46 protein-coding genes and 3 pseudogenes are annotated in these 57,671 nt (G+C 71.4%); 26 read left to right on the top strand and 23 right to left on the bottom strand.

The window, feature by feature from the left end; translation table 11 throughout:
* The first annotated feature begins 504 nt into the window (after positions 1 to 504).
* The 5 genes from ACWD1U_RS01775 to ACWD1U_RS01755 all read left to right on the top strand — a co-directional run bounded on the left by ACWD1U_RS01775 (position 505) and on the right by ACWD1U_RS01755 (position 8,624).
* The gene (locus tag ACWD1U_RS01775; protein WP_451103677.1) at positions 505 to 2,031 is read left to right on the top strand and encodes a glycosyl hydrolase family 28 protein; all 1,527 of its coding nucleotides are present in this window, start codon (positions 505 to 507) and stop codon (positions 2,029 to 2,031) included.
* Between the two features lie 218 nt (positions 2,032 to 2,249).
* Positions 2,250 to 2,396, top strand: coding sequence for a putative Ig domain-containing protein (locus ACWD1U_RS01770; RefSeq protein WP_451103963.1), 147 nt, complete (start codon positions 2,250 to 2,252; stop codon positions 2,394 to 2,396).
* 14 nt (positions 2,397 to 2,410) lie between these two features.
* Positions 2,411 to 5,740 carry an alginate lyase family protein gene (locus tag ACWD1U_RS01765; RefSeq protein WP_451103676.1) on the top strand — a complete coding sequence of 1,110 codons (3,330 nt, stop codon included), beginning with the start codon at positions 2,411 to 2,413 and terminating at the stop codon, positions 5,738 to 5,740.
* Between the two features lie 25 nt (positions 5,741 to 5,765).
* Positions 5,766 to 7,013, top strand: a complete 1,248-nt coding sequence (locus tag ACWD1U_RS01760; protein ID WP_451103675.1) for an alginate lyase family protein — start codon at positions 5,766 to 5,768, stop codon at positions 7,011 to 7,013.
* A 111-nt stretch (positions 7,014 to 7,124) separates the two neighbouring features.
* Positions 7,125 to 8,624, top strand: a complete 1,500-nt coding sequence (locus ACWD1U_RS01755; RefSeq protein WP_451103962.1) for a carboxylesterase/lipase family protein — start codon at positions 7,125 to 7,127, stop codon at positions 8,622 to 8,624.
* Here ACWD1U_RS01755 and ACWD1U_RS01750 read toward each other — a convergent pair.
* The gene (locus tag ACWD1U_RS01750; protein WP_451103674.1) at positions 8,596 to 8,796 is read right to left on the bottom strand and encodes a DUF397 domain-containing protein; all 201 of its coding nucleotides are present in this window, start codon (positions 8,794 to 8,796) and stop codon (positions 8,596 to 8,598) included. The genes ACWD1U_RS01755 and ACWD1U_RS01750 overlap by 29 nt on opposite strands.
* Positions 8,793 to 9,626 carry a helix-turn-helix domain-containing protein gene (locus ACWD1U_RS01745; RefSeq protein WP_451103673.1) on the bottom strand — a complete coding sequence of 278 codons (834 nt, stop codon included), beginning with the start codon at positions 9,624 to 9,626 and terminating at the stop codon, positions 8,793 to 8,795. Before ACWD1U_RS01745 ends, ACWD1U_RS01750 begins: the two co-directional genes overlap by 4 nt.
* A 112-nt stretch (positions 9,627 to 9,738) precedes the next feature.
* Between ACWD1U_RS01745 and ACWD1U_RS01740 the strand changes: the two genes are divergently transcribed.
* A complete protein-coding gene (locus ACWD1U_RS01740) occupies positions 9,739 to 10,176 on the top strand; it encodes an ATP-binding protein (RefSeq protein ID WP_451103672.1) in 438 nt (145 codons plus the stop codon).
* On the opposite strand, the gene ACWD1U_RS01735 is transcribed toward ACWD1U_RS01740, so the two are convergent.
* From ACWD1U_RS01735 to mmuM, 3 genes are all read right to left on the bottom strand, one after another.
* Entirely contained in the window at positions 10,177 to 10,389 is a 213-nt protein-coding gene (locus tag ACWD1U_RS01735) for a VOC family protein (protein WP_451103671.1), read from the bottom strand. It lies immediately after the preceding gene.
* Positions 10,390 to 10,493: 104 nt separating this feature from the next.
* Positions 10,494 to 11,552: a LacI family DNA-binding transcriptional regulator gene (locus tag ACWD1U_RS01730; RefSeq protein ID WP_451103670.1), complete on the bottom strand. Its 1,059-nt coding sequence runs from the start codon at positions 11,550 to 11,552 to the stop codon at positions 10,494 to 10,496.
* A 190-nt stretch (positions 11,553 to 11,742) separates the two neighbouring features.
* Entirely contained in the window at positions 11,743 to 12,654 is a 912-nt protein-coding gene (gene mmuM, locus ACWD1U_RS01725) for a homocysteine S-methyltransferase (protein WP_451103669.1), read from the bottom strand.
* 137 nt (positions 12,655 to 12,791) lie between these two features.
* Here mmuM and ACWD1U_RS01720 point away from each other — a divergent pair, with 137 nt between their 5' ends.
* Complete coding sequence (locus tag ACWD1U_RS01720) at positions 12,792 to 14,159, top strand: amino acid permease (RefSeq protein WP_451103668.1); 1,368 nt, start codon at positions 12,792 to 12,794, stop codon at positions 14,157 to 14,159.
* Positions 14,160 to 14,238: 79 nt separating this feature from the next.
* Positions 14,239 to 14,470 (top strand): annotated as a pseudogene (locus ACWD1U_RS01715) (MOSC domain-containing protein); the annotation flags it as partial.
* 3 nt (positions 14,471 to 14,473) lie between these two features.
* Here ACWD1U_RS01715 and ACWD1U_RS01710 read toward each other — a convergent pair.
* The gene (locus ACWD1U_RS01710; protein ID WP_451103667.1) at positions 14,474 to 16,582 is read right to left on the bottom strand and encodes an autotransporter-associated beta strand repeat-containing protein; all 2,109 of its coding nucleotides are present in this window, start codon (positions 16,580 to 16,582) and stop codon (positions 14,474 to 14,476) included.
* A gap of 63 nt (positions 16,583 to 16,645) precedes the next feature.
* On the bottom strand, positions 16,646 to 17,620 hold the full coding sequence (locus ACWD1U_RS01705) for an expansin EXLX1 family cellulose-binding protein (protein ID WP_451103666.1): 975 nt from the start codon (positions 17,618 to 17,620) through the stop codon (positions 16,646 to 16,648).
* Between the two features lie 261 nt (positions 17,621 to 17,881).
* Between ACWD1U_RS01705 and ACWD1U_RS01700 the strand changes: the two genes are divergently transcribed.
* Positions 17,882 to 18,979 carry a glycoside hydrolase family 43 protein gene (locus ACWD1U_RS01700; protein WP_451103665.1) on the top strand — a complete coding sequence of 366 codons (1,098 nt, stop codon included), beginning with the start codon at positions 17,882 to 17,884 and terminating at the stop codon, positions 18,977 to 18,979.
* Between the two features lies 1 nt (position 18,980).
* Positions 18,981 to 20,393, top strand: coding sequence for an RICIN domain-containing protein (locus ACWD1U_RS01695; protein ID WP_451103961.1), 1,413 nt, complete (start codon positions 18,981 to 18,983; stop codon positions 20,391 to 20,393).
* 27 nt (positions 20,394 to 20,420) lie between these two features.
* Here the strand turns inward: ACWD1U_RS01695 and ACWD1U_RS01690 are convergent.
* A pseudogene (locus ACWD1U_RS01690) lies at positions 20,421 to 21,236 on the bottom strand (polysaccharide lyase family protein); the annotation flags it as partial.
* A 245-nt stretch (positions 21,237 to 21,481) separates the two neighbouring features.
* On the opposite strand from ACWD1U_RS01690, the gene ACWD1U_RS01685 reads away from it, so the two are divergent.
* From ACWD1U_RS01685 to ACWD1U_RS01675, 3 genes are all read left to right on the top strand, one after another.
* Positions 21,482 to 22,561 (top strand): rhamnogalacturonan acetylesterase, encoded by a 1,080-nt coding sequence (locus tag ACWD1U_RS01685; protein WP_451103664.1) that lies wholly within the window; start codon positions 21,482 to 21,484, stop codon positions 22,559 to 22,561.
* 79 nt (positions 22,562 to 22,640) lie between these two features.
* Positions 22,641 to 24,347 carry a DUF2264 domain-containing protein gene (locus ACWD1U_RS01680; protein WP_451103663.1) on the top strand — a complete coding sequence of 569 codons (1,707 nt, stop codon included), beginning with the start codon at positions 22,641 to 22,643 and terminating at the stop codon, positions 24,345 to 24,347.
* A 43-nt stretch (positions 24,348 to 24,390) separates the two neighbouring features.
* Entirely contained in the window at positions 24,391 to 25,185 is a 795-nt protein-coding gene (locus tag ACWD1U_RS01675) for an isocitrate lyase/PEP mutase family protein (RefSeq protein ID WP_451103662.1), read from the top strand.
* A gap of 1 nt (position 25,186) precedes the next feature.
* On the opposite strand, the gene ACWD1U_RS01670 is transcribed toward ACWD1U_RS01675, so the two are convergent.
* The 3 genes from ACWD1U_RS01670 to ACWD1U_RS01660 are packed head-to-tail and all read right to left on the bottom strand — an operon-like array spanning position 25,187 to position 28,083.
* Entirely contained in the window at positions 25,187 to 26,158 is a 972-nt protein-coding gene (locus ACWD1U_RS01670; RefSeq protein WP_451103661.1) for a phosphotransferase enzyme family protein, read from the bottom strand.
* A complete protein-coding gene (locus ACWD1U_RS01665; RefSeq protein WP_451103660.1) occupies positions 26,151 to 26,741 on the bottom strand; it encodes a TetR/AcrR family transcriptional regulator in 591 nt (196 codons plus the stop codon). The genes ACWD1U_RS01670 and ACWD1U_RS01665 overlap by 8 nt, the downstream gene beginning before the upstream one ends.
* Before the next feature lie 22 nt (positions 26,742 to 26,763).
* Positions 26,764 to 28,083 carry a jacalin-like lectin gene (locus ACWD1U_RS01660; protein ID WP_451103659.1) on the bottom strand — a complete coding sequence of 440 codons (1,320 nt, stop codon included), beginning with the start codon at positions 28,081 to 28,083 and terminating at the stop codon, positions 26,764 to 26,766.
* Positions 28,084 to 28,239: 156 nt separating this feature from the next.
* On the opposite strand from ACWD1U_RS01660, the pseudogene ACWD1U_RS01655 reads away from it, so the two are divergent.
* Positions 28,240 to 28,509: pseudogene (locus ACWD1U_RS01655) on the top strand (hypothetical protein); the annotation flags it as partial.
* Positions 28,510 to 28,521: 12 nt separating this feature from the next.
* Here the strand turns inward: ACWD1U_RS01655 and ACWD1U_RS01650 are convergent.
* Complete coding sequence (locus tag ACWD1U_RS01650; RefSeq protein WP_451103658.1) at positions 28,522 to 29,289, bottom strand: hypothetical protein; 768 nt, start codon at positions 29,287 to 29,289, stop codon at positions 28,522 to 28,524.
* A 233-nt stretch (positions 29,290 to 29,522) separates the two neighbouring features.
* Between ACWD1U_RS01650 and ACWD1U_RS01645 the strand changes: the two genes are divergently transcribed.
* A complete protein-coding gene (locus ACWD1U_RS01645; protein WP_451103657.1) occupies positions 29,523 to 30,863 on the top strand; it encodes an MFS transporter in 1,341 nt (446 codons plus the stop codon).
* On the opposite strand, the gene ACWD1U_RS01640 is transcribed toward ACWD1U_RS01645, so the two are convergent.
* From ACWD1U_RS01640 to ACWD1U_RS01600, 9 genes are all read right to left on the bottom strand, one after another.
* Positions 30,777 to 31,583, bottom strand: coding sequence for an ABC transporter permease (locus tag ACWD1U_RS01640; RefSeq protein ID WP_451103656.1), 807 nt, complete (start codon positions 31,581 to 31,583; stop codon positions 30,777 to 30,779). The two genes, ACWD1U_RS01645 and ACWD1U_RS01640, sit on opposite strands and share 87 nt — an antisense overlap.
* A gap of 1 nt (position 31,584) precedes the next feature.
* On the bottom strand, positions 31,585 to 32,388 hold the full coding sequence (locus ACWD1U_RS01635; protein WP_451103655.1) for an ABC-2 family transporter protein: 804 nt from the start codon (positions 32,386 to 32,388) through the stop codon (positions 31,585 to 31,587).
* 1 nt (position 32,389) lies between these two features.
* Positions 32,390 to 33,385 (bottom strand): ABC transporter ATP-binding protein, encoded by a 996-nt coding sequence (locus ACWD1U_RS01630; RefSeq protein ID WP_451103960.1) that lies wholly within the window; start codon positions 33,383 to 33,385, stop codon positions 32,390 to 32,392.
* Between the two features lie 126 nt (positions 33,386 to 33,511).
* Positions 33,512 to 36,424 carry a glycoside hydrolase family 2 TIM barrel-domain containing protein gene (locus tag ACWD1U_RS01625; protein ID WP_451103654.1) on the bottom strand — a complete coding sequence of 971 codons (2,913 nt, stop codon included), beginning with the start codon at positions 36,422 to 36,424 and terminating at the stop codon, positions 33,512 to 33,514.
* Positions 36,425 to 36,436: 12 nt separating this feature from the next.
* On the bottom strand, positions 36,437 to 37,318 hold the full coding sequence (locus ACWD1U_RS01620; protein WP_451103653.1) for a carbohydrate ABC transporter permease: 882 nt from the start codon (positions 37,316 to 37,318) through the stop codon (positions 36,437 to 36,439).
* Complete coding sequence (locus ACWD1U_RS01615) at positions 37,315 to 38,280, bottom strand: carbohydrate ABC transporter permease (protein WP_451103652.1); 966 nt, start codon at positions 38,278 to 38,280, stop codon at positions 37,315 to 37,317. The genes ACWD1U_RS01620 and ACWD1U_RS01615 overlap by 4 nt, the downstream gene beginning before the upstream one ends.
* Positions 38,281 to 38,300: 20 nt before the next feature.
* Complete coding sequence (locus tag ACWD1U_RS01610; RefSeq protein ID WP_451103651.1) at positions 38,301 to 39,566, bottom strand: ABC transporter substrate-binding protein; 1,266 nt, start codon at positions 39,564 to 39,566, stop codon at positions 38,301 to 38,303.
* Between the two features lie 220 nt (positions 39,567 to 39,786).
* Entirely contained in the window at positions 39,787 to 41,034 is a 1,248-nt protein-coding gene (locus tag ACWD1U_RS01605; protein ID WP_451103650.1) for an ROK family transcriptional regulator, read from the bottom strand.
* Between the two features lie 418 nt (positions 41,035 to 41,452).
* Positions 41,453 to 42,154, bottom strand: coding sequence for an ANTAR domain-containing protein (locus ACWD1U_RS01600; protein WP_451103649.1), 702 nt, complete (start codon positions 42,152 to 42,154; stop codon positions 41,453 to 41,455).
* Between the two features lie 133 nt (positions 42,155 to 42,287).
* Between ACWD1U_RS01600 and ACWD1U_RS01595 the strand changes: the two genes are divergently transcribed.
* Positions 42,288 to 42,638 (top strand): helix-turn-helix transcriptional regulator, encoded by a 351-nt coding sequence (locus ACWD1U_RS01595; RefSeq protein ID WP_451103648.1) that lies wholly within the window; start codon positions 42,288 to 42,290, stop codon positions 42,636 to 42,638.
* Positions 42,639 to 42,710: 72 nt separating this feature from the next.
* On the opposite strand, the gene ACWD1U_RS01590 is transcribed toward ACWD1U_RS01595, so the two are convergent.
* Positions 42,711 to 43,967, bottom strand: coding sequence for a D-arabinono-1,4-lactone oxidase (locus ACWD1U_RS01590; protein ID WP_451103647.1), 1,257 nt, complete (start codon positions 43,965 to 43,967; stop codon positions 42,711 to 42,713).
* A gap of 179 nt (positions 43,968 to 44,146) precedes the next feature.
* Here ACWD1U_RS01590 and ACWD1U_RS01585 point away from each other — a divergent pair, with 179 nt between their 5' ends.
* The 7 genes from ACWD1U_RS01585 (at position 44,147) to ACWD1U_RS01555 (ending at position 52,118) form a co-directional block, all read left to right on the top strand.
* Positions 44,147 to 45,154 carry a hydroxyacid dehydrogenase gene (locus ACWD1U_RS01585; RefSeq protein WP_451103646.1) on the top strand — a complete coding sequence of 336 codons (1,008 nt, stop codon included), beginning with the start codon at positions 44,147 to 44,149 and terminating at the stop codon, positions 45,152 to 45,154.
* A gap of 119 nt (positions 45,155 to 45,273) precedes the next feature.
* On the top strand, positions 45,274 to 46,593 hold the full coding sequence (locus ACWD1U_RS01580) for a radical SAM protein (RefSeq protein ID WP_451103645.1): 1,320 nt from the start codon (positions 45,274 to 45,276) through the stop codon (positions 46,591 to 46,593).
* 235 nt (positions 46,594 to 46,828) lie between these two features.
* Positions 46,829 to 48,322 carry a cellulose binding domain-containing protein gene (locus ACWD1U_RS01575; protein ID WP_451103644.1) on the top strand — a complete coding sequence of 498 codons (1,494 nt, stop codon included), beginning with the start codon at positions 46,829 to 46,831 and terminating at the stop codon, positions 48,320 to 48,322.
* A 203-nt stretch (positions 48,323 to 48,525) separates the two neighbouring features.
* Positions 48,526 to 49,632, top strand: a complete 1,107-nt coding sequence (gene rsgA, locus ACWD1U_RS01570) for a ribosome small subunit-dependent GTPase A (protein ID WP_451103643.1) — start codon at positions 48,526 to 48,528, stop codon at positions 49,630 to 49,632.
* A gap of 69 nt (positions 49,633 to 49,701) precedes the next feature.
* Positions 49,702 to 50,136 (top strand): hypothetical protein, encoded by a 435-nt coding sequence (locus tag ACWD1U_RS01565; RefSeq protein ID WP_451103642.1) that lies wholly within the window; start codon positions 49,702 to 49,704, stop codon positions 50,134 to 50,136.
* Positions 50,137 to 50,211: 75 nt separating this feature from the next.
* Positions 50,212 to 51,627: a DNA-3-methyladenine glycosylase 2 family protein gene (locus tag ACWD1U_RS01560; RefSeq protein ID WP_451103641.1), complete on the top strand. Its 1,416-nt coding sequence runs from the start codon at positions 50,212 to 50,214 to the stop codon at positions 51,625 to 51,627.
* On the top strand, positions 51,624 to 52,118 hold the full coding sequence (locus ACWD1U_RS01555; RefSeq protein WP_451103640.1) for a methylated-DNA--[protein]-cysteine S-methyltransferase: 495 nt from the start codon (positions 51,624 to 51,626) through the stop codon (positions 52,116 to 52,118). Before ACWD1U_RS01560 ends, ACWD1U_RS01555 begins: the two co-directional genes overlap by 4 nt.
* Before the next feature lie 27 nt (positions 52,119 to 52,145).
* On the opposite strand, the gene ACWD1U_RS01550 is transcribed toward ACWD1U_RS01555, so the two are convergent.
* Entirely contained in the window at positions 52,146 to 52,628 is a 483-nt protein-coding gene (locus ACWD1U_RS01550; RefSeq protein ID WP_451103639.1) for a DUF456 domain-containing protein, read from the bottom strand.
* A gap of 607 nt (positions 52,629 to 53,235) precedes the next feature.
* Between ACWD1U_RS01550 and ACWD1U_RS01545 the strand changes: the two genes are divergently transcribed.
* From ACWD1U_RS01545 to ACWD1U_RS01535, 3 genes are all read left to right on the top strand, one after another.
* On the top strand, positions 53,236 to 54,831 hold the full coding sequence (locus ACWD1U_RS01545; RefSeq protein ID WP_451103959.1) for a protein phosphatase 2C domain-containing protein: 1,596 nt from the start codon (positions 53,236 to 53,238) through the stop codon (positions 54,829 to 54,831).
* Between the two features lie 66 nt (positions 54,832 to 54,897).
* Positions 54,898 to 56,640: a pyruvate dehydrogenase gene (locus tag ACWD1U_RS01540; protein ID WP_451103638.1), complete on the top strand. Its 1,743-nt coding sequence runs from the start codon at positions 54,898 to 54,900 to the stop codon at positions 56,638 to 56,640.
* Between the two features lie 434 nt (positions 56,641 to 57,074).
* Entirely contained in the window at positions 57,075 to 57,566 is a 492-nt protein-coding gene (locus ACWD1U_RS01535) for an ATP-binding protein (protein ID WP_451103637.1), read from the top strand.
* The last annotated feature ends 105 nt before the right edge of the window (positions 57,567 to 57,671 follow it).

Here is a 57,671-nt window from a genome sequence, read left to right as displayed (position 1 = left end):
GCTTGTTGCATCTCCTGGATGCGCCGCGGTGGCGCATTTTCAGGTGGCCCAGGGAGAGTGTCAGGACGCGCTCGATGCGGTCCTCGTAGCCCTGGCGGGTGCACCGCTTGTGGCGACACTTCCGGGCGGAAGGCCGGCTGTACACCGCGGCTCCGAGCCCGCGGGTATGCCGCGCGGGCGGGGTCGGTGACCTTCTCCGCACGCAGCGGCCGGTCGTCGCCGCACGGGCAGCTCTTCGGGCCTCCGGGGGCTGTGGCCGCTCGTCGCTGAGGACGTGGCCATAGAAACCGGTTGTGTCGAAAACGAGCCGAACCCTTGACGCCATCTTCGCTCATGCCGCAGATTTCGGCGTGACGGATCAGCCCGTCGCCCACCCACCTCCTCCGCGAAAGCAGGTGGTCTCCCCGCACGCCCCGGCAGCCCGCAGAGGTGGCCGCACTCTCGGGCTTTTCCACCTTCGGCCGCAGACGGCCACCCCCGCACACGTTCCGTCAAGGAGTCCCCATGAGCTCGTCCCTCTCCCGGCGAACCGCCCTCCAGGCCGCTGGCGTCCTTGCTGTCAGCAGCATGGCCGCCGGCGTCGGGGGCACCGCCCAGGCTGCCACTGGAGAAACCGGTTCCCCCAGCGATACTGTCGTCATCCACCCGACTCTCCCCGAGGTGCCGGCCAACAACTCCTTCACCGTCAAGGTCCGGCCGGTCGGCGGCGGCTGGAAGAGACTCGACGTCTACCTGGCCAAGCTGGCGCTGATCGACGCCGTCACCGGCGAGAACCCGGTCCAGAAGTCCTCCTGGGCCGCCTTCGACTTCTCCGGCACCGTCGAGGTCGAGGTCACCTACAACCGGGGCGGCGCCGAGAAGTTCCGTATCCGCCCGGACTCGTACGACATCACCCCCGAGGTGCGCGGCGACACGGCGCGCTTCACCCTGGACCGGCCCCGCAACGTCGTCGTCCAGGTCGACGACAAGATCTTCGACTGCCTGCACCTGTTCGCGAACCCGATCGAGCAGGACGTGCCCGCCGAGGGCGACAAGCACGTCATGTACTTCGGGCCCGGTCTGCACACCCCCACCGACGGGGTGCTGAAGGTGCCCAGCAACACCACCGTCTACCTGGCCCCCGGTGCGGTCCTCGTCGCACACGTGAATATCGAGGGGGTGGAGAACTCCCGGGTGATCGGCCGCGGTGTGATCTACAACTCCAAGTGGGGCGCGATGTTTGTCCGCAAGTGCGAGAACGTCACGATCGACGGCATCACGATCCTCAACCCCCGGTACGAGAACATCCGGGTCGCCGAGTGCCAGAACCTCACCATCAAGAACCTGCGCGCCTTCAGCCGCGAGGGCTGGGGCGACGGCATCCAGCTCTACTGCTCCGAGAACGTCACGATCGACCGCTGCTTCCTGCGCACGTCCGACGACTGCATCGCCCTCTACACCCACCGCTGGGACTTCTACGGCGACACACGCAACATCACCGTCAAGAACTGCTCCCTGTGGGCCGACGTCGCCCATCCGATCAACATGGCCGTGCACGGCAACCCCGACCCCGCCGCGCCCGAGATGCTGGAGAACCTGAACTTCGAGAACATCGACATCCTCGACCACCGTGAGCCGCAGGTGAACGCCCAGGGCTGCATCGCCATCAATGCCGCCGACGGCAACCTCGTTCGGGATGTGAGGTTCGACGACATCCGTGTGGAGGACTTCCGCTGGGGCCAGCTCGTCCACATGCGGGTCGTCAACAACCCGAAGTGGAACAAGGCGTCCGGCCGCGGCATCGAGAACGTCTACATCAAGGACCTCAGCTACAACGGCAAAAACGCCGACACGTCGATCATCGCCGGGACCGACGCGGAGCGCACCGTCAAGGACGTCACCTTCGAGAACCTCCGCGTCAACGGCAGGGTGATCCGCGACAGCGGGGGCAAGCCGCGCTGGTACCTGGCCTCGGACGGCGTGCCCATGTTCGTCAACGAGCACGTGCAGAACCTCCGCTTCCTCACCACCGCGGAGGCTGCAGCCCTGTAACTGCCGACGGCCGGCCCCGGAGTCCTCCCGGCGGGGCACCGGGGTCGCGCATGCGTCCCTCTCTTGTCGAAGCGCTCCTGGGCGCCGCATACAGACCAGACGTCTCACTCGGCCCTGCCCGGACTGGCCCAACGGCCAACTCACGGCGCCTATCAGGCCTACGGCGCCCCGCCGCCACCGCAGGGCGGGCGCGCTGCCGACCTCGTTAGGCCGAGGAACTGCCCAAGGGCCTGACGATCGACGAGAAGACCGGCCTCGTCTCCGGCATCCCGCAGGTCCCCGGCACCTACACGGTCACCGTCAAGGCCACCAACACCGCGGGTACGGCGACCGAGTCCGTCAAACTCACCGTCCAGAACGCGTAAGCCAGGAGTCATCCGTGCAATCCCTCAACCGACGGACGTTTCTCGGCGCCGCGGGGCTCGCGGGCGTGGCCGCCGGCGGACTGTTGTCCGCCGTCGCCATGCCCGCCTGGGCCCAGGCCGCCGAGCAGGCGTACGCCTTCACTCACCCCGGGCTGCTGCACTCCCGCGCCGACCTGGAGCGCATGCGGTCCGCGGTCGCCGACGGGAGCAACCCGATCGCCACCGGATTCGCGGCCCTGGCCGCCGACTTCCGCTCCCAGCACACCTATGCCGTCCGCAACACCGGACAGATCCGCACCTGGGGCCGCGGCCCCACCGACAACACCAGCCAGGCCGTCACCGACGCGGCCGCCGCCTACCAGAACGCCCTGATGTGGGCGATCACCGGCGACGTCCGGCACGCCGACAAGGCCCGCGACATCCTCGACGTCTGGGCCACCTCCCTCACCGGCATCACCGGCGCAGACGGCCAGCTCGGCGCCGGAATCCAGGGCTTCAAGTTCGTCAACGCCGCCGAGATCCTGCGGCACTCCGGATACGACGGCTGGCCCGAGGAATCCATCAGCCGCTGCGAGCGCTCCTTCACCGACGTCTGGTACCCGGCCCTGTCGGGCTACTGCCTGTACGCCAACGGCAACTGGGACCTCGCCGCGCTGCGCACCATCCTCGCCATCGCCGTCTTCTGCGACCACCCCGTGATGTTCGAGGACGCCCTGCGGTTCGCGGCCGCCGGCGCCGGCAACGGCTCCGTGCTGCACCGCATCGTCACCGCCGCCGGCCAGGGCCAGGAGTCCGGGCGCGACCAGGCGCACGAGCAACTCGCCGTCGGCCTGCTCGCGGACGCGGCCGAGGTCGCCTGGCAGCAGGGCGTGGACCTGTACGGCTTCGCCGAGAGCCGGATCCTCGCCAACTTCGAGTACTTCGCCCGCTACAACCTCGGCGACGACTCGGTTCCGTTCACGCCCGACCTCGACCGCACCGGCAAGTACGTCAAGACGGCCGTCTCCGACCGGCAGCGCGGCGCGTTCCGGCCGGTGTGGGAGATGGGGTACGCGCACTACGCGGGCCGCCTCGGCATGCCCGCGCCGTACACCGAGAAGGCCGTCTTCCGGGGCCCGAACGGCACCCGCGTGACCGAGGGCTACCACGAGGACCACCCCGGCTGGGGCACCCTCACCTACGCCGGTACGAAGGCCGCCGCGCCGGGCGCGCCCACGGCACCCGCGGGCGTCACGGCGACGGGTGCGGACCGGGCGATCACCGTGTCCTGGCTGCCGTCCGCCTGGGCGAGCGGCTACACCGTCCGCCGGGCCACCAGCCCCGACGGGCCGTACGAGACCGTCGCCTCCGGCGTCTCGAAGCCGACGTACACCGACCGCGGCGTACGCACCGGCCGCACCTACTACTACACCGTCAGCGCCGCCAACTCCCGTGGCAAGAGTGGAGGTTCGGCCTGGGCGTCGGCGACCGACGGGCTCCCCGAGCCCTGGTCGAGCCGGGACATCGGGAACGTAAAGATCCCCGGCTCGGCCGTCTTCGACGGCGAGCGGTTCGTGCTGGAGGCGTCCGGCACCGCCGACACCCACCGCCTGGTCTCCCTCCCGCTGCGCGGCGACGGCACGATCACCGCGCGGATCGTGTATCCGCTCAGCTCCCAGTACTCCAGGATCGGCGTCACCGTCCGGGCCGGCCTGGAAGCGGACGCGGCGCACGCCGCCATGCTGATCCAGGGCCTGCCGCTGCACACCTGGAGCGGCGTATGGTCCGTACGGCCCGAGGCGGGGGCCGGGATCAAGGGCACCGGCAGCACACCCGTGCCGCCGTCCCAGCAGCAGGCGATCACCACGAGCGCCGGCTTCCCGATCTCCTCCTTCGGCACCCTGCCCGAGTCGGCGACCCCGCTTCAGGCCCCGTACGTCGAGGGCGCGGGCGACGGCTACCGGATGCGTATGCCGTACTGGGTCCGCGTGACCCGCCGGGGCGACCGCTGCACCGGCGCCGTCTCCCCGGACGGCATCCGCTGGACCGAAGTCGGCTCCAGTGACGTCGAGTTGGGCGTCACCGCCTACGTCGGTCTCACCCTCACCTCCTGCCTCGGCGTCGCTGAGGACTACGCCGAGACCGGCACCGGAGCCTTCGACAACGTCAGCGTCGCCTCCCGGACCGCCGGCGAGGTCTGGTCCGTGCCCCGCCCGGCCACCGCCGCCGGCGACCTGCGGGCAGTCGCGGGCGCCGACGCGGTCGAGCTGGCCTGGACCGACCCGGACCTCTCGGCCCGCTACAAGGTGCTGCGCGCCGCCGCGGCCGACGGCCCCTACGAGACGATCGCGACCGGCATCGGCGCGGTCGGCTTCGGCACCCGCGTCCGGTACGCCGACGCCACCGGCACGCCCGGCACGACGTACCGCTACGCCGTCGCCAAGACCAACTGCGCCGGACGCGGCCCCCTGTCGGAGACCGACACGGCGACGATGCCGACACCCTCCAAGCCGCAACTCACGTCCGCCACCACGGCGTTCGCCAACAAGGGCGAGCCCTTCAAGCACGTCCTGCGCGCCTCGCACGAACCGATCCGGTTCGCCGCGGACGGGCTGCCCGACGGCCTGCGCGTCGACCGGCGCACCGGCCTGATCTCCGGAACACCCACCGACACCGGCGAGTTCGAGGTCACCACCATGGCGGGCAACGCCGCCGGAGACGCCAGAGGCACCCTCACCCTTACGGTCGGCACCCCGCCGCCCGCGCCCTGGACCTACGGTGACCTGGGCGACGTCGTCCTCGACGACCGCGCCTACGGCACCCTCGGCGTGGTCGCCGTCCGCACCCCCGGCAGCACCGCCCACGAGGAAGGGACCTTCGTGGTGCGGGGCGCCGGGGCCGACCTCACCGTCAACAACCAGGGCATGACCGGGCAGTTCGTACGACGGCCCGTCACCGGCGACTGCGAGGTCACCGCCCGCCTTGTCTCCCGCGCCGGAGCCACCGGCGACCGGGTCGGCCTGCTCATGGCCAAGTCCCTGTCGCCGTTCGACCAGGCGGCCGGGACGATCGTCACCGGCGGCACGAGCGCCCAGCTGATGCTGCGCACGACCGTCGCCGGCCGGTCCACCTTCACGGGCAACGGAGCGGTCACCGCCCCCTGCCTGCTGCGGCTGAAGCGCACCGGGACGCACTTCACCGCATCCGTCTCGTCCGACGACGGCGCCACCTGGACCCCCCTCGCCGGCGGAGACATCCCCGGCTTCGGTGACGCCCCCTACTACGTGGGCCTCGTGGTCTGCTCCCGCAGCCCCCTGACCCACAGCACCACCGAGTTCGACGAGGTGAGCATCACCCCCATGTAATCCTCCACGGATCGGAGAACCCCACATGAGCCGCACTTCCCCCCACACCCACCACGAGGGCGGCCAGGTGAGCCGCCGCGGTCTGCTCAAGACCGCCGGCGGTCTCTCCGCGGCCCTCGCCCTCGGCACCAGCGCCACCGCCACCACGGCGGGCGCGGCCCCGGCGGCCTTCACCCACCCCGGCATGCTGCACAACGCCGGCGACATCAACCGCGCCAAGGTCAGGGTCGCCGCGGGCACCGACCCCTGGGCCTCCGGCTGGCGCAGACTGACCGCCAACTCCCACTCTGCGTCCACCTGGACGCCCCGCCCCACCGCTACGATCATCCGCGGCGGCGACGGCCAGAACTACCCCCAGCTCTACAACGACATCCACGCCGCCTACCAGAACGCGCTGCGCTGGCACGTGGGCGGCACCGCCGCTAACGCCGACTGTGCCGTGCGCATCCTCAACGCCTGGTCGTCCACGCTCACCGAGATCACCGGCAACGCCGACCGGTACCTGGCCGCCGGCCTCTACGGCTGGCAGTTCGCGAACGCCGCCGAACTCATGCGCGGCTACGCCGGGTTCGACCTCAACCGGTTCAAGACGATGATGCTCAACGTCTTCTACCCGCTGAACGACCGGTTCCTGCGCGAGCACAACGACGCCTGTATCACCAACTACTGGGCCAACTGGGACCTGTGCAACATGGCTTCGATCATGGCCATCGGGATCCTGTGCGACGACGGCGCCAAGTACGACCAGGCCGTCGACTACTTCAAGAACGGCGGCGGCAACGGCCAGATCCGGCGCGCGGTGCCGTTCCTCTACCCGGGCGTCGAGGGCTACGACCTCGGCCAGTGGCAGGAGTCCGGCCGCGACCAGGGCCACACCGTCATGGGCATGGGCCAGATGGGCGCCCTCTGCGAGATGGCCTGGAACCAGGGCGACGACCTGTACTCCTACGACGGCCGCCGCTTCATGAAGGCCGCCCAGTACGTCGCCAAGTACAACCTCGACATGAACGTGCCCTACACCACCTACACCTGGGGCAGCGGCCAGAACTGCGCCCAGCAGTCACAGACCGTGATCGGCTCCGGATCCCGCGGCCAGGTCCGCCCGGTGTGGGCGATGCTCCACTACCACTACGGGCGGCGCCTGCTCCTCGACGACAAGTACATCGCCCAGATGTGCTTTTCGGTCGCCCCCGAGGGCGGAGGAGGCGACTACGGCACCACCAGTGGCGGATTCGACCAGCTCGGGTTCGGCACGCTGATGTACGCCAAATAGCGGTCAAGCCGGTTCGTGCACCGGAATACCGGTGGACCATGTGGTGCTCTGGTAGCACCGGTGCACGAGCGCGGCGAAGGGCTGGTGGGCGTATGACGGCAGGCTAGACGGATCCCGTGGTCAGGAGCCCGTACGGGGGCCGTACGCGGCAGGTACGAGCGCGGAGTCGCGGTCTTCCGCGGCATTCCGTACGCGGCGCCCCCGTTCGGCCCTCGCCGTTTCCGCCCACCCGTTCCTCTCCCGCCCTGGGACGGCGTCCGCGACGCCGGCGCCTTCGGCCCCACCTCGCCGAAACCCCCGTACTCCGAGGCCTTCGCGCACTACCTGTCCGACCCGGTCGTGCCGGGCGACGACTGCCTCAACCTCAACATCTGGACCCCGCAACCGGCCCCCGGAGCCCGGCTCCCCGTCCTCGTCGGGCTGCACGGCGGCGCCCTGACCAGGGGATCGTCCGCCGTCCCCGTCTACGACGGCCATGCCTTCGCCCGCGACGGCGTGGTGTGCGTCTCGATCAACTACCGACTGGGCGTGGAGGGCTACGGCCTGTTCCCGGACACGCCCCCGAACCCCGGCCTGCGCGACCAGATCGCCGCCCTGACCTGGGTGCACGAGGCCATCGAGGCCTTCGGCGGCGACCTCGGCCGCATCACCCTCTGCGGCCAGTCCGCCGGGGCGATCAGCGTCGGTGCCCTCATCGCCGCCCCGCAGACCCAGGGGCTGGTCCGGCGGGCGGTCCTGCAGAGCGGGCCGCCCGAGGCGTCCGAGCGGGCCAAAGTGCGCCGGGTGGTGCGCCGTATGGCCTCCCGGCTGAAGATCCCCGCCACCGCCGAGGCCTTCGCCGCTGTCGACCGCGAGCTGCTCCTGCACACTCAGGCCGAGGTGGGCAAGCTCAGCAGCCCGGTGGTCGGCGGCCCCGCCTTCGGCATCGTCATCGACGGCGACACCGTCCCGCGCGACCCCCTGGAGGCCCTCACCGAGGGCGGCGCCGCCCCGGGCGTCGAGCTGATGATGGGGTGGACCCGCGACGAGTACCGGCTGTGGCTGGTCCCGGGAGGCCTCCTGGAGCGCGTCGACCGCCTCGGGGCCGTCGCCTTCGCGGGCGCCATGGCCCGCTGTCACTGCGGCAGCGAGGTCCCGCGCGGCTACCGCGCCCTGCACCCCGAGGCGCGCACGGCGGAAATCGTCGGCCAGCTCGTCACCGACCACCTTCTCCGCATCCCCCTGCACCACTTGGCCGACGCCCGTACGGAACCGTCGTACGTCTACGAGTTCGCCTGGCCCTCGAACCTCCCCGACCTCGGCTCCTGTCACGCGCTGGAGCTCGGCTTCGTCTTCGACACGGGGGAGGTCCCGGAGTCCCGCAAACTGGCCGGGGAAGGCGCCCCGCAGGACCTGGCCGACGCGATGCACGCCGCATGGGTGCGTTTCGCCGCGGACGGCGACCCGGGCTGGGAGCGCTGGGACGCCGCCCACCCGGTGCGCGTCTTCGGAGACCGCGCACCGGACGCCGAGAACGGCGTTGCCTACACGGCGTACGGCCCCCGGGACCGCGAACTCGCCCTCTGGGCGACCGACGCCGCGCTTATGCCCGCGGGGCGTATGTTCCGCTGAGTGTGGACAGGAAGGCGGTCCAGGTGGCGGGGGTGACGGTGAGGTGGGGGGTGGTGGGGGTCTTGCTGTCGCGTATGTGGACGGCGGTGGGGCCGGTTGATACTTCGACGCAGTTGCCGCCCTCGCTGCCGCTGTAGCTGGACTTGAACCACTCAGGTGCGGTGCTGCTCATGCCTCTCCCAGAAGACGGTCCAGCAGGTCCCTCGTGTCCTCGGGGGTGAGGGCCTGTGACCGCAGCATCGCACACTTCTGCGTAAGGATCGCCACCTCATCAGGGTCGGCGATGAGCTGGCTGCCGCGCTGGTTCTCCGTGTAGACGAGCCGCTGGTGTTCGGGCGTTTCGAGCAGGACGAACGGGCCATCGAGGGAGGCGTGGCTGGTGCGATTCAGCGGCAGGACCTGGAACATGAGGCCCGGCAGTTCCGAGCACGCGCGCAGGTGCCGCAACTGCTCGACCCAGACCTCCCTGCCGCCGATGGGCGCTCGTAAGACCGGCTCCCAGACCACGAAGCAGGTGATGGGCGGGTTCTTGCCTTGCAGGATCCCCTGGCGTTCTATGCGCGCCGCCACCAACTGGGCGATCGTGTCCTCGTCGTAGAACGGCACGCGGCTGCGGAACACCGCCCACGCATACGCCTCCGTCTGGAGCAGCCCCGGCAGCACCTGGTTCTCGTAGGACGAGATCGCGATCGCCTCTCGCTCCCGGTCGAGGAACTCCTCTGCCCAGAGCGGTACGAGATCCACCTCCGGCATCTCCGACAACGCAGCCACCAACGCCCCCTTGGTATCCAGGAGTTGGTCCAACTGCTCCGCGAGATCCATCTTCAGCGGTCGTCTGCCCTGCTCGATGGACGCGATCTGCTGCTCCCCGACGACGAAGATCTCCCCGAGGGACTTCTGCGTATACCCGGCCGCCTCTCGGAAGAGGGCGAGCAACGCACCCACCATCTTCATCGCCGAGGCGTTCCTGCGTGACCGTCGTGACCGTGCCGTGGTGCTCATGGCGGCGAACTCCCCACCCGCGCGCGTACTTGCACTGTTGCGCGCACGTACAACCTGGCTGTACGAGTGCGCGCTCTGTTCCATGATGGCCACGGAGTGTGACTGTCGTCCCGTGAATGACGAAACTCCACTCCTGTTCCAACACCCGTCCCCGCGTGAGCGGTTCTACCGTCGGGAGCGTCAGTCCGTACCGGCTGCCCGCGCGTTCGCGCACGACGCGCTCATGGACTGGGGCGGCTACGGGCGCGCGGAGGACGTGCTGCTCTGTGTGAGCGAACTGGCGACGAACGCGCTGCTGCGCGGCGTGCCGCCCGGCCGTGGATTCCTGCTGAGGCTGGTGCCGTACGGCGAGGACGGTGGCGTCCGGGTCGAGGTGCACGACAGCGGTGAGGGCGTGCCGGCGCTGCCGCGGCAGGACGTCCAGGAGCCCCGCGAGGGCGGGCGGGGCCTGCTGTTGGTGTCGGAGCTGGCGGACAAGTGGGGTGTGGGGGAGAGGTGCCCCGGCAAGATCGTGTGGTGCGAGTTCGAAGGCTGTTCGCGGTTGCAGTAGTCAGTCGAGACAGAACTCGTTGCCCTCGATGTCCTGCATCACGATGCACGACGCGTTGTCGTCATCGGCAGGAAGCAGTCGCACGCGTACCGCGCCGAGCGCGAACTCCGGTGGCGGCGGTGCGACGTACCCCAGCACCTCGCGCCAGAAGCGAGCGACGCGCTCAGGTTCCGCGCAGTCGAAGGTGACTTGGAACTGCCTGATCGATGACATCCGCGCACGTGTCAGGGGGCCCTGCCCCTGTTGCCAGGACTGCGCGCGTCTCCCAGCGGCCCAGTTTGTTTCGACAACCGAAATCCGCTCTGAGGCCACCGACTTCAGTGGGCCGGGGGCGGTCCCACCGAGTCCCGCACCACCACGTGCGTGCCCAGCAGCAGGTGTTCGTCCGGGGCGCCCGGCGTGTGTTCGAGGGCCGTGCGGACGGCGAGGCGGCCGAGTTCCTCGTAGGGGACGTGGACCGTCGTCAGGGCGGGGTGCAGGTCGCGGGCGAAGGGGATGTCGTCGTAGCCGGCGAGGGAGACGTCGCCGGGGACGGACAGGCCCGCCTCGTGCAGGGCGGTGAGGGCACCCGCCGCGACCATGTCGGTGGCGGCCACGACGGCCGTGAAGTCGAGGCCGTCCTTGAGGGCTTGCTGCATCAGGCGGTGGCCCGCGTCCCGGGTGAAGTCGCCGTGCAGGAGGAGGGACGGGTCGGGGGTCAGGCCCCGGGCCCGGTGGGCGGCGAGATAGCCGCGTTCGCGGCCCAGGGCCGTGGTGTGGTCCGTCCGCCCGCCGAGGAACAGCACCCGGCGGTGGCCCTGGGCGAGGACGTGGGCGACCAGCGTGTAGGCGCCGCCCTCGTTGTCGTACTCGATGACCGTCACCGGAGCGCCGGGGCCCAGTGGTGGTCTGCCGCAGAGGACCAGTCGGGAGCCGGCCGAGGCGAGGGAGTCGGCCATGCGGTGGGTGCGTTCGCGGTACTCGGGGGTGTCGGCGGTGCCGCCGACCAGGATCACGGCGGCGGCGCGCTGGGCGCGCATCATCTCGACGAACTCCAGCTCGTGCCGGACGTCGCCCTCCGTGCTGCACACCAGGCAGAGGTGGCCGAGGCGGGTCGCCTCGCGTTCGACGCCGTGTGCCATGTGCGCGAACGACGGGCCGGTGATGTCCTCCAGCACGAACGCGAGCGTGGGCGTGCCGACGCCCGCGATCGCCTTCGCCCGCGCGTCCGCGACGTAGTCCAGCTCGCGGACCGCCCGCATGACGCGCCCGCGCGTCGCCGCGCTCACCGGGTACACGCCGCCGAGCACCCGTGACACCGTCGACGCCGAGACCCCCGCGCGGGCCGCCACGTCCCGGATGGTGCTGCGGCTCGCGTCCCCGCTCTTCCTCGTCATTGACTGCCTCGTCTCTCCCGGGCGCCGGTCCGCACCCCACCCCTGGGAACTGCGGCAACGCGTCGGCAACCGGTTCCCTGGACGGAGGCTAGCAGTGGCGGGGGGAGGGGAGGAGGGTTGTGCGCGGACTGGCGACGCGGCGGTGAGCACGTACGCCGCTGTGCCGCTCTACGCCGCTGCTGTGCCGCTCCTATGCCGCCTCCAGCGTCCCCGCGATGCCCGAGATCGCCTCCGGGCCCACCCGGCAGCAGCCGCCGATCAGGCGGGCGCCGGACTGCTGCCAGCCCCTGACCTGGTCGGCGGTGAAGGTGGAGCGGCCGGTCCAGGAGCGGGCCCCGGCGTCCCAGGTCTCGCCGCTGTTGGGGTAGACGACGACCGGCTTGCCGGTGACCCGTTCCGCGGTCGCGGCGGCGCTGTCCACGTCCTCGGGCGCGCAGCAGTTCACACCCACCGCGATCACCTCGTCCGCGTCGGCGGCAAGAGCGAAGGCCTCCTCCAGCGGCTGCCCGGCGCGCGTGCGGCCACCGGCGACGGAGTACGTCAGCCAGGCCGGCACCCCGAGCCCGCGCACCGCCCGCAGCAGGGCGGTGGCCTCGTCGGCGTCGGGGACCGTCTCCAGGGCGAGGACGTCGGGACGGGCGGCGGCCAGTACCTCCAGGCGGGGGCGGTGGAAGCGCTCCAGTTCGTCGACCGTGAGGCCGTAGCGCCCTCGGTACTCGGAGCCGTCCGCGAGCATCGCCCCGTAGGGGCCGGCCGAGGCCGCCACCCACAGCGGGCGGGGGACGCGTGCGAGCCGGGCCGCTTCCCGTGCCGACTCGACGCTGAGCGCCATGAGTCCGGCCGCCCGGTCGTGGTCGATCCCGCGCTTGGCGAAGCCCTCGAACGTGGCCTGGTAGCTGGCGGTGATCGCCACGTCCGCGCCCGCCCGGAAGTAGGCGAGGTGCGCCTCGGTGATCGCCTCCGGCTGTTCCGCGAGCAGCCGCGCAGACCACAGCTCGTCGCTCAGGTCGTGCCCGGCCGACTCGAGCTGGTTGGACATGCCGCCGTCGAGGACGACCGTCCCGGCGGCGAGGGCTTCGGCGAGGGTGAGGGTGCTGGTCATACGGACGACGGTAGTCGAGACCCGGCAGTGGGCCCCAGCCGATTGTGTCCATTACATGAACAGGTCGCCCAACATGTGGGACGGCGGGTTACGATCACAGCCCTCCCCCCTCCCCCCTCCGCTCGTCAGGAACGCCCATGACCGTCCCCAGCCCCGCCGAGGCCGCCGATCCCGTCGAGCCGGCCCCGGCGCCCGCGCCCCGCCGCACCTTCGGCCTCGCCGCCGCCACGGCCCTCGTCATGGGCAACATCATCGGCGGCGGCATCTTCGCCCTGCCCGCCACCGTCGCCCCCTACGGCACGATCAGTCTGCTCGCGTTCGTCGTGCTCTCGGTCGGAGCCGTGCTGCTCGCCCTGCTCTTCGGCAGGCTGGCGCGGCGCAGCCCGGTCACCGGCGGGCTGTACGTCTACCCGCGGGACGCGTTCGGCGAGTTCGCCGGGTTCCTGTCGGCCTGGTCGTACTGGACGATGTGCTGGGTCAGCATCGCCGCCCTGGCCGTCGCCGTCGTCGGCTACGTCGACGTCCTGATACCCCTGCACGGCAACCACGCCCTCCAGGCAGCCGTCGCCATGGCAGCTCTCTGGCTGCCCGCCGCCGCCAACTTCGCGGGCACCCGCTGGGTCGGCACGGTGCAGGTCGTCTCCACGATCCTGAAGTTCGTACCGCTGCTCCTGCTGGCCACCGTCGGCCTGTTCTTCGTCGACGCGGACAACTTCGGCCCGTTCAACGCCTCCGGACAGAGCGTCTCCGGCGCGCTGGCCGCCTCCGCCGCGCTGCTGCTGTACAGCTTCCTCGGGGTCGAGTCGGCCGCGGTCAGCGCGGGCGAGGTCCGCGACCCCGAGCGCACGGTCGCCCGTGCGAGCGTCCTCGGCACGCTGGCCTCGGCCCTGGTCTACATCCTCGGCACGGTCGCCGTCTTCGGCCTCGTCCCGCACGGCGAACTCGTCGACTCGGGCGCCCCGTTCGCCGACGCGGTGAACGCCCTCACCGGCAGCTCCTGGGGCGGCACGGCCATCGCCCTGGTCGCCGTCGTCTCGATCACCGGCTGTCTCAACGGCTGGATCCTCATGGCCGCGCAGATGCCGTACGCCGCCGCGCGCGACGGTCTCTTCCCCGCGCCCTTCGCCCGGGTCGGCAAGGGCGGCGTCCCCGGCTTCGGCGTCTGGGCCTGCGCGATCCTCGGCACGCTCCTCATCGCCCTCAACTACACGGCGGGCCCGGACACCACGTTCCGCGTCCTCGTCCTGATCACCACGTTCACCGGCTGCGTGCCGTACCTGCTGTCGGCGGCGGCCCAGCTCTACTGGCTGGCCCGCGGCACCCGCGCCCGAGTCCGCCCCGCGGGCCTCGCCCGCGACCTGACCGTCGCCGTCCTCTCCTTCGGCTTCTCCTTCTGGCTGATCGCGGGCGCCGGATACGCGGCCGTCTACCAGGGCGTGCTGTTCCTGTTCGCCGGGATCCCGGTGTACGTGTGGCTGCGGGGGCGGCGGGAGGCGGCGGCCTGAAGCGTGTCGCGGAGCTAGACGCCGGTCTGTCCGTCGACGAGTTCGCGCACGACGTCGAGGTGGCCGTTGTGACGGGAGAATCGACGCCACCGAACTGGGCTATGCCAAGCTCGCCATCCGGTGCGCCGTCACCCTGGTCGAGCAGGAAGGGGCCAAGGCGGGCCCCGGAACCGCTGCGCACCCTCGCCGGCTACCGGCGGGCGTTCGAGGGCGGCGTCGCCTTCGGCGCGAAGTTCGCCGTGCTGCGGCCCGGCAGGGTGTCCGTCGGCGACGACGTGGTCGTCACGTCGTGGGGCGAGTCCGAGCTGTGAGCCTCACTGCCGCGCGCGGGCCGCGTGCCGCCCGGCGCGTCGGCGGCCCCGGCCGCGTCGCGTCGCCATCGGTACGGCGAGGCTGACGACGAGGGCCAGCCCGAGTGCGTACGGCCACCAGCCGAAGCCGACGTCCTGCGACGTGCCGGCGCTCCGGGGTGCCACGGCGCCGGACGCGGACGCCTCGGGCGCGGTCGGGGAGGGACTCGGGGTGGTTGCCGCGGTCAGGACGACGTCGTTCCCGTCTCCCGCCCGGTAGTCGATGCGGTAGGTGATGTCGCCGAGCTTCAGGCGGGCGCCCTGACTCAGCCCCCTGAAGGTTCCCGAGATCCTGCCGTCGCCCTTGTGGTCGAGGACGGTGATCTCACGAGCGGACCGGCCCCGGTCTCCGGTGGACGAGACGTCGAGGTCGCCGGCCAGCCGTACCGTCCCCGTCACCTTCAGCGGCTCGCCGCGCAGGACCAGGGTGCCCTTCGAGGTCTGCGTGTAGGCACCGTTCACGGTGAGGCCGGTCGTCACGGCACCTTCGTTCGTCACCGCTCCCGCGACCGTGCCCTTGCCGGTGAGTGTGGTCGCGACGCGCAGACCCGCGGGGCCGGCGTCCAGTCGCGCCCCGGCCGCCGTGAGCCGTATCGCCCTGCTGCGAGTGAGCGTGGCGCCTTTCCGCAGGGCCAGTGTGCCCCTGGAGACGGTGGTCGTCCCGGTGTACGTGACGGCGGGCCCCGTCAGCGTCGTCGTGGCGGCTCCCGACTGGGTGAGCGAGCCGCTGCCGCCGATGCGGGACAGGGTGAGGGGCCGGTTCGTGTTGCGCAGGACGAGTGAGCCGTCGTTGACGACCCTGTAGCGGGCGCCGGCCGTGTACAGCCCGCCGTCTGCGCCGCGCTTCCCGCTGCCCAGGCGCAGCACCGCCCCCTTCTCCACCGTCGTCGAGCCGTCGTAGTACTGGACCGCCGCGAAGGTCACGTCGTTGCCGGGAGTGCCGGCGATGACGATGTCGCCGGCGCCGGGGGCCGAGAGGGTGTCGTGGAATCTGCCGCCGCCGATGGGAGCGCCGAGCGTCACCGGGCCGTCGTAGTCGAAGGTGAGGCGGGAACGGGAGCGGGCGGCCAGGAGGTTGATGTAGACCGTCTCGGCCGTGCCCGGCATGAAGATCCTGTTCGTGGTGCCGTCGCCCCACTGGACGTTCGCGCCCTTGATGTTGGTGCCGCGCTTGTTGACGTTCTTGCGCGCCGGCGTCCAGTTGAGGGCCGGGTCACTGAGCGACGGGTCGCTGTCGCCGCCCCGGTCCGACCAGCTGTACCGGCCGGTCAGGATCACCTTGCCGCCGGGCCGCGACTGGACGTTGATGTCGCTGCCGTACTCGCGCTGGTAGAAGTCCATGCCCATCGTGACGGTCCGGCCCAGGGGCGTGTCGACGGTCCAGGTGCCCTGGTTGAGGACCTTGCGGACGTTCGGCAGCGAGGTCGCGTACTCCGAACGGCCGGCGTTCAGCTGCGTGCCGTTGTCGATCGCCCCGGAGAAGGGGTGCGTGCCCGACAGGTCCCAGGTGCCCCACAGGAACCTCGGCTGGGTGATCAGCCCGGAGCCGCTGATGGTGCCCAGGTTGTACGCGCTCCTCAGCGACAGCCGCAGGGTGCCGTCGACCCGGATGTTGTCCTGGTTGAGGCGGAACGCCGGGGTGTTGTACGGGAAGCGGCCGATCAGCCCCGTCGTACCGCCGTTGCCGTACTGGAGCGTCGCGCCGCGCTCCACCGTGACGGCCGGCGGGTCGGGGTCGGTGACGGTGACGTACGGATGGTTCCCGCCCAGCGTCCGCACCCGCTGCCGCCGCCGGGACTCCGGGAGCGTGAAGTCGCTGTCCTCGGTGAGAACCAGGGTCCCGCTGCCGCGCACCGTGAGCGTGCCCTCGCCGCGGAACACGCCGTCGTACGTCGTCGTCCCGGGCGGCACGCTGACGACCGTGTCGCCGGTGAGCGTCACGTCCCGGTCGGCCAGCACGTCGGCGGTGACGTCCCGCGGGCCGGCGGCCACCGCCGGGGGAGCGACGAGCAGGGACGCGACCGCCGCGAGGACACCGGCGGCCGCTGCTGTGGTGTGGGTGAGACTGCGCACGGGAGGGGAGACGCGGGCGGCAGGCGGCCGATAACAGAAAGTCGGCGGTTTCCGTTCGGCCGCTCAGTGCCGGGCGAACTGCACACGCGTCGGCTGTACGGCGTCCGGGCGGACCGTGAGCCCGTCGACGGTGAGTTGTTCGCCGTAGATGTCGGTGAGCCTGAGGGGGCCGCCGCAGCCCGTGCCGTCGGGGGAGAGGAAGTAGTTGTACTCGGTCCGGGTCAGCCGGGTCCATCCGCTGCCGCTCCTGACCTCCAGCCGGGCCAGCGGGTTGCGGTGGCCGAGTGCCTGGATGCCGCACCAGTGGCGGCTGGAGCCGGTCTTGTAGCGGATCGAGACGGTGTCGGACGTGCTGGGGCTCAGCAGGCTCCAGGTGATCGGGATCCGGCCGGCGGAGAGGCCGGCGAGCTTGGCGAAGGCCTCTTTGCTGAGGTCGAGTTGGCCGGGGGCGCAGGGCAGCGGGCATTCGTTGGTGATCCGGACCGTGACGGAGGCGCCGTTCGCCGCCCGGACGAGGATGTGCGCGCCGCACGCCTTGGACGTCTCGTAGTCGGTGTGGTTCATCGCCGCGACCATGAGGTCGGGGCTCGGGCCGTACAGGCAGGCCCCGTCGCCGTCGGCGGCGTCGTAGTGGGTGGCGACTCCCTTGTAGGCGACCTGGGGCTGGATGCGCCCCGCCAGCGGTGCCGTGCCGGACGCCGGCCGTGGTGAGGACGGCGGGGCGCTGGTGGGCGAGGGCCGCCGCGCCGACGGGGTGGTCGCGGTCGGTGTCGGGGATGCCTTGGACGGCTTCGGCTTCGGCTTCGGCTTCGGTTTCGGCTTGGGCTTGGGCTTGGACTTCTGTTCCGGTGCCGTGGCCGGGGCACTCGACTGGCTGCCGACGGCCGGCTCGGCAGCGGCTCGCACGGCGTTCGACTCGCCGTCGGGGCGGAGTGCCATCACCAGGGACAGCAGAACTCCCACCGCTGTAACGGCGACGGCGCAGACGAGGGCCGTGCGCCGCTTGCGGAGGGGACGGCGGCGGGAATGGGATGCCACGGATGAGTCCTTACGTGGTTCAGGAGAATGCGTGCTTCCGACTCACCAGTGGCCGCCGGGGCGGGAAAGGTTGCCGGGCGGGAGCTTCGGGTTTCGGCGGCCTTGACGACCCGGCCGCTCTCTTCGTCCCGTCAGACCCGTTGACCTCCACGTGGCACACCCTTACCTTTTCGGCGTTCGTAATGACAGATGGTGTTCGAAATGTCAGACGACGCATCAGACAACGCCGTGTGTCCCCCAGTGAGAGGCAGGCCCCACCGCATGAGCCGCGACCGCGACCACGCTCTGCCCGAACCCCCCAGCCGCAGGCTGCTGTTGAAGGGCGCCGCAGCCGCCGGTGCCCTGGCCGCCGTCCCCGCCGTCCCGGGTGTGGCCCAGGCCGCCACCCCCGCCGGGCCCCCGAAGCCGGCCCCCTTCGTGAACCCGCTCGTCCGCAACCGGGCCGACCCGCACATCAACCGGCACAAGGACGGCTTCTACTACTTCACCGCCACCGCCCCCGAGTACGACCGCATCATCCTGCGCCGCTCCCGGACCCTGAACGGCCTGGGCACGGCGGACGAGTCCGTGATCTGGCGCGCCCACCCCACGGGCGACATGGGCGCGCACATCTGGGCGCCGGAACTGCACCGCATCGGCGGCAAGTGGTACATCTACTTCGCCGCGGCGCCCGCGGAGGACGTGTGGGCGATCCGCATATGGGTGCTGGAGAACGCCCATCCCAACCCGTTCAAGGGCACCTGGGTGGAGAAGGGCCAGGTGAAGACGGCCTGGGAGACGTTCTCCCTGGACGCCACGACCTTCACCCACCGCGGCAAGCGCTACCTCGCCTGGGCGCAGCACGAGCCCGGAATGGACAACAACACCGGCATCTTCCTGTCCGAGATGGCGAACCCCTGGACCCTGAAGGGCCCGCAGGTGCGGCTCTCCACCCCCGAGTACGACTGGGAGCGCATCGGCTTCAAGGTCAACGAGGGCCCGTACGTCATCAAGCGCAACGGCCGCCTCTTCATGACGTACTCGGCCAGCGCCACCGACTTCAACTACTGCATGGGCCTGCTGACCGCGGACGCCGACAGCCACCTCCTGGACCCCATGAGCTGGACCAAGTCGCCGACGCCGGTCTTCACCAGCAACGACACGACCAAGCAGTACGGCCCCGGCCACAACTGCTTCACCGTCGCCGAGGACGGCCGCACCGACGTCCTCGTCTACCACGCCCGCCAGTACAAGGAGATCAACGGCGACCCGCTGAACGACCCCAACCGCCACACCCGCATCCAGAAGCTCGGCTGGAAGCCGGACGGCACCCCGGACTTCGGCATCCCGGTCGCGGACACCGTGAAGGCGGGTGACTGAGATGAGACGCGCGTACGCGGTCCTCCTCGCCCTGTGCCTGGCGCTGGCCGGCGCCCTCGCCACCGCCGGCCCCGCCCAGGCCGCGCCCCAGACCCTCACCAACGGCACCCAGTTCACCGACACCTCGGGCAACCCCGTCCACGCGCACGGCGGCGGGGTCATCAAGGTCGGCTCGTACTACTACTGGTTCGGCGAGCACCGCAACGCCGACAACACCTTCCGGTACGTCGACGCCTACCGCTCGACCGACCTGAAGAACTGGGAGTTCCGCAACCACGTCCTGACCGAGGCCAGCGACCCGGAGCTGGCGACCGCCAACATCGAGCGGCCGAAGGTCATGTACAACGCCTCCACCGGCAAGTTCGTGATGTGGATGCACAAGGAGAACGGCACCGACTACAGCGAGGCCCGCGCGGCCGTCGCCGTCTCCGACACCGTGGACGGCGACTACACCTGGAAGGGCAGCTTCCGTCCCCTCGGCCAGCACATGTCCCGCGACATCACGGTCTTCACCGACACCGACGGCGCCGGGTACATGATCTCCGCCGCCCGCGAGAACTACGACCTCCAGATCTACCGCCTCACCGCCGACTACACCGGCATCGCGAGCCTGGTCGCCAACCCCTGGCCGGGCGGCCACCGCGAGGCCCCAGCGCTGTTCAAGCGGAACGGCGTGTACTTCATGCTGACCTCGGGCGCCACGGGCTGGAACCCCAACCAGCAGCAGTACGCCACGGCCACCAGCATCGCCGGCCCCTGGTCGGCCATGAAGAACATCGGCGACTCGACGACGTTCGGCTCGCAGACCGCCTACGTCCTTCCGGTACAGGGCAGTTCGGGCACCTCGTACCTCTACATGGGCGACCGCTGGGGCAACTCCTTCGGCGGGACCGTCAACGACTCGCGGTACGTGTGGCTGCCGCTGACCTTCTCCAACTCGACCACGATGTCCATGTCCTGGTCGCCGGAGGTCACCATCGACACGGCCGCCGGGACCGTCTCCGGCACGGGCGCCACGTACAACACCCTCATCGCCCGCCACTCGTCCAAGTGCGCGGACGTGACCAGCCAGTCGCTGTGGGCGGGAGCCCAGCTCAAGCAGTACGACTGCAACGGCGGCACCAACCAGAAGTACTGGTTCAAGTCCCTCGGGAGCGGTTACTACCAGCTGATGGTGAGGAACAGCTCCCTGTGCGTGCGGGAGAACGCGAGCACGGTCACGCAGGAGAACTGCAACGCCTCCGCGACGAGCCAGCAGTGGTCGCTGACCACCACCGGCTCGTACGTGAACGTCAAGTCGCGCGCGAGCGGCGAGTGCCTGGACGTGAACGGCGGGTCCACCGCCAACGGCGCCGCGCTCATCACGTACACGTGCAACGGAGGCACCAACCAGCAGTGGACGCGCGGGACATGACGACGTCGGCAGACCCTGGGGCCTGTCCTAGGCCAGCAGGTCGATCGCGTCGATCGCCGTCCCCGCGCTGAGGAAGCCGGTCGCCCCCGACCCGCTCACCACGTCGATCCTGAGCACGTTGTACTGACTCGGGTCCGTCCTCCAGGCGGACGCCGGGACGCTGTACGTGAACGTGTGGTTGTTGCCGCGGTACGAACCGTTGGTCAGCGACCGGGTGTTCGGCTGGGTGGGCGGGGAGGGGACGGCGGACGTCCAGGCGTCGTTGACCGTCACCTGCGGGCGGCCGTTGGCGTACGCCGTCGTCACCCCGATGCGCAGGGTGCGCGCCGCGGCGGCCTGGGCGGCGGTGAGCCTGAAGTACACGAGCAGACCGCTGTTGACGTCCTTCCAGAGGTAGCAGGGGAAGGACGCCGTCTCGTTGTCGCCGATCACCACGTTGCCGGTCCAGGACGCCGCCCGGACGTCGGACGGATGCGCGTACGTCATCAGGTCCGCGTTCTTGAACCCGCCCGGCGTGCCGTTCCGGTCGCCGATCCGTCAGATCGCGCTCGCGTTCGACGGGTCGTTGGAGGACGGGATCGCGATGGTGTTCAGGGTGGTCGTGCCGCCCGCCGACACGCTCACCGAGGTGGTGTACACCGCCAGTTCGCCCTTGAGGACGGTCAGCGTGTACGTGCCCGGCAACACACCCGGGACGGAGAAGTAGCCGTCCGAGGAACGCGCCGAAGCCCAGTACTGCGCCGCCGCGTCGGCCAGCCCGACCGTGTACGGGTACGCCGTGTTCCGGCCGGATATCCCGACGCCGGCGACCTTGCCCTGGCCGCTCGCCGGCACGTATCCGGCGCCGAGGACGAGGGCGCGGCGGCCGACCGGTCTCTTTGCGGATCCGGACATGGGGGTGCCTCCTCCGGGAGGTGCTGGTGGGGGGTGGGGTGTGAGCGAGAGTGACAGCTGAATCGATTTCGTGAAAGGGCTTTCGCGCGTCTGGTGGCAGCATCTTCGTGAAATCGCGCTCAGGTCTAGAAAGCGCTTGCCGGAGGCGATACGTTCAGCCGCCTGGCCCTGTCGCCGTGACGGAGGAGTTGCGAGTGAGACGTTTCAACATCGCCCTGCTGGCCGCTGTGACGCTGAGCACCGCCCTGTCCGCCGTACCCGCCCACGCGGGCGATGGGGGTCCCCCCGCGCGAGGCGGTTCGAGCGTGGGGGAGGGCGGCAGGCCGGGCCTCGGGCAGTGCACCGCCGACGCCTGCCACTTCGACGTCCCGCCCGGCACGTACGACGTGCGGGTCGTGCTCGGCGGGAAGACCGCGTCCGCCACGAGCATCAGCGGCGAGACCCGCCGGTCGCTGCTGCCGGAGACGGCCGCACCGGCGGGCGAGCGCGTCACCCGCAGCTTCACCGTGAACGTCCGCACCCCCGAGGGCGAGCCCACCGGCCCCGACGGAACCCCCGGCCTCGACCTGCGGATCGGTGGCTCCGCCCCCGCCCTGGCCGGCATCAAGGTCACCCCGGCCCGGCACACCCGGCAGATTTTCCTGGTCGGCGACTCCACCGTCTGCGACCAGCCCGGCGACCCGTACTCCGGCTGGGGCCAGCAGTTGCCCCAGTACCTCGGCAAGGGCCTGTCCGTCGCCAACTACGCCGATTCCGGCGAGAGTACGGTCACGTTTCTCGGGAACCCGCGGTTGTGGGCCACCGTACGGCCCCTGATCCGCCGCGGCGACCTGGTCCTCGTCCAGCTCGCCCACAACGACAAGACCACGGACGAGGCCACCTACCGGGCCAACCTGGAGACCCTGGTGGCGGGAGTCCGGGAGCGGGGCGGACAGCCGGTCCTTGTCACTCCCATCGTGCGACGCTGGTTCAGCGCCGACGGCACGCTGAACAACGGAACCGCGCTCCTGGTCAACGGCCTGGGCGTCGACCACCCGGCGGTCACGCGCTCCGTCGCGGCCGCGCGGGACGTCCCGCTGATCGACCTCACGGCGAAGACGAAGGCACTCGTCGAGTCGCTGGGTGTGGAGGCCTCCAAGTCCCTGTACCTCTACAACGAGGCGCGGGACAACACGCACACCTCCGTGCGCGGTGCCACGGCCTACGCGGGCCTGGTTCGCGACGAACTCGTCACCCAGCATCTGGTGCCGAAGGGCAAGGTGCGGGTGGGATGAACCCCTGGGGCGCCCCGACCGGAACCGGGGCGCTCCAGGTCCAACCGTTTCCGACCTGTCCCAGCACGAAAGAGACGCGATGCAGCTGCCGCCCGCCGACCGCACGACCTCCGCGTACACCGGCTACACCCGCGCTCACTGGGAGGCGGCGGCCGACGCCCTGCTCTCCGCCGTCGAGCCCTACGCGACCGAGGACCGCGCGCTGTATCACCTGCCCGGTGACCGGACCAGCTGGTCGGGCCGCCTCTCGGACGGCCTGGAGGGCTACGCTCGCACGCTGCTGCTGGCCGCCTTCCGCCGCGACGAGAAGGCCCTGGAGCGCTACGCCGACGGGCTGGCCGCCGGCGTCTCGGGAGTCTGGCCCCGCATCGAGGACCGCAGCCAGCCCCTGGTGGAGGCGGCGTCGATCGCACTCGCCCTGCGGCTGACGCGGGAGCTGCTGTGGGACCGGCTGGACGACGGAGTACGCCAGCGGGCGGCGGCCTGGCTCGGCGACGCGCTCACCGCCGAGGCCTGGCCCTGCAACTGGGAGCTCTTCCCGGTCACGGTGGGCGGCTTCCTGGCCGAGATCGGCCACGAGCCGGACGCGTCCCGCGCGGCGATCGACCGCGGTCTGGAGCGCATCGAGCAGTGGTACGTGGGCGACGGCTGGTACACCGACGGCGACGGCCGCAAGTTCGACTACTACAACGGCTGGGCCATGCACCTCTACCCGGTGCTGCACGCCTGGCTGGAGCGGGACGAGCGCCTGCTCGACCTGTACGGAGCGCGCCTCGAACGCCATCTCTCCGATTACGCCCGCCTGTTCGGCGGCGACGGCGCACCCATGCACCAGGGCCGCTCCCTCACCTACCGCTTCGCGACGACGGCACCGCTGTGGCTGGGCGCCCTGACCGGCCGTACGCCGCTCTCCCCGGGCGAGACCCGGCGCCTGGCTTCCGGTGCCCTGCGCTACTTCCTCGACCGGGGCGCGGTCGACGACCGGGGCCTGCTGTCCCTGGGCTGGCACGGCCCCGACGAGTCCGTCCTCCAGGGCTACTCGGGCCCGGCCTCCCCGTACTGGGCGAGCAAGGGCTTCCTCGGCCTGCTCCTGCCGCCCGGCCACGAGGTGTGGACGGCGCCGGAGGAACTGGCCCCGGCCGAGCGCGCGGACTCCGTCACCCCCCTCGGCCCTCCCAACTGGCTGCTCCAGTCCACCCGTTCCGACGGTGTGGTCCGCCTCCACAACCACGGCAGCGAGGACGTCCGCTACGACCCGTACTACACGCGCCTGGCCTACTCGACCGTGACGGCCCCGACGCCGTTGTCCTCCTCGTCCTGTGACAACAGCGTGCTCGTCGCCGACGACCCGACCCGGACCGGCATCGAACCGCTGGGCTTCGGCGAGGACTGGGTGGCCTCGCGGCACACGGCGGGCGGGGGAGCCCGGGTGACGAGCGTGGTCCTGGCGCACGGGGCGGCGGAGGTGCGGGCGCATCTGGTGTCCGGGGCGGAACCGGGAACGCCGGTGCGGGTGACCGGCTGGCCGGAGGGGGAGGGCCTGCGGGCCGAACTCCTGCCCGCGGCCGGACTCGACGACGCCCTCACCGGCGTCACCGGCGAGGGCGCCACGCTCTTCGTCGCCCTGGCCCGGCTGACGGGGGAGCCGGATCCGGTTCCGCTGGCGGAGCTGGTGTCCGTGCGGACGGACGCCGACGGGGTGATCGAGGTCCACTGGAGCGACGGGGGCGCGGTGCGGGTCCGGCTGGACGACTCGGGAGTGGACGTAGCGCCTCTCACGGCCTGACGCTTCGGTCCGTGCCGAAGCGATCCGCGCCTAGCGTGGCCCCATGACCGCTCACCCGAAGCAGACACCTCCCGCCGGGGCCGTCGCCGCCTTCGCGGACCTCCACCACGCCGAGGAGCCGCTCCTGCTGCCCAACGCCTGGGACTGCGCGTCCGCGCGGGCGCTGGCCGGGCAGGGGTTCCGGGCGATCGGGACGACGAGCCTGGGCGTCGCCGCGGCGGCGGGACTGCCTGACGGCGCGGCGGCGAGCCGTGCGGAGACGCTGCGGCTGGCCTCCGCCCTCGGCTCGGAGCCGTTCCTGGTGTCCGTCGACGCCGAGGCCGGATTCAGCGAGGACCCGGACGAGGTGGCGGAGTTCGCGCGCGAGCTGTACGCCGTCGGGGTCGTCGGCATCAACCTGGAGGACACCCTCGGGCCCGCCGACCGGCACGCGGCGAAGATCGCCGCCGTCAAGGAGACTGTCCCCGGCCTCTTCGTCAACGCCCGCACCGACACCCACTGGCTCGGCGACGGCGACTCCGGGGACACCTTCGCGCGGCTCGACGCCTACCAACAGGCGGGCGCGGACGGCGTGTTCGTCCCCGGTCTCACCGACCTGCGGCAGATCACCGCCCTGGTGCGCCACGTGCACGCGCCCCTCAACGTCCTCTACTCGCCGGACGGCCCCTCCGTCCCCCACCTCGCGGACGTCGGCGTACGCCGGATCAGCCTCGGGTCGCTGCTGTACCGGCGGGCGCTGGGCGCGGCGCTGGAGGCGGTGGCGGAGATCCGGGCCGGCCGGACGCCGGTAGGGCTGACACCGTCGTACGGGGAAGTGGCCCGCCAGGGCACCCCGTAGGTCAGATGCCGAGCGCGGCGACCAGCAGCGACACGGCGGCGAGGTCCGGCAGGCTCCGCAGGCAGGCGACGACCTGGTCGCCCGCGAACTCGCGCTGCGCGGCGGTCACGGCGGGATCGACGGCCGTCTCCGCCTGCACACGGATGTAGTTCAGGTCCGTGGCGAAGAGCATCGAGAACGACTCCGGGCCCGTGACCACGGCCCGGCCCCCGGCACCGCGGTACGCCCGCGCCAGACGCCGGGCGGACGCGATGTCCACCTCGTTGCGGCCCGACCACACGTACACGGCCCGCGCGAACTCCCGTTCCGCCGAGATCGGCCCGGCGTTGTCCCAGTCGAGGAGGACCGGTCCGTCCGGGCCCACCAGCACGTTCTGGGGCTGGAGGTCGAGGTGCGAGGTCACCAGGCCGCCGGGGGCCGACGGAGTCACCCAGTGCGCCAGCCGGGGCGCGGACGTGGCGATGAACCGGCGCAGTTCGTCCGCCCACGGCAGACCGGCGTCCCGCACCTTCTTGAGGACGTCCTCCCAGTCGGCCTCACCAGGGCACCGCTCGTACCAGTCGCCCGGCGTCTCGGCGGCGCCCTCACCGGCCTGGTGCAGCAGCGCCGTGGTCCGGCCGAACCAGTCCAAAACGTCCGGGTCGGACGCGTCGGCCCGGGTGCCGTCGACCCAGTCGTACAGCTTCACCCAGGACCCGCTCGAGGAGCCGAGGCGGGAGACGTGCGCGCCCTGGCGGTCGGGGTGGAGACGGGGCGAGGCGATGCCCAGGTCGGCCGCGGAGTCCCGGAGCGCGGCCTCGCGGCGGACCTGCGCTTCGTCGCAGCCGAAGAGAAGCTCCTTCACGGCCCACGAGGGCCCGTTTCCGGTGAGCTTCCAGATCTGGCCCAGTGCGCCCCGGGTGACCGGGGTCATGGTCCAGGGCCCGGCGCCGAGGGCGTAGCTCCGCGCTATGGAGTCGGCTGTGTCACGCATCGGTCGTCCTCTGCTCGCGGGGCCAGTTCTGCAGCAGTACGTGCAGGGCGTCGATCGCCCTGTCCCAGGACGCCTGTACGTCCCGGGGCGCGCCGAAGGCGCCGGTGGACTCCAGGGCGCAGTAGCCGTGGAAGGCGCTGCGCAGCAGGCGTACGGCGTCGGTGAGGTCGGGTTCCTCCAGGCCGTAGGCGCGGAGCATGCCGTAGGTGACCTCGGCCGTGCGGCGCATCGCGGGGGAGTCCGTGAAGAGGTCCGGGTCCATCGGGATCTGTGTCGCCGCGTACCGGCCGGGGTGTTCCAGGGCGTAGGCCCGGTAGGCGCCGGCGAAGGCACCGAGCGTGTCCCGGCCGGCCTCCCGCCCCTCGACCGCCGCCGCGATCTGGTCGATCATCTCGCCGCCCGCGAGGAGGGCCATGCGGGTGCGCAGGTCCTTCAGGTTCCGGACGTGGGTGTACAGGCTCGCGTCCTTCACCCCGAAGCGGCGGGCCAGGGCGGAGAGGGTGACGTGGTCCAGGCCGGCCTCGTCGGCGAGGTCGGCCGCGGCGGCGACGAGGCGGTCGGGGGTGAGGCCGGCTCTGGGCATGAGGGAAGAGCGTAGTACGGGCTCAGCGGATCGGCGCGTACACCACCCCCAGCTTGTCGATCTCACCGCCCGCGCGGCCCGTGAAGCCCACGATCTGCCAGCCGGAGGGGGCCGCGAAGGTCTTCGCGTCGGACGTGGCCGTGCCGGCGGACAGGGTGCGGTTCTTGTCCGTCGTGAAGGACGCCGAGAAGATCCGGGTACGGCCGTCCTTCTGGCCCTGCGTCAGCTTCACCGAGGTCAGGTGCTCACCCGGGGCCAGCGTCAGAGAGGTCGCCGTGCCGCCCGTGCCGCCGTGGGTCAGGGCCGTACCGCCGTCGTGGGTCAGGGACACCGCGTCCAGGCGGGTGCCGCCGCGCAGGGTGAGGGTGCGGGGAGCGGGGTTCGCCGGCAGGTCGTCCGCGTCGTTGAAGGCCGCGCCGTGCGGGCCGCCGAAGAAGTCGCTCGCCCGCAGGGACGGGTTGAGCGTGTAGGAGAAGTCGACCGTGTGCGGGAAGTGGTCGGAGAGGTGCTTGCCGTCGGAGCGGAGGAAGGATTTCCAGTCGTTGGCGTAGCGGGTCGCGGTGAGGGTCAGCAGCTTGCTGCCCCGGTAGAGGACCTTGTCCACGACCTCGCAGTCGTCCGCCGGCGCCGCCGCGTCGCAGACCAGTGCGTCGCTGCCCTGGGCCGGGGGCGTGCCGCCCCTCACCAGCTTCACCCACGCGTCCGTCAGGCCGTTCTCGGACAGCAGGGTGCGGATGTTGTCGCCGGTGCGGGTGTACCGCGTGTTCGTGTCCCCCATGACGATCACCGCGTTGCCCGCCGAGTGCGTCTGGATGAAGTCCGAGAGCTGCTCGACGTTGGCCCGGCGGGCGGCCAGCGCGTCGTCGGTCGCGTCCGCGTTGGTGTGGACGTTGTAGAGGTCGACGAAGACGCCCTCCGCGAGCCTCACCCGTGCCAGCGAAAAGCCCTTGGGGGTCAGGCAGTTGGTGCCGGTGCAGTCGTTCCACTTCACCCGCTGGAAGTCCTCGAAGGGGTGGTCCGAGAGGGTGTTGAGCCCGTCGCCGAAGGCCGCGCCACCGCTGGTCGCCGTGCGGTACGGGTGCTTGTCGTTGGCGTACAGCGAGGCGTGGTAGTTGAAGTCCTCCTGCACGTTCACGATGTCGTACGGCCCGAGCCGCTGCCCGATCAGCGGGGTGTTGGTCTCGGGGTCGCTGTCGCCGAGACCCAGGGGGAGGCCCGCGATGTTGTACGTCAGCACGTTGAAGGAGCCGGAGTCCGCGGCGGCGGCGGGCGTCGCCGCCGTCACGGTCAGTCCGGTGAGGGTCAGGGCGGCAGCGGTGAGGGCGCCGAGGAGTCGTCTCATGGTGGGGGTGTCTCCGGTCGGGGAGGCGGAGCAGGACATGAACGATGCTCAGGTTCGACGCCAACTCGGGTGATGCGCAAGGGACACGGGGGGAACAGTGGGAGATGAATCGGCAGACCGGGGCTACGACCACGCCCACGGCCGTAGCTTCTCCCCGGACTGCTGGTGACCTCGTCCTACGACGGAGAGGTGCTGCACGATGTCGGAGCCCGTGTGATGTACGGGGCGACGATGCTGTACGTGCTCGCGGCGGTACTGGCGTGGAAGCCGGGCGGCGGCCCGCCCCGGCCTGTCCGGCACGCGTCGGGTTTCCTCGTGCTCGCCTCGGTCCAGGTCGTACTCGGCATCGCGCACGTGCCATCGGTCCATTTCCCCCTGGGTGTCCTGATGTTCGGTCTGAGCGTGCTGGCACTGGCCCGGCGCTGAGCTCCGAGTGACTCATGTGTGACGCAGCAACTCCAGAACCGTCCCCCAGGAGTCGAGGACCCGGTCGTGGCCGGCTCGCCGCGCCTGCTGCTCGATGTCGCTGAAGAGCGTGCGCTGCGCGTGCGGGTCGCCGTCGGCGAGCAGGCGGTGCAGCACGGGCAGGAGCCGGTCCGCGTCCCACCGCCGGTCGCCCAGCGGGCTCCGCTCCAGCTCCCACTGGAGGTACTTGTTGTAGGGCCGGACGCGGCGGTGCAGGGCGAAGAGCACCTCCAGGGCGTGGGGGACGGACTCGGCGGCGTCCAGGTGACCCATGGCGGGGCGGCCGTCGCGGTAGCTCTTCAGGGAGCGGTAGGTCTGGTTGACGTACGCGTCGAGCCAGCCGTCGACGGCGGCCCGGGCCTCGGTGGCGCCCAGCGTCCGTTTCTCGTCGAGGATCCGGGCGATGGTCCCGTCGAGCCGGTCGAGCAGCACCTCGGCGTGGACGTAGGAGTAGCGCGCGAAGCTGTCCGGGCGGCCGGGCATGCCGCGCGTGCGGAACTCCGCCAGCGGGATGACCACGAGGTCCAGGTGGGCGGAGCGGAACCAGTCCAACTCGGCGAGGGGTGACGCCTGTCGGTCCATGAGGATCACGTGCAGGTCGTAGTCCGAGTGGACCGTCGGCATGCCCTCGTGGACCCGGGAGCCGCTGAGCACCAGCCCGGCGACGCCGGGATCGGCGGCCGCCCGTGCGGTGAAGGCGGCCAGGGTGTCGTCAGGAGTGTCGCCCAAGGTGATGTGCATGGTGATCTCTCCCTGCGGAACGTCAGTCAGGGGTACGGGTCGGGTTCGCGTCTGCGGTGTGCGGGACACCGCGCGAGAGGTCACCTCACGGCGCGGACGCTACTCCGTCCGCACCGCCCACCGGTACCGGTTTTCGCGGGCATCGCAATGCGGGCGGGTGGCATTCCTCGGTCGCCGCGGGGAGCCGTAAGGTTGCCGGGACCAGTGAGCGGGGACACGGGGGAGACGGCGGCATGACGCACGGAGCGGCGCGGCGCGAGGACGTCGCCGACGAGGGCTTACCCGGCACCCGTCCCCTGTGGCGGCAACGCGACTTCGGCATCTTCTGGGTCGCGCAGACCCTCTCCGTGCTCGGCGACTCCTTCGCGCTGATCGCCCTGCCCCTGCTCGTGCTGGAGGCCACGGGCTCGATCGCGCGGATGGGTCTGCTGACGGCGGTGGGCGGGGCGGCGGCGGTCGTCGCGGCGGTGTTCGCCGGGGCCGTGGTGGACCGGGTGGACCGGCGCCGGCTGCTCATCGCCTGCGACCTCGTGCGCATGGTGCTGTACGGAGTGATCCCGCTGGTGTGGCTGTTCGGCCCGCAGATCTGGCTGCTGTACGTGGTGCTGCCGCTGTGCGAGGCCGTGGGCATGCTGTTCGCGGTCGGCTACGTCACGGTCGTGCGGGGCCTGGTCGGCACCGGGCAACTCACGGAGGCCAACGGCCGGTTGAACGCGACGGCCGCCGCCGCGGGCGTCCTCGGGCCGCTGTGCGCCGGTCTGGTCGCCGCCTGGTCCGGCCCGGCCGCCGCGGTGGGCGTCGACGCGGTCAGCTTCGGGGTGTCGGCCACGTTCCTGTTCTTCGTACGGTTCCGCAAGCGCACCCCGGACGAGCACACCGACCGGCGCGCGGGCCTGTGGCAGGACCTGCGCACCGGCGTCGCCTTCCTCCACGGCCACCCCGTGCTGCGCGCGCTCACCGCCCTGCTGTTCGTCTTCAGCTTCCTCACCCTCGGCCTGAACGACCTGGTCATCTACCACCTCAAGCACGATCTCGGACACGACGACGGCACGGTCGGCACCGTCATGGCGGTCGGCGCGCTCGGCACCATCACCGGTGCCCTGCTCGTGGCCCGGTTCCGTCGCCGCCTCGGCTTCGGCACGACGTGGACCGGCTCGGTCGCGGTGTGCGGGCTGGCCTTCGCGGGTCTCGGATGGGCCCGTGACGTGCCGGTCGTCGCGGCCCTGAGCGCCGCGTTCCTCGCCTGTGCCGGCATGGCGGGGACCTGCTCGATGTCGCTGCGTCAGGAGGTCACCCCGGAGCACCTCCTGGGCCGTGTCACCTCCGCCTTCTGGACGCTTCAGTACGCGGCGGCACCGATCGGCGCGGCGGTACTCACCTGGGCGGCGGAGGAACAGGGCACGACACCGGTCGCCCTGGCCGCCGGGACGACCTGTGTCCTGCTCGCCGTGGCCGCCCTGTTCACCCCGATCCGCGGGTCCGGCCGGTCACCCGTTGACCCCGCTGTAGTGCCGCAGACTCCACCGCCACAACAGCCGCGCCCCCAGATACGCCAGCAGCCCGAGCAGCGGTGAGGCCGCCGCCAGCCAGTACGGCACGCCGGTGGTGTGACCGTGGCCGGTCAGGACCGCCGCCGGGAAGTAGGCGACGAACGCGAGCGGGAGACCGTAGGTCAGGAATCCGCCCACCGCCTTGGGGAGGACGTTCAGCGGGTAGCTGCCGAACGTGCCGAGGAGTTCCTCCAGCCAGCGGCCCCAGGAGTCGGAGGCCGGGAAGCGCAGGGACGCGCTCGCCACGACCGTGAACAGGGCCGCCTCCAGGAGCATGCCGCCGAGCACGGCCGCGATCAGATAGGTGACGCGGCCCGCCGTCCAGTCGAGGTCGCTGCGGGACAGCGCGCCCACCATCAGGCCGGCCGCGACCGTGAGGTCGCCGATGGCGTTGGTGGGGAAGAACGCCAGCTGCATCTGCCGGTGGACCGGCATCGGGCGCATCAGATAGATGTCGACCCGGCCCTCCTGGATCTGCCGGCCGGCCCAGTGCATCCGCCCCAGGAACAGCACGAACAGACCGTGCGCCAGCATCCGCGTCGCCGGGATCAGCAGCACGTCGGAGCTGTCCCAGCCGCCCATCCCGGCGAACCGGGACAGCAACACCGTGGCGAACACGATCACCGACACCTGCCAGATCGCCCCGATCGCGATCATCAGCAGGAACTCGGTGCGGTACTCCATCTGTGCGCGGAAGTTGAGCGCCGTGACGCGCCAGATGATCCGCAGTGCCTTCACCGACATCTCAGCCTCCCTGCGAGATCACGCGCCGGGCGGCCCGCCGCCACAGCAGCCGGGTGAACAACGCCAGCACCACGACCCACGCGGCCTGGACGGTGAGCTGGAAGGCCGCGTCGGACAGGGGGATCCGCCCCACGTACAGCGACAGCGGCACACTCAGCGTGGCCTGGAACGGCAGGAAGGCGCTCATCGTCACGAACCAGTCCGGGAAGAACCACAGCGGCGCGTACACCCCGGACAGCAGGTTCTGCGCGAACAGCAGGATGAGCATCGCCGCGGTGTTGCGGATCGTCCAGAAGCACAACTGGTCGAGCACGAGCATGACGTAGTAGAGGACCCACTGGCCCAGCAGCATGCTGAGCACGAACACCCCGGCCACCGCGGCCGAACCGGGCGGCTCGACGACCCCCGCTGCCAGGCAGATCACGTACCCCGTCAGTGCCCACGCGAGCCCGTACAGTTGCTCGCCGGCGGCCCGCAGGGCGTAGTAGCGCTGCGGCGGCAGCGGACGCAGGTACCAGTAGACGATGGTGCCGAAGTGCATGTGCTGCAGGACCGTGTCCCGGCCCGCGTACTGGTCCAACTCGCGCAGCCGGGACGCCAGTACGGCCAGCACGGCGTAGGTCACCGCCTGGTCGCGGCTCAGGCCGGCGGTCGTGCCGGTCTGCGCGTACAGGCCCCGCCACAGCGACCAGACCAGCACCACCTGCACGGCCAGCCGGAGCGCGACGGCGGTCATGCGGGGCGGAGCGTTCAACTCGCCGAGCGGGGTGACGCGGGCGGCGCGCCAGGCGTGCGGCACGGCCACGTCAGACCTCCCCGGCGTGCACGTACGCGGCCCGCATCACGTCTTCCAGGTCCGCCTCGTCCAGGGCGATGTCCGTCACCTCGAACCGCTCGATCACGGCCTTCAGCGCCTGGTGGACGGTGGGCGCGTCCGCCCCGTCGGGGCCGAAGACGACCTGTGCGCCGGTGTGCCGCAGGAGCGCGGTGCCGGGCGGCGGTACGACCTCGGCGTGCGGGTCGGCGAGCGTGGCCCGCACCTGCCAGGTCGAGCCGAACTTCCGGCGGATCTCGCCGAGGGTGCCGTCCAGGACCAGCCGGCCGTGGTTGACCAGCACCACCCGCTCGGCGAGCCGCTCGACCTCCGTCATGTCGTGCGTGGTCAGCAGCACCGTACGGCCGCGCTGTTCGACCTGGTGGCGCAGGAACTCCCGCACCTGCTCCTTGACCACCACGTCCATGCCGATCGTCGGCTCGTCGAGGAACACCACCGGCGGGTCGTGCAGCAGGGCGGCGGCCAGATCGCTGCGCACCCGCTGGCCGAGGGAGAGATGGCGGACCCGGGTGTCCCAGAAGGACGACAGGTCCAGGATGTCGTCGAACTCCTTGAGCCGGGCGGCGTGTTCGGTCTTCGGCACCTCGTAGATGTCCCGCAGGATCGCGAACGACTCGCGCACCGGCAGGTCCCACCACAGCTGCGTGCGCTGCCCGAACACGGCGCCGACGTTACGGGCGTTGCGCTCGCGCTCCAGGTACGGCACCACGCCCGCGACCCGGGCCTCGCCGGACGTGGGGGTGAGGATGCCGGTCAGCATCTTGATGGTGGTGGACTTGCCGGCGCCGTTCGGGCCGAGCAGGGCGAGGAGTTCGCCCGGGGAGACGTCGAAGCTGATGTCGGTGACGGCGTGCTTGGCCACCCGCTCCGGGTTGACCAGGGACCGCAGGGCGCCCGCGAACCCGGGGCGCCGGACGGTGGTGTGGAAGGTCCGGGAGAGCCCGCGAACCTCGATGGCGACACTCAACTGACCCACCGACTTCCTTTGTGGTGAACACAGTTGCGGCCGGTCGGCTGGAGGGCCGACCGGCCGCGGATGACATTCCGACACTGTCGGAATGTCGATCAATTGGTCAATCGATTAATCGAGTTCTTACCTGGTGGTCGAGAACACGAACGAGAACTCCACCGGCTCGGCCTTCAGGAAGTACTGCGGCAGCGGGCCCGGTCCGCACGACTGCGAGCCGATGCCGTGCTGCCCGTGGTCGAGGTTGACCCACACCGTGTCGCCGGGCGTGAGGTCGGTGCGGTGCCGCGCCGCGTCCAGCCGCTCGGTGGTCCAGCGCCGCGCGGTGAACCAGAACTCCGGGTCGCCCTCGATCCTGAGACCGCCGAGCTCCACCCAGCGGACGTCGGCACGGGCGCCGTTCTCCTGCGGGCGGAGGTACGGCGTCTGCAGCCCGTCCACCGTCGACTGCCAGCGGCCCACCATGGACGCCGCCCTGGTGTCCGGATACGCCTCGCCGGGACCGCCGCCGAACCACTCCACGGAGTCGGCCTCCGACAGCCCGAAGCGCACCCCGAGCCGGGGCAGCGGCACCGTCCAGTCACCCTCCGGCGTCACGGACACGGTCAGCCGCAGCCGCTCGCCGTCGGACGTCCAGCGGTACACCGTTCCCAGGCCGATCTCGCGGGCGGCGGGCGCCACCCGTGTGCGCACCGTCAGCGCGTCGTCGCCCGCCTCGACCGAGACCAGGCGGTGCCGCATGCGGTGCAGGCCGAGCGTGCGCCACAGCACGCCGTAGCGGGTGTCGGTCTGCCACTCGGCGCCGTCGTCGTTGTCGGTCGTCGCCCGCCACACGTCCAGCCGCGGCGCCGCGCCGACCTCCACCCCGCCGATCGAGAACAGCTCACCGGTGCGGGCGTCGAACGCGGCCGGGCCGAGCGTGATCCGGCCGTCCTCACGCACGGGACGGTCGCTCGCCGGGAAGGACGGCAGCGGCCGTGCCCCCGCGGCGAACTGACCCCAGGCCACGACGTGGTCCTTCGCGGCCCAGGACACGTCGTCGGCGAGCAGGGCCCGCACGGTCCACTGCCGCTCGCCGCCGCGGCCGTCCGCGGGCGGCTCCGGCAGCTTCACCTCGGCGCTCTCGCCCGGCGCGAGCGCCGGCACCGCGAGCGCACCCGACTCGACGGTCTCGCCGTCCACCTGGCACGACCACTCGAAGGCCAGCGCGGACAGGTCGGCGAAGTCCTGCTTGTTGGTGATCCGCACGATGCCGGTCGCGCCTCCCCCAAGCTCTCGGCTTCGCTCGAGCAGGGGGGACCCCCAGCCCTCGATGCGGACCGGCTCGATCACCTTCTTGTACTCGACGAGGCCCGGCGACGGCGTCCGGTCCGGGAAGACCAGCCCGTCGCAGACGAAGTTGCCGTCGTGCAGCTCCTCGCCGAAGTCACCGCCGTAGGCGTAGCCCAGCTCGGGGTGCTTGACGCCGTGGTCGATCCACTCCCAGATGAACCCGCCCTGGAGCCGCTCGTACTTCTCGAACAGCTCCTGGTAGTCGGCGAGCCCGCCCGGGCCGTTACCCATCGCGTGGCCGTACTCGCACTGGATGAAGGGGAGGTCACGGCGCTTGTGCGTGCCACCGTCGAGCCGCTGCCCGATCTTCTCGACCTCGTCGTGGAAGGCGTACATCCGCGAGTACACGTCGGTGTCGCGGCAGTTCCAGTCGCCCTCGTAGTGCACCAGCCGCTCGGGGTCGCGGTCGTGGATCCACTCGGCCATGGCGGTGAGCCCGCGCCCGGTGCCGGCCTCGTTGCCCAGCGACCAGAACACGATCGACGGGTGGTTCTTGTCCCGCTCGACCATGCGCGCGGCACGGTCCAGCAGGGCCGGGGTCCAGCGGTCGTCGTCGACCGGGTTGTCCCGCCAGTCCTGCTCGACGAAGCCGTGGGTCTCCAGGTCGCACTCGTCGATGACCCACAGGCCGTACTCGTCGCACAGGTCCAGGAAGGCCGGGTGCGGCGGGTAGTGCGAGGTGCGCACGGCGTTGAGGTTGTGCCGCTTCATCAGCAGCACGTCCTCGCGCATGGTCTCCAGGTCGAGGGCGCGGCCCTTCTCGTGGTGCCACTCGTGGCGGTTGACGCCCTTGAAGAGGACGGCCCTGCCGTTGACCTTGATCAGCCCGTCCTCGAGGACGACCGTACGGAAACCGATGCGCAGCGGCACCCGCTCGCCCTCGGTGGCCAGGACACCGCCGTAGAGCTTCGGCGTCTCGGCCGTCCACGGCTCGACGGCCACCGTCACCGACTCACCGGTCGCGATATCGATGTCCAGGGCCGGGACGCTCACCCGCCCGTCGACGTCGCAGTCGACGCGCAGGGTGCCCTCACCGGTGGTGTGGTCGTAGGAGGCGTGCACGAAGAAGTCGCCCACGCTGCCCGCCGGCCGGTGCAGCAGGGTGACGTCCCGGAAGATGCCGGGCAGCCACCACTGGTCCTGGTCCTCCAGGTACGACCCGGCCGACCACTGGTGCACGCGCACGGCGAGCACGTTGCGGCCCGGCTTCAGCAGCTGCCCGACCGCGAACTCGTGCGGCAGCCGGGAGCCCTTGAACTCGCCGAGCTCGGTGCCGTTCAGCCACACCCGGGCGCAGGACTCGACACCGTCGAACCGCAGCACCGCCCCGCCGTCCGACGGCCAGTCGGACGGCAGGTCGAAGACCCGCAGATGGTCACCGGTCGGGTTCTCCGTCGGGACGTACGGCGGGTCCACCGGGAAGGGGTAGAGGTGGTTGGTGTAGACCGGGGAGCCGAACGCCCCCTCGCCCTGGAGGACCCAGTGCCCGGGGACCGTGACCTCGGCCCAGTTCCCGGCGTCGTAGCCCTCCTCGGCGAACGAGTCGTCCTCGGCGTCGGCGGTGGCCGAGAGCCGGAAGCGCCAGCTGCCGTTCAGCGAGAGGGACCGCGCGTCCGAGGACGCGTACCAGGCACGGGGCGGCAGGGCCCCGCTCCCCGGGGAGACGTCCTCGACGTAGTCGACGGATGGGGTCGTACGGATAGACATCGGTCTCCTAGCTCAGCCCTTGATGCCGGTCTGGGCGATCCCCTGCACCAGCCAGCGCTGGAGGAAGAGGAAGACGAACACCAGGGGCAGGATGGAAATGGCCGTGGCCATGAAGATCAGGTGGTAGTTGACGGTCTGGTTGGTCATATAGGACGACAAAGCCACCTGGACTGTCCAGGCACTCGGATCCTGTCCGATGACCAGGGGCCAGAGGAAGGAGTTCCAGCCGTTGATGAAGGTGATCGTGGCGATGGCCGCGAAGAAGTTCAGCGAGTTCGGCACGACGACACGCCAGTACGCGCCCCAGTAGCCGAGTCCGTCCACGCGCGCCGCCTCCTCGAGCTCCTTCGGGAACCCCAGGAAGTACTGCCGGAACAGGAAGCACGTGAAACCACTGAAGAGGCCCGGGATGATCAGACCCCGGTAGCTGTCGACCCAGCCGAGGGACGAGACCAGGACGAAGCTCGGCACGAAGGTGACCGCCGTCGGAACCATCAGGGTGGCCAGGACGGCGTAGAAGACCTTGTTAGCGTGCTTGTAGGGGATCCGGGCGAGACCGTACCCGGCGAGCGAGCAGATCAGCAGGATGCCGACGGTGTGCAGGACGGCGACGACGACCGAGTTCCACAGGGAACGGGCGAAGTCGACGGTGACGTCGCTGAAAGGTTCGGTGATGTTGCCCCACTGGATGGAGGTGGGGAACCACTTCCACTCCTCACCCGTGATCTCCGGGTCGGTCATCAGCGCGTTGCGGACGATCAGGTAGAAGGGGATCAGGAAAAGGAGGGCGGCGATCCCGGTCGCGATGTACAGGCCGGTGTTTCCGATGACGCCGCCGCGCTTGACCTTGCCAGGCTTCGCGGTCTTCCTGACGTCGGGTGCTGTGGTGGTCACTTGGACTCCTCACCCCTTCCGAAGCCCATGATCTTGCCCTGGAGCAAAGTCACGATGCAGATGAGCAGGGTCAGGACGACCGCGCCCGCGCTGCCCGCGCCGTAGTTCTGGTTCTCGCCGAGGGCCATCTTGTAGAGCTCGACCAGCGGGGGCTGGCCCCAGGTGGCCTTGGTGAGCAGGTTGAAGAACTCGTCGAAGGCCTGGTAGGCCGCGATCAGCAGGAGCAGGATCACCGCCGTGGAGGTGGCCCGCAGCTGTGGCAGCGTGATGTGCCGGAAGGTCTGCCAGCCCGGCTTGGCGCCGTCGATGGAAGCGGCCTCGTACAGCTCGCGCGGAATGTTCTGAAGTGCCGCCAGGAAAAGGATCATGAAGAAGCCCGACTGGAGCCACAGGCGGACGGTCACGATGACCAGCCAGTACCAGGGCGGGTCGGGGCTCGCCAGCCAGGCGATGTTGTCCACGCCGAACCAGCCGATGACGGTGTTGGCGAGGCCGAAGCGGACGCCGTTGAAAAGGGACATCTTCCAGATCAGTGATGCGGCGACATAGCTGACCGCGGTGGGCAGGAAGAACACCGACCGGAAGAACGCCCGCATGAACCGCAGCCGGTTCACCAGCAGCGCCAGACCCAGCGACGTCGCCCAGGTGGCGGGCACGATGAACGCGGCGAAGACGGTGAAGGTGACCAGCGAGTTCAGGAAGTCCTCGTCCGTGAGGACCTGCTTGTAGTTGTCGAAGCCGACGAACTGGCTCGGCGTGACGGTGAAGCGGGCCTCGAAGAAGCTGAGCCACACGCTCCAGCCGATGGGCACGAAGACGAAGACGATCAGACCGAGCAGGAACGGCCCGGTGAACAGCCAGAAGTTGAAGGTGCTGCTCGCCCGCAGGCCCCGCCGCGGCCGGGTCTTGGAGACCTTGGCCGGGGCGGGCTGGGCGACCCCGCGTGAGGTGGTGGTCGACATGTCGAGATCCGTCCGGTGATCTAACCGAAGAGCTTCTTGAGCTCGGCGTCGACCTTCTTCTCACAGGCGTCGAGCTGGGCCTTCGGGTCGCCGTTCTTGCGGACGGCGTTCGCTATGACGTCCCAGAACGCGGAGATCATGGCCTGCGTCCAGCCGATGTTGTCGAAGTGGCCGAACTCGTTGAAGAGCTTCACGCCCTCGGCCGGCAGGCCGGACTTCAGCTTGTCCGCGGACTGGGCCAGGGAGGTGCGCGGCGGGATGTGGAAGCCGTAGGAGGTGGCGAAGTCCTCCTGATACTCCTTCTGGTCGATCCACAGCCACTTGACGTACTCCTTGGCCGCCTCGACGTTCTTGCCCTTGGCGTTGACGAACATCGACCAGCCGCCGTTGTAGACCGACTCCTTGCCGGCGGAGCCGACCTTCGGGAAGGGGAAGATGCCGATGTCGTCGCCGAGCGCCTTCTGCATGACCGGCATGGCCCACATGCCGCACCACTGCATCGCCGTCAGGCCCTGGGTGAAGGCCGACGGGTCCCACCAGTCGGTGGGGGCGCCGAGCAGCATGTTGCCGCTGGTGAAAAGGCCACGCAGCTGCTTGAGACCGTCGGCGACGGCGTCGGTGTTGAAGGCGGGCTTGTTGTCCGCGGTGAGGGTGTCGGCGCCGGCCGACCAGATCAGGTTGTGCTGGATCGGGGTGATCTCGTTGCCGAGGTAGACGCCCTTGACCTTGCTGGTGGTGAGCTTGTCGGCGGCTTCGATCAGCTCCTCCAGCGTGGTCGGTACCTCGACCTTCGCCTTCTCGAACATCGACGGCCGGTAGAAGAAGAACTGCGGGTCGTCGATCATCCGGACGCCGTAAATCTTGCCGTCGACCGTGTGCGACTTGATGTCGGCCTGGTTGAAGTCGTCCTTGACCGGCTCGATGATGTCGGTCAGGTCCGCCACCTGGCCGCTCTTGATGAGCTGGATCTGCGGGTGGAATTCGAACACGTCGGGCGCGTTCTGGGTGAGCAGCGCTGCGAAGAGCTTCTGCTCGAAGTTGTTGCCCGTGATCCACTGCGTGGCCACGTTGGCGCCCTTGTAGGCCTTCGCGTACCGCTTGACGGCCTGCTCGACGCCGGCCTCGCCGTACGCGTGGAAGTACTGGACCAGGTTCTTGCCCGAACCGGATCCACCGCCCCGCCCGTTGTTGCCGCCGCACGCGGCCAGTCCGCCGGCGGCGGCCAGGCCCATCGCGGCCCGCAGAACGTTTCGACGGTCCCAGTTCATGTTGCTCGATGCCGACATGCTGACGTCCTTGTCTCGAGTGCGGCTGCGGCTCTTCGGCTCACTGCCTGATGGCTCACGAGCCGGCAGCTCGTGCCAGATGGCTCAAAGAGAGGTGCGGTGCGGGACGCTAGAGCTTCGGCTAAGGCTTCGGCAAGGGGTTGGACGAAGCCTGTTCGAAGCGTTGTTTCCGGTTCGCGATTTCGAACACGCGGGTGTCGCGGAGGAGTTGCTTCCGCCGCTACGAGGGTGGGGCGGCGGTACGGCTCCTGACGGGGGTGGTGCGTTTGCCGTTTCTCTGTCCGACGGTCTGCAGCGCGCCCTCGAGCGCGAACGTCGCCGCACCCAGGCACACCGGGTCGGTGGGGATCGGCGAGAGGACGACCTCGGTGGCGGCCAGCGGCCGCGGCAGCGCGTGCCGGGTGACGGCCTCGCGCACTGCGTTCAGCAGCGGTTCGCCCAGGGTGCGGGCGACCCAGCTGCTCAGCACGACGACCTCCGGGTTGAACAGGTTCACCAGGTCCGCGACGCCGGCGCCGAGGTAACGGGCCGTCTCCTGGACGACCTTGCGTGCCACCGGGTCGTCCGCCTCGACCCCGCGGGCCAGCGCGTCGATGGTCGCCGTCTGGTCCTCGGGGTGCAGCAGCGGGCTGTCGGGGCTGAGTTCGCGCAGGTTCAGCATGATGCCGCGGGCGCCCACGTACGTCTCCACGCAGCCGTGGTTGCCGCAGCGGCACAGACGTCCGTCCAGGACCATCGTGGTGTGGCCCCACTCCCCGGCGCTGTTGCTCACCCCGCGGTGCAGCCCCCCGCCCAGGACGAGCCCCGCGCCCACCCCGGTCCCGAGGTTCACCACCACGGCGTTCCCGCGCCCGCGCGCGGCTCCGAACCACAACTCGGCCACCGCGCTGGCGCGCAGCGGGTTGTCCAGGTACAGCGGGTAGGCGATGTGCTCGGTGAGCAGGTCGAGCAGCGGCACGTCGTGCCAGTCCCAGTTGGGCGCGTACTCCGAGGTGCCGGTGGCGCGGTCCACCTGCCCCGGCACGCTCACGCCGACCCCGAGCACCCGGGCGCCCTCGATGCCGGCCTGGGTGACCACCGACCCGACGGCGGTGGCCACATGCCCGACCACCTGCTCGGGCAGGCTCTCGCCGGGCCGGACGTCCTCCTCGGCGCGGGCCAGCACGTTCAGTCCCAGGTCGAACAGCTCGACATGGACGTACGTCTCGGCGATGTCTACGCCGATCAGCGCGCCGCCCGACGAGTTGACCGCGACCAGGCCTCGGGGGCGGCCGCCGGCCGAGTCCTCGAAGCCCACCTCGGTGATCATGCGGAGGTCGAGCAGTTCGCCGACGAGTGTGGCGACCGTGGCGAGACTGAGTCCGGTGGCGGCGGCCAGCTCCTGACGGGAGGTGGGTGACTCGGCGATGATCTGGCGCAACACCTCGTAGCGGTTCGCGGTACGGATGTCACGTGATGTGCGCTTCACCGGGTTGCCCCATCCCTTCCCAGGCCGACCGGGCCGGGGTCGTCGCGGCACCGGCGCGGCGCAAGGCTATGGGGTGCCGGGACTTTCGACAAGGGGTTTGGAAAGGGGCTTTATAAAGTGCGCCCCTGGTGAGGACCGGTGATCACCGCCGTGGCTCGACCGTGATGCCTCAAGAGTGTGTGCGGGGCGACGGCACACCCGGCGATCCTCCCGCACGGGCCGCGTCGGCCATGTCCCCGACGGCATCGCCCGGCCCTCAGGGTCCTTGCATCCTGCCCGCCCGGTCGCGTGGTCCGGTGCCGCGCTCGCCGCGTTGCCGAAGCGCCGAGGTAGCGGAGCTACCGGGGCCCTCCGGCGCCTTGCGATGCACGGCACCGGACCACGCGACCTGATCGGGCGCTCATCGTGCAGGGACCCCTCAGCTCCGGCGGCCCGCCCCGGCGACCGCGGCCGCCAGCTGCTGCTGCACCTGCTCCGGCAGCGTGCTGCCGTGCACGCTGCCCACCAGCTCACTGGCCAGGTGGTGCAGCTTGGTGTTGGTGTTCTGGGACGTTCTGACCAGCACGCTCCATGCGGCCTCGGGGCTCAGGCTGAAGGAGGCCATCAGGATGCCGCGGGCCAGGTCGATGGTGGGGCGGGTCTGCATGGCCCGCCGCAGCTGGGCGACCTCGGCGCGGAGGTTCTGGTCGCCGGTTTCCGGGGGCGGGGGCGTCCTGTCCCCGTCGGCGGGGCCGGTGAGCAGCTCCCGCGTGCCCGTCAGGTCCAGCAGCCGCTCGACGGCGACGCCGCCGGACCGCAGGACGACCGTCCTGCCCTGGTCCAGGGCTCGGGTGCGCAGGTCCATCAGCGTGTTGAGGCCGGAGCAGTCGCAGAATCCGACGGCGTCCAGCCGCAGGTCGATGCCGCTGCCCGAAAGTTCGAGGACGTCGTACAGCTCGGGAAGCAGCCGCCGGCTGCCCAGATCCAGCTCACCCCACATCGTCACGGTCATCCGGTCGCCGTCCGGTGTGACGTCCATGGTCGCCATGCAGGGCGGGATCGCCGCCGGTGCACTGCCGCTCGCCGCGGCCGCGGCGCCCTCCGGGGTGTGAGACCGCGCAGCGTACGCAGGCTCCGGCATGGCCCTTTTCTCCCTGTCTGATCGCCCTGCCTCCGCATCCAGCGTTGCCCCTCTACCCCACACACGTCAACCAATACATGAAATGGAGTACGTGTTTTTGAGTGCGCGAATGTTCGGTCGCTAGAGTTGGAGCATGGACGGAGTGCCCGAGCCACACACCGGATGGACGTTCCTCACCAACCATGCCCGCGTGCTGGCGGCGATCGCAGACAACCACAGCGCCCGGATCCGGGACATCGCGGCCCACTGCCGGCTCACCGAACGGGCCGTGCAGAAGATCATCGCCGACCTGGAGCAGGACGGATACCTCTCCCACACCCGGGAGGGGCGCAGCAACACGTACCGGATCGACCCCGCCAAGGTGCTGCGCCACCCGGCCGAGGCCGGTCTGACCGTGGCGTCCCTGCTCTCCCTGCTCGTCGCGGACGAGGCAGGCCGCGCCACGACCGCGGTCGCCCACAGCCGGCCGCACGCCACGGCCTGACCGGCGGGCCCCCGGCCGGCCGGTCCGCGAGCGTGCCCCGGCGGTGCCCGCCGCCGGGGGCCGCGGCGCTGCCTACGCCTCGGCCAGCACGTCCCGGACGAAGGCGTTGGCGAACGTCCCCCGCGGATCCAGATCCCGCGCCAGGGCCCGGAAGTCGCCCAGCCGCGGATACAGCCGGCGCAGGGCGGAGGCGGGCACGGTGAACACCTTGCCCCAGTGCGGCCGCGCCTCGAAGGGGGCCAGCGCCTCCTCGACCCGCCGCACCACCGGCAGCACCGCCCGCGTGTCCGCGACCCAGGTGAAGTGCGCCGCGACGGTGTCGCGGCCGTGGGAGGGGCTCAGCCACTGGTCGTCACCGGCGACGGTGCGCACCTCGCAGGTCTGCAGGACCGGGGCGACGGTCTCCCGGAGCGCGTCGAGCGCGTGCATCATCTCCACGGCGCGGTGGCGTGGCAGCAGGTACTCCGACTGCAACTCCGCCCCGCTGCTCGGCACGAACTCCGCCCGGAAGTGCGGCAACCGCTCGTGCCACGGCCCCGGCACCCCGAACTGCTCGGTGCAGTTGACCGCGGGCATGCCCGGCACCGGGTGCATCTTCTCGGTGGCGGGAGCCGCCCAGGGGAAGGTGGGCAGCGGCTGGTCGGTACGCCGCTTGAGCCACACCTGCCGGAAACCAGGTTCCCGCCAGTCGGTGAACAGGCTGACGCTGTAGCCCGTCGCCATCACCGTCTCGAACGTCCCCGAGTCCAGCCCCTGGAAGGGCAGTTCGGTGAACACGTACTGCTCCACCTCGAAGGCCGGCTCCAGGTCGAGGGTGAGCGCGGTGACGACCCCGAGTGCGCCGAGCGAGGTGACGGCCCCGCCGAAGCGCTCCTCGTCCCGTCCTATGGTCACCGTCGAGCCGTCGGCCGTGACCAGCTCCACCTCGCGCACGGGCGCCGACAGCGGGCCGTTGAGCACCCCCGAGCCGTGGGTGCCGGTCGCGACCGACCCGGCCACCGAGATGTGCGGAAGGGACGCCATGTTCGGCAGGGCCAGACCCTGCCCGTGCACCCGGCGGGCCAGCTCGGCGTAGCGCACCCCGCCGCCGACCCGGACGGTGCGGGCCGCCGTGTCGACGTCCACCTCCGGCGGCAGATCGGCCAGCGACAGCAGGACGCCCTCGGCGCCCGGCTCCGCGATCACGTTGAACGAGTGCCCGCTGCCCAGCACCCGCACCCGCTCGCTGTCCGCGACCAGCGCGCGCAGTGCGGTGAGCGATCCCGGCCGGTGCAGCTCCTTGGCCGCGTAGGTGATGTTGCCCGCCCAGTTGGTCACGGTCCCGTTCATCGCGTCGTCCTTCCCCGAGGCAGCGGGGACAGGGAAGCCCCCGCCGGAACCTACCCCGGCCCCGGAGCATTGCCGCCGCGGCCCGGACCGGCCTACCGTGGAGACCTCGTAGAGAGCGGTTACTACCCGTGTTCCGGTGAGCCGCACCTCAGTGTGTCCCGAGCCGGAAGGTCACCTCCTTGAGCCAGCGCCCCCAGGCACTGTTCGCCATGGCCGCCGAGAACGTGCCGCAGGTCTTCCCGCCCGAGGTGCTGGCGAGGCTGCGGGAATCCGTGGACATCGATCCGGCCCTCGTGGCGCAGGACTTCACCGACCCGCGCGTGCTGGACGCGCTGGCCCGGACCGAGATCCTGGTGACCGGCTGGGGCTGCCCCCGGCTCGACGAAACGGTCCTCGGCGCGGCTCCCCGGCTGCGCGCGGTGCTGCACTCGGCCGGCTCCGTGAAGTCCTTCGCCACCCCCGGCATCCGGGAGCGCGGCATCATGATCTCCTCGGCCGCCGCCGCCAACGCGCTGCCCGTCGCCGAGTACACCCTCGCCATGATCCTGCTCGCCGGGAAGGACGTCCTCGCCGCCCGCGAGCGGATGCGCGCGACCCGCACCTCCTCCGGCTGGGGCGTCATCCCCGGCATCGGCAACCACGGCCGCCGCGTCGGTGTCATCGGCGCCTCCCGCATCGGGCGCCGCGTCCTCGACCTGCTGCGCCCCTTCGACCTGAAGCCCGCCCTCACCGACCCCTACGTGGACGAGGAGGAGGCCGCCGCGCTCGGCGTGCCCCTGCTGCCGCTGGACGAGTTGGTGCGCACGTCCGACATCGTCACCGTCCACGCCCCCGAGACGCCCCGGACCCGCCACATGATCGGCCGCCGCGAGCTGGCCCTGATGCCCGACGGCGCGGTGCTGATCAACACCGCGCGCGGTGCCCTGGTCGACCACGACGCCCTCGTGGCGGAACTGCGCGCCGGACGCCTGACCGCGATCCTCGACGTCACCGACCCCGAGCCGCTCCCCGCTAACTCACCCCTCTACGACCTGCCCGGCGCCTTCGTCACCCCGCACCTCGCGGGCTCCCAGGGCAACGAGCTGGCCCGGCTCGGCCTGGCGGTCGCCGAGGAGGCGGAACGGCTGCTGGCCGGGGAGAAACCGGCGCACGCGATCGACTGGGCGACCCTGGAGCGTGAGGCCTGACACCCCCGCAAACCGTGATGGACGGGGCATTCTCCCGGCTCGGGGGACCCGGTACCGGCCACGCACACCCATGGGCATACCGTGAGGAGTCGTACGTCCGAGCCGGGAGGAGAGACGGGATGGGCAGCCGAACCGCGCTGGTCGAGGATCTGATGGAGCGATTCCCGCACGTGCCGCGGGAGGCCGTCTTCAAGGAGGACCTGCTCCGCGGCGGCGTCGCCTTCGACCCGTCCGCGCTCAGCGACAACGAGGGCGGCGAGGTCAAGCCGAAGTCGTACTTCATCTTCTCCTTCGACCACGGCACCCTGCCCGAGCTGGGCGAGGCCGCACTGCGCCGCCCGCCCGAGGAGATCATCCTCACCGGCGGCCCGTACGACCTGCGCCGCACGGTCGTCTCGGTCCGGGTGAACCCCTCCTCGCCGTACCGTGTCGCCGCGAACGGGGACGGCGTGCTCGGCCTCTACCTCGACGGCAAGCGGATCTCCGACGTCGGCGTGCCGCCGATGCCCGAGTACTACCGGCACACCCTCGCCAGCGGGAAGTCGGTCATGGAGGTCGCCCCGACCATCCAGTGGGGCTACCTGATCTACCTGACCGTCTTCCGGGTCTGCCAGTACTTCGGCGCCAAGGAGGAGTGCCAGTACTGCGACATCAACCACAACTGGCGCCAGCACAAGGCCGCCGGCCGGCCGTACACGGGCGTGAAGGACGTCGAGGAGGTCCTCGAGGCCCTCGAGATCATCGACCGCTACGACACCGCCAAGGCGTCCACCGCCTACACGCTCACCGGTGGCGCCATCACCAAGACGGTCGCCGGCCGCGACGAGGCGGACTTCTACGGCCATTACGCCAAGGCCATCGAGGAGCGCTTCCCCGGCCGCTGGATCGGCAAGGTGGTGGCCCAGGCCCTGCCGCGTGACGACGTCCAGCGGTTCAAGGACTACGGCGTGCAGATCTACCACCCCAACTACGAGGTGTGGGACGAGTACCTGTTCAAGATGTACTGCCCGGGCAAGGAGCGCTACGTCGGCCGCGACGAGTGGCACAAGCGGATCCTCGACTCCGCGGAGATCTTCGGGGCGCGCAACGTCATCCCCAACTTCGTGGCCGGCGTGGAGATGGCCGAGCCGTTCGGCTTCACCTCGGTCGACGAGGCCATCGCCTCCACCACCGAGGGCCTGCGCTTCTTCATGTCGCACGGCATCACGCCCCGCTTCACCACCTGGTGCCCGGAGCCCACGACCCCGCTCGGCAAGGCCAACCCGCAGGGCGCGCCCCTGGAGTACCACATCCGCCTGCTCCAGGCGTACCGGCAGACCATGGAGGACTTCGGCCTCTCCTCGCCCCCCGGCTACGGCCCGCCCGGCGCCGGCAACGCGGTCTTCTCCGTCAGCTCCTTCATGGACAGCCTCCCGGCGGACGAACCCACCGCTGTTTGATAACGCTTCGATGACGTCGTCCGCCATTTCGGTACGGCGTCGAGTCGCGGGGCGGTTGTGCACGTACGGCACTCGGAGGCCGCAGTCGTGGGGCACATCCGCCCTGTTCTGATATCTGAACAGGGTGCTTGTCAGTTGTGCGGGAGGCGTGAAAAGCTCTTGCCCTGCCGCGAGGTTCCCCCCAACTCCATTGCCGATGTGGTGAGTTGATCTCGCTTGTGGATGCAGGAGACCCATGCCCGACCTGCCGACCCCTCAGGACGCCACCGAGGCCGCGCTGTTCTCCGAGTGCTGGGACGCCGTCCTCGCCTACGCCGACCTGTGCACGTCCGGTTCCACCGCCGCCGCACAGCTGGGCCGGGAGGCGTTCGCACACGGCATACGTGAGGCCCGCGACGCCGCATCCGGCCCCGCCCGCAGCACCGGCCGCCGCCCCGCCCGGCTGCCCCGTATCCCCCTGCTGCTGACCGCCGTGCGCGCCACCGCCGCGGCCTGGGAGGAAGAGGGGCAGGGCCACAAACTCGACCCCGACCTGCGCCTGTGGCTCAACTCCGACAAGGCCGCCCGCTACACCGGACCGCCCCTGGGGCGTCCCCTCGCGCTGCGCGGCCTGCGCGACCTGCAGCAGGCCGACGCCGAACTGCTGTGGCTCGCCGAGGTGGAGGCGCTCCCGCTGACCCTGGTCGCCCGCCGCCTCGGCCTCGACCCGGCCTCCGCCGCAGAGGAACTCCAGCAGGTGCGCACCCTGTTCCGGGACCGCTGTCACCGCAACCACCTCGACACCCCGATGGACGCCCGGTGCCGCAGCTACGCCCGGCTGCTGGACGCCGTCACCCGCTCCTCCGCCGCCGACACCCCCGGAGACCTCTCCCGGCACCTCGCCACCTGCGTGCAGTGCGCCGAGGCCGCCGCCTGCCTGCGGCTGCACGGTGGCGGACTGCCCGGGGCGCTGGCCGGCGGGGTGATCGGCTGGGGCGGCCTCGCCTATCTGGAGCGCCGCCGCCGCGCCGCCGAGGTGCGACTCGGGGCCGGCCGCCCCGGCCCGCCGGACAGGGCGACCGCAGACCCGGCGGACGGGGCGCAGAAGGCGCGCGTCGCGCGCAACGGGCTGCTCGTCGCCGCCGTCCTGGTCTCCGTGCTGGCGCTCGGTGTCTCGCTGATGCCCTTCGGCGGCTCCGGGGACGACCTCGGGGCGCGCGGTGACGACGGCCGTCAGCCGGTGGCCGATCCCCACCTCTCCCTGTCGTCCGCCCCTTCGCTGCCGCCCGCGACCTCGAAGCCGGCCGGCAAGGCCACCGAGGACACCCGGGAGCCGGGCAAGCCCCGCACGTCGGAGGGCAGGAGCCGCCACACCGGACCGCAGGGCACGTCCTCGCCCACCGACCGGAGCGAACCCGAGCAGAGCGAGGACCCCACCTGCCGGGTGGAGTACGACCTGGTCAACCAGTGGCCCGACGGCTTCCAGGCCACCGTCACCCTCACCAGCAGCCGATCCCTGGACACCTGGCGCGTGTCCTGGTCCTTCCGGGACGGCCAGCAGGTCGGCCAGATGTGGGACGCCTCCGTCTCCCAGGACGGCTCCCGCGTCTCCGCCACCGCCGCCGACTACAACAAGTCGGTGCCCGCCGGCGGCGACGTCGCGTTCGGCTTCCTCGCATCCTGGCGCGGCCAGAACTCCCCGCCGTACGACTTCACGCTGAACGGCCACGCCTGCGCGAAAAGCGGTTGACGCGACTGCGCCGTGACGGGATACCGTGACGGCGGTTCGGCGAAGAGCCGAGTTCCACGAAGAGTCGAGGATCGAGGAGGTGTTGACCGATGGCTGTCATTGCGATGAGCGCTGCCCGCATCCAGTTCGTCACGTCCACCTCCTTGGCCGCCGGCTGATCCGACCGACTGTCGGGCCGGGGCCGACCTTGGGAAGGGTCACCCTTGACTTCCAGCTCTGCCTCAGCTGCTTCCTCCGCGCTCGCTCCCTACGGCTGGGACGACGCATGGGCGCACGAGTTCGCCCCCTACGCCACCGAAGGACTGCTGCCCGGACGCGTGCTCCGGGTCGACCGCGGCCAGTGCGACGTCGTCACCGGCGACGGCGTGCTCCGCGCCGACACGGCCTTCGTCACCCCGCACGACCCCTTGCGGGTCGTCTGCACCGGTGACTGGGTCGCCGTCGAACCCGCCGGGAACCCGCGCTATGTCCGCGCGTATCTGCCGCGCCGCACCGCGTTCGTCCGCTCCACCTCCTCCAAGCGGTCCGAGGGGCAGATCCTCGCGGCCAACGTCGACCACGCCGTCGTCGCCGTGTCCCTCGCCGTCGATCTCGACCTCGGCCGCATCGAACGGTTCCTCGCGCTCGCCTGGGAGTCCGGGGCGCAGCCCGTCGTCGTCCTCACCAAGGCCGACCTCGTCCCCGACGCCGTCACCCGCTCCCACCTCGTCCAGGACGTGGAGGCCGGCGCGCCCGGCGTGCCGGTGGTGCCGGTCAGCGCGCGGGACGGGGAAGGGCTCGACGTGGTCGCGGCGATCGTCGGCGGCGGTACGTCCGTGCTGCTCGGGCAGTCCGGCGCGGGCAAGTCGACCCTCGCCAACGCGCTGCTCGGGGACGACGTCATGGCCGTTCAGGCCACCCGGGACGTCGACGGCAAGGGCCGCCACACCACCACCACCCGCAACCTGCTCGCCCTGCCCGGCGGGGGCGTCCTCATCGACACACCCGGACTGCGGGGCGTCGGACTCTGGGACGCCGAGACCGGCGTCGGACAGGTGTTCTCCGAGATCGAGGAACTGGCCGAGCGGTGCCGCTTCCACGACTGCGCCCACGAGGCCGAGCCGGGGTGCGCCGTGCTCGCCGCCGTCGAGTCCGGTGAACTCCCGGAACGGCGACTGCGGAGCTACCGCAAGCTGCTGCGGGAGAACCAGCGCATCGTCGCCAAGACCGACGCCCGGCTGCGGGCCGAGATCCGCAAGGACTGGAAGCGCAAGGGGGCGATCGGCAAGGCCGCGATGGAGGCGAAGAGGGGACCGCACTGGCGTTCGTAGCCGCACCCCCGCCGGATATGATCAACGGCCGCCACGGGGCGGTCACATGTTCGGAACGAGGGGGGCGGTATGCGATTCAGGCCTCTGGGGGCGGCGGCCGCGGTGGGCGCTCTCGCGCTCGCCGCGGCACCTGCCGGTGCCGCGCAGAACTGGCAGACGGTGAGCACCACCTCCACCTGGCACTGCGGCGCCTACAAGACACACAAGGTGTCGGACAACGTCAAGTTCAAGGTCTGCGCCGTCATCAACGGCAGCAGGCACGGCCAGGCCGTCCTGGTCGTGCAGAACGCGGCGAACGTGGCGGTGTCCATCGGCGGAGCGGTGAGCAGCAACTTCGGCAGCAACACCGACTGCGCGAGCTCCACGCTCAACGCCGGCTTCACCCGCGGCTGCCTCGCGCCCACCGTCCGCGTGGGCAACGAGTCGATCTTCGTGGTCGCCGCCCGGCTGCGGCTCAACGGGGTCGACGACTGGTACTGCGACACCGACTTCTACGTGCCGTAGCGCCGGGGGACGCGTCCGGAGCGCCGTGTCCGATTCCCGCCAGCGGCATGCCCGCCGACGGCGGAGACTGGACCTGTGACGGACCAGGAAACGGACGAGGACACCCGGTACGAGGCGGTGCGCAGCCGCGACGCCCGGTTCGACGGCGTGTTCTTCTTCGCCGTCGAGACGACCGGCATCTACTGCCGGCCGAGCTGCCCCGCGGTCACCCCGAAGCGGGCCAACGTACGGTTCTTCACCACGGCCGCCGCCGCGCAGGGCTCGGGCTTCCGGGCCTGCCGGCGGTGCCGCCCCGACGCCGCGCCCGGCTCCGCCGAGTGGAACGTCCGCGCGGACGTGGTGGGCCGGGCCATGCGGCTGATCGCCGACGGCGTGGTCGACCGGGAGGGCGTCGCGGGTCTCGCCCTGCGGCTCGGCTACAGCGCACGGCAGGTGCAGCGGCAGCTCACCGCCGAGCTCGGCGCCGGGCCGGTCGCCCTGGCCCGTGCCCAGCGGGCGCACACCGCGCGCGTCCTGGTGCAGACGACCGGCCTGCCGATCACCGAGATCGCGTTCGCCTCGGGCTTCGCCAGCGTGCGCCAGTTCAACGACACGATCCGGGCCGTGTACGCGTCCACCCCGAGCGAGCTGCGGGCCGCCGCCCCGGGGAACGCCCGGGGCCGGCGTACGGCCACCCCGGACGCCGGCATCCCGCTCCGGCTCGCCCACCGCGGCCCCTACCAGGCCGGCCCCGTCTTCGACCTGCTGGAACGCGAGGCCGTGCCCGGCGTCGAGGAGATCAGCGGCCCGCCCGGCACCCGCACCTACCGGCGCACCCTGCGCCTGCCGTACGGCACCGGCATCGTCGCCGTCGACGAGCGCCCCGGCACCGCCCGGACCGGGTCCGGCGCCCACCCGGGCGGCTGGCTCGACGCCCGGCTGCACCTCACCGACCCCCGCGACCTGACCACCGCCGTCCAGCGGCTGCGGCGGCTGTTCGACCTCGACGCCGACCCCTACGCCGTCGACGAGCGCCTCGGCGCCGACCCGCGGCTCGCACCCCTGGTCGCCGCCCGGCCCGGGCTGCGCTCACCCGGCACCGCCGACCCGGCGGAACTCGCGGTCCGCGCGCTGGTGGGGCGGGCGGAGGCCGAACGGCTGGTACGCCGGTACGGCAAGGTCCTCGACGCCCCCTGCGGCAGCCTCACCCACCTCTTCCCCGAACCCGCCGTCCTCGCCGGGGCCGAGCCCGGCGGCACCCTCGGCGCGCTCACCGCCGCCCTCGCCGACCACGCCGTACGCCTCGACCCGGGCGCCGACCGGGACGCCGCGCACGACGCCCTGCGTGCCGTGCCCGGGCTGGACGCCGGTACCGTCGCCGAGATCCGCACCCGCGCCCTCGGCGACCCGGACGTGGCCCCGCCCGGGCTCGACGCACCCGACAACTGGCGCCCCTGGCGCTCGTACGCCGTGAACCACCTGCGCGCAGCAGGGGAGTGGGAGTTCCGATGACCCGTCCGACCTACTGGACCAGCGTGACCAGCCCCGTCGGGCCGCTGCTCCTCACCGCCGCCCCGACCGGCGAGCTGACCTCGCTGTCCGTGCCCGGGCAGCAGGGCGGCCGCGTGGTGCGGGACGACTGGCGGCGGGACCCCGGGCCCTTCCGCGAGGCCGGGGAGCAGCTCGCGGCCTACTTCGCCGGGGAACTGAAGCAGTTCCGGCTGACCTGGCGCACCGAGGGCACGGCCTTCCGGGAGAAGGTCTGGGCCGCCCTGGACGGCATCCCCTACGGCTCGACGGTGACCTACGGGGAGATCGCCGCGCGCATCGGGGCGCCCCGGGCCGCCGTACGGGCGGTGGGCGGTGCGATCGGTGCGAACCCGCTGCTGGTGGTGCGGCCGTGCCATCGGGTGATCGGGGCGGACGGCGCGCTGACGGGATACGCGGGGGGCCTGGACCGCAAGGTGCGGCTGCTGACGCACGAGGGTGTTCTGGGCTCCTGAGGGCCCGGTCCCGGACGCTCGAGGGGCTCAGCCCCAGAAGACCGCGCCCACCCAGGCCGCCGCGATGAGCTGGCACGTGAACAGTTCGGCCAGGATGCTGGAGCCGCCCGAGCGCATCACCGTGCGCACGGCGGTGACCGCGTCGGTGCGGCGGCCGAGGCGGAGCCGTTCGAAGAGGTACAGGCCGGCCAGGAATCCCGGGATCGCGCCCAGTACGGGGACCAGGACGAAGCCGAGGACGGAGCCCGTTCCGGCGTACGCCAGCATGCGACGGTTGGTGCCGCTCGGGCGCAGCCGCCGGGCCGGCAGCGCCCAGCGCACGGCCTGGGACAGGAGGAGCAGGACCGTGGCTCCGACCAGCACCCACCATGCGACGGGCTGCGGGTCCTTCAGCGCCCACCACAGGACCGCGGCCCACACCAGCCACGATCCCGGCATGGCGGGCAGCAGCACTCCGCACAGCCCGAGCAGGATGACCAGCCCGACCAGCAGGAGGTCCCACACTCCCATCTGACCAGACTGCCGGAAGCCGGGAGAAAGCGCAGGTCAGAAGCGTGACCGTGCCCCAGACCCGCAGGTCAGCCGCTCGCGGCGCCCCGAGCGCCGGATATCGCATGACCGTTCTACGGCTCACTCGACGTGCCGTTCCCGGCGGGCCGGCGGGCCGGTTTTTTCCACAAGCCCCGTTTTCATCAGGCTCGTGCCGTGGACAATCAGTGGCATGAGCCAGCAGGGGGGAAGGCCCACCGGTCACGAGGACGACTGGTGGAGGCAGTTGTACGACGACTCCACCGACGACACGGGCCCGACACCGGCACCCGATTCCTTGGACGACCGCTTCGCTTCGGCGGCGGGGGCGGTGACCGACCGGCCGGTGGTTCCGACGCCCCGGGCAGGAGCCGATGACCTGCCGGCCCCGCCCCGACCCGCCGACCGGGCCCCGCAGCGCGCACCCTGGGAGCCCCCGCCGCCCCTGCCCACGGGCCCGGTGACCTTCCCGACGGCGGCGAAACCGCCGGGGCGTGCCGAGCGAGGGCCCGGGGGCGAGTGGACACCGGGGGAGGAGCGGACACCGGCGGGCGACGCGGCCTCGTCCTCCGGGCCCCGTACGCCACCGATGGGTTCGGGGGAGACTCCCGTGGCGTCGATCCCCTCCGCGCGGACGCCCCCGGCCCCACCGCCGCCCGCGTCTCCTCCGTCCTGGCCGAACCCGGACGACCGCACCGCCACGGTGGCCGACCGGCCCGGGGACCCCACACCTCCGACGACCGCCGCGGAGCCCGGCACGGGCCCGGCCGCCGGGAGCGAGGCGAGCGGGGCCCGGGCGGCCGGGAGCCCCGCGCCTCCTGCGGTCGCCGCGGAACAAGGCGGAGCCGCGTCCGCCGCGCCCGAGCCGAACGGGGCCGCGTTGCCCGTCGCCGAGCCCGGCAGGACCGCACACCCCGACTCGGCCCACCAGCCACCCGCACCACCCTCCCCGGCCGACACGGCGTCCGCGCTGCGAGACTCCGCCGGTTCGCCGTCCGTGCCACCCCGCCCCACTGACGCGCCGTCCGCAGGGGGAACCTCCGCCGGCGGGCCGTCCGTACCGCCCCGCCCAGTGGATCCACCGCGACGCCCCACCGGCCCTCCGCCCGTCCCGTCCCGCCCGGCCGACCCGCCGGCCGCGCCCCCACCCCCCACCAGCCCCCCACTCGATCAGCCTGACCAGCCCGCCCCTCGGGTCGAGCGCCCAGCGTCCTCCCCCCGGCCCCGTGGCCACGTCGGCTCCCGGCCGCCCACCTACGACGCCGAGCCCACCGCCCTTCCGGCCGCCGACCCGGACGATCTCGACGACCTCGTCGCGGACACCGTGCTCGACGGAGCCCGGTACGGGGCCTGTACGGTGCGGGCCGTGTCCGTGCGGGGGGACTCCGCGCGGTACCGCGGGGAGCCGCGGCGGGACTCTCTGCTCACCGCGCGGTTCGGGGCGGGCGAGCACGCGCTGCTGCTCGTGGCGATGGCGACCGGGGGCCGGGGCGCGCCGGGTGCGCATCGGGCCGCCGCCGAGGCCTGCCACTGGATCGGGCGGGCCGTGGGGCGCAGTCACGCGCGGCTGGTCGAGGACATAAGGGGCGGCCGGCGCGGCGACCTCAAGTCCGGGCTGCATCGCCTCACCGCCCGCAGTCTCGGCAAGCTCCGAGCCAGCGCCTCCGAACAGGGCGTCGACCCGGAGGAGTACGCGGCCAGTTTGCGCTGCCTGCTGCTGTCCGCCGATCCCGAGTGCCGTACGCGCGTGTTCTTCGGCGTCGGGCCCGGCGGACTGTTCCGGCTGCGGGAGGGCGAGTGGCAGGACATCGAACCGCAGGTCGCCGAGGTCAAGGGCGAACCCGTGGTCGGTTTCGGATCCCCGCCCTCCGAGACCCCCCAGGGCGACCGGCTCACCATGGACCTGGGCATCCCGACCCCGCCCAGCCCCTACGAACCGGCCCCGGCACCGCCCCGCGAACCCTTCCGCTTCCGCACCTCCGTCGCCCGCCCGGGTGACACGCTCCTCATGTGCAGCGGCGGCCTCGCCGACCCGCTGCGCGGCGAACCCGAACTGGGCGAGTACCTCGCCGAGCGGTGGTCCCGGCCCGAACCGCCCGGCCTCGCCGCGTTCCTGGCCGACTCCCAAGTGCGGGTCAAGGGTTATGCAGATGACCGTACGGCCGCCGCGGTGTGGGAGGCGTGACCGCGCGGCGTGTGACTTGATGGGACCCGGAGGGATCACAGCAGACCGAAGGGGCAGACGAGAACCATGGCCAAACAGAACGTCGCTGAGCAGTTCGTCGACATCTTGACCCGAGCGGGTGTCAAACGCCTCTACGGAGTCGTCGGCGACAGCCTCAACCCCGTGGTCGACGCCGTCCGCCGCAACTCCGCGATCGACTGGATCCACGTCAGGCACGAGGAGACCGCCGCCTTCGCCGCCAGTGCCGAGGCGCAGATCACCGGCGGGCTCGCCGCCTGCGCCGGCTCCTGCGGGCCCGGCAACCTGCACCTCATCAACGGCCTCTACGACGCCCACCGCTCCATGGCGCCGGTTCTCGCCCTCGCCTCGCACATCCCGTCCAGCGAGATCGGTCTCGGCTACTTCCAGGAGACCCACCCCGACCGGCTGTTCACCGAGTGCAGCCACTACAGCGAGATGATCTCCAGCCCGCAGCAGATGCCGCGGCTGCTGCAGACCGCCATCCAGAACGCCGTCGGCCGCAGCGGTGTCAGCGTCGTCACCCTGCCCGGCGACATCGCCGACCGGCCCGCACCGGAGAAGGCCGCCGAGACCGCCCTCGTCACCTCCCGGCCCACGGTCCGCCCCGGCGACGCCGAGATCGACCGGCTCGTCGAGATGATCGACGAGGCCGGCAAGGTCACCCTCTTCTGCGGCAGCGGCACGGCCGGCGCGCACGCCGAGGTCATGGAGTTCGCCGGGAAGATCAAGTCCCCGGTCGGGCACGCCCTGCGCGGCAAGGAATGGATCCAGTACGACAACCCGTACGACGTCGGCATGAGCGGACTGCTCGGCTACGGTGCCGCGTACGAGGCCACCCACGAGTGCGACCTGCTCATCCTGCTCGGCACCGACTTCCCGTACAACGCCTTCCTCCCCGACGACGTGAAGATCGTCCAGGTCGACGTCCGGCCCGAACACCTCGGCCGCCGCTCCAAGCTGGACCTCGCGGTGTGGGGCGACGTGCGGGAGACGCTGCGCTGCCTCATCCCGCGCGTGCGGGAGAAGGACAACCGCCGCTTCCTCGACCGGATGCTGAAGAAGCACGCGGACGCACTGGAGGGGGTGGTGAAGGCGTACACCCGCAAGGTCGAGGAGCACACGCCGATCCACCCGGAGTACGTGGCGTCCGTGCTCGACGAAGTCGCCGCCGCCGACGCCGTGTTCACCGTCGACACCGGCATGTGCAACGTGTGGGCCGCGCGCTACATCTCACCCAACGGCCGCCGTCGCGTCATCGGTTCCTTCTCCCACGGCTCGATGGCGAACGCGCTGCCCATGGCCATCGGCGCGCAGTTCACCGACCGCGAGCGGCAGGTCGTGTCGATGTCCGGCGACGGCGGCTTCTCCATGCTGATGGGCGACTTCCTGACGCTGGTGCAGTACGACCTCCCGGTGAAGGTCGTCCTCTTCAACAACTCCTCCCTCGGAATGGTCGAGCTGGAGATGCTGGTCGCCGGTCTCCCTTCCTACGGCACCGCCAACAAGAACCCCGACTTCGCCGCCGTCGCCCGCGCCTGCGGTGCCCACGGGGTGCGCGTCGAGAAGCCCAAGGATCTCGCCGGGGCACTGAAGGACGCCTTCAGGCACAAGGGACCGGCCCTCGTCGATGTCGTCACCGACCCCAACGCGCTGTCCATCCCGCCGAAGATCAAGGCCGAGATGGTGACCGGGCTCGCCCTGTCCGCCTCGAAGATCGTGCTGGACGGCGGGGTCGGCCGGATGCTCCAGATGGCCCGCTCCAACCTGCGCAACGTCCCCCGGCCCTAGCGGTACGGCGCCCACTGGCGGGCCGAGACCGGGGCCGTCCTCCGCCACGGGGGTGGGGAGGACGGTCCGTACCGGTCATGGCTTCTGGAAGAAACCGTCGTACTTCGGCCAACTTCACCGGAGGGCCGCACACGGGGACCAGCCGTCCCGGCCCGCGCCGCGTACGCGGGGATCAGCAGCCGGCCATCGGCACATCGTCCGATCTCCGGCGGTCAGGATCCGCCCGGGGGCTCCGACCGGCTACCCTCTTGTCTCCCTGCCTGCCACCGCCGTACCGCCCGGCGGCCCGCCGCCCGGCCCGCCCGCCCCGTTCCGGTGGCCGAACATCCGGTCGTTGACGATCCGACATGACTGCCGCGTGCCCGTTGGGGCATGGATCCCCGTGAACGTGTTCGAGCAGGAGGGGAACCGACATCGGCGCGCGGGCGGGGGTCATGGAGAGGCAGGCAAGAGGAGGCGGTCCCATTGTGACAGGGGCCTTCTCGGTGAAGACGGTGCAGGACAAGGCGGACGACGTCAGGGAGCGGGCACAGGCGCCTCAGTTGAGGCGCAGGCTGGGGCGGGCGGATCTGCGGGCCGTGCCCGAAGCCCGCAGGGCCCTGCGGGAACTGCTCGGGCAGTGGGGGAAGCCCGGACGATCCGATCTCCCGGACATAGCGGAACTGCTCACCAGCGAACTCGTCACCAACGCGATCGTCCACACCGACCACGACGCGCTTCTGACGGCCACTGTCGGACCCCGTGGACTGCGGGTGGAGGTACGGGACTTCGTGGCCCGCAGACCCCGGCTGCGCGCACCGGCCGCCGACGAGGGTACGAACGGCAGGGGCCTGTTCCTGGTGCAGTCCCTCGCGGACGCCTGGGGAGTCCGGCCGCACGGCGTGGGCAAGGCGGTCTGGTTCGAGCTGGAGGCCGGGGCGGCGTGAACGCTGCAAGGACCCCTTAGGGGTCCTGGTACTGTGCCCGCCCGGGTCGCGCGGCCTGGCACCGCGCCTCGCCGCGTTGCCGAAGCGCCCAGGTAGCTCCGCTAC

This window comes from Streptomyces sp. NPDC002788 (assembly GCF_053592115.1).
This window is presented reverse-complemented; position numbering and strand designations above follow the sequence as displayed.

Coding starts and splice junctions, on each gene's coding strand:
- ACWD1U_RS01775 (WP_451103677.1), top strand. CDS start 505: ATGAGCTCGTCCCTCTCCCGGCGAACCGCCCTCCAGGCCGCTGGCGTC.
- ACWD1U_RS01760 (WP_451103675.1), top strand. CDS start 5,766: ATGAGCCGCACTTCCCCCCACACCCACCACGAGGGCGGCCAGGTGAGC.
- ACWD1U_RS01750 (WP_451103674.1), bottom strand. CDS start 8,796: ATGAGCAGCACCGCACCTGAGTGGTTCAAGTCCAGCTACAGCGGCAGC.
- ACWD1U_RS01745 (WP_451103673.1), bottom strand. CDS start 9,626: ATGAGCACCACGGCACGGTCACGACGGTCACGCAGGAACGCCTCGGCG.
- ACWD1U_RS01735 (WP_451103671.1), bottom strand. CDS start 10,389: ATGTCATCGATCAGGCAGTTCCAAGTCACCTTCGACTGCGCGGAACCT.
- ACWD1U_RS01730 (WP_451103670.1), bottom strand. CDS start 11,552: ATGACGAGGAAGAGCGGGGACGCGAGCCGCAGCACCATCCGGGACGTG.
- mmuM (WP_451103669.1), bottom strand. CDS start 12,654: ATGACCAGCACCCTCACCCTCGCCGAAGCCCTCGCCGCCGGGACGGTC.
- ACWD1U_RS01720 (WP_451103668.1), top strand. CDS start 12,792: ATGACCGTCCCCAGCCCCGCCGAGGCCGCCGATCCCGTCGAGCCGGCC.
- ACWD1U_RS01700 (WP_451103665.1), top strand. CDS start 17,882: ATGAGCCGCGACCGCGACCACGCTCTGCCCGAACCCCCCAGCCGCAGG.
- ACWD1U_RS01695 (WP_451103961.1), top strand. CDS start 18,981: ATGAGACGCGCGTACGCGGTCCTCCTCGCCCTGTGCCTGGCGCTGGCC.
- ACWD1U_RS01680 (WP_451103663.1), top strand. CDS start 22,641: ATGCAGCTGCCGCCCGCCGACCGCACGACCTCCGCGTACACCGGCTAC.
- ACWD1U_RS01675 (WP_451103662.1), top strand. CDS start 24,391: ATGACCGCTCACCCGAAGCAGACACCTCCCGCCGGGGCCGTCGCCGCC.
- ACWD1U_RS01670 (WP_451103661.1), bottom strand. CDS start 26,158: ATGCGTGACACAGCCGACTCCATAGCGCGGAGCTACGCCCTCGGCGCC.
- ACWD1U_RS01665 (WP_451103660.1), bottom strand. CDS start 26,741: ATGCCCAGAGCCGGCCTCACCCCCGACCGCCTCGTCGCCGCCGCGGCC.
- ACWD1U_RS01660 (WP_451103659.1), bottom strand. CDS start 28,083: ATGAGACGACTCCTCGGCGCCCTCACCGCTGCCGCCCTGACCCTCACC.
- ACWD1U_RS01650 (WP_451103658.1), bottom strand. CDS start 29,289: ATGCACATCACCTTGGGCGACACTCCTGACGACACCCTGGCCGCCTTC.
- ACWD1U_RS01645 (WP_451103657.1), top strand. CDS start 29,523: ATGACGCACGGAGCGGCGCGGCGCGAGGACGTCGCCGACGAGGGCTTA.
- ACWD1U_RS01640 (WP_451103656.1), bottom strand. CDS start 31,583: ATGTCGGTGAAGGCACTGCGGATCATCTGGCGCGTCACGGCGCTCAAC.
- ACWD1U_RS01625 (WP_451103654.1), bottom strand. CDS start 36,424: ATGTCTATCCGTACGACCCCATCCGTCGACTACGTCGAGGACGTCTCC.
- ACWD1U_RS01615 (WP_451103652.1), bottom strand. CDS start 38,280: ATGTCGACCACCACCTCACGCGGGGTCGCCCAGCCCGCCCCGGCCAAG.
- ACWD1U_RS01610 (WP_451103651.1), bottom strand. CDS start 39,566: ATGTCGGCATCGAGCAACATGAACTGGGACCGTCGAAACGTTCTGCGG.
- ACWD1U_RS01600 (WP_451103649.1), bottom strand. CDS start 42,154: ATGCCGGAGCCTGCGTACGCTGCGCGGTCTCACACCCCGGAGGGCGCC.
- ACWD1U_RS01595 (WP_451103648.1), top strand. CDS start 42,288: ATGGACGGAGTGCCCGAGCCACACACCGGATGGACGTTCCTCACCAAC.
- ACWD1U_RS01590 (WP_451103647.1), bottom strand. CDS start 43,967: ATGAACGGGACCGTGACCAACTGGGCGGGCAACATCACCTACGCGGCC.
- ACWD1U_RS01580 (WP_451103645.1), top strand. CDS start 45,274: ATGGGCAGCCGAACCGCGCTGGTCGAGGATCTGATGGAGCGATTCCCG.
- ACWD1U_RS01575 (WP_451103644.1), top strand. CDS start 46,829: ATGCCCGACCTGCCGACCCCTCAGGACGCCACCGAGGCCGCGCTGTTC.
- ACWD1U_RS01565 (WP_451103642.1), top strand. CDS start 49,702: ATGCGATTCAGGCCTCTGGGGGCGGCGGCCGCGGTGGGCGCTCTCGCG.
- ACWD1U_RS01555 (WP_451103640.1), top strand. CDS start 51,624: ATGACCCGTCCGACCTACTGGACCAGCGTGACCAGCCCCGTCGGGCCG.
- ACWD1U_RS01550 (WP_451103639.1), bottom strand. CDS start 52,628: ATGGGAGTGTGGGACCTCCTGCTGGTCGGGCTGGTCATCCTGCTCGGG.
- ACWD1U_RS01545 (WP_451103959.1), top strand. CDS start 53,236: ATGGGTTCGGGGGAGACTCCCGTGGCGTCGATCCCCTCCGCGCGGACG.
- ACWD1U_RS01540 (WP_451103638.1), top strand. CDS start 54,898: ATGGCCAAACAGAACGTCGCTGAGCAGTTCGTCGACATCTTGACCCGA.
- ACWD1U_RS01535 (WP_451103637.1), top strand. CDS start 57,075: ATGGAGAGGCAGGCAAGAGGAGGCGGTCCCATTGTGACAGGGGCCTTC.